48 protein-coding genes (2 of these 48 cut by a window edge) are annotated in these 57,671 nt (G+C 49.0%); 30 read left to right on the top strand and 18 right to left on the bottom strand.

Annotated elements, in window-relative coordinates; genetic code table 11:
* The 5 genes from GCU44_RS09955 to GCU44_RS09935 all read left to right on the top strand — a co-directional run.
* Positions 1-57 carry the 3' portion of a GDSL-type esterase/lipase family protein gene (locus tag GCU44_RS09955; RefSeq protein ID WP_154856259.1) on the top strand. The gene continues 576 nt to the left of window position 1, outside the view, so only the last 57 of its 633 coding nucleotides appear in the window; its start codon lies off the left edge, out of view; its stop codon occupies positions 55-57.
* Positions 58-145: 88 nt separating this feature from the next.
* Positions 146-2,035 carry a CBS domain-containing protein gene (locus tag GCU44_RS09950; protein ID WP_154856258.1) on the top strand — a complete coding sequence of 630 codons (1,890 nt, stop codon included), beginning with the start codon at positions 146-148 and terminating at the stop codon, positions 2,033-2,035.
* Positions 2,028-3,185: a M14 family metallopeptidase gene (locus GCU44_RS09945; RefSeq protein WP_206670821.1), complete on the top strand. Its 1,158-nt coding sequence runs from the start codon at positions 2,028-2,030 to the stop codon at positions 3,183-3,185. Before GCU44_RS09950 ends, GCU44_RS09945 begins: the two co-directional genes overlap by 8 nt.
* 79 nt (positions 3,186-3,264) lie before the next feature.
* Positions 3,265-4,038, top strand: coding sequence for an alpha/beta fold hydrolase (locus GCU44_RS09940; protein WP_154856256.1), 774 nt, complete (start codon positions 3,265-3,267; stop codon positions 4,036-4,038).
* Positions 4,039-5,463: 1,425 nt separating this feature from the next.
* Positions 5,464-7,041 carry a calcineurin-like phosphoesterase family protein gene (locus tag GCU44_RS09935; RefSeq protein WP_154856255.1) on the top strand — a complete coding sequence of 526 codons (1,578 nt, stop codon included), beginning with the start codon at positions 5,464-5,466 and terminating at the stop codon, positions 7,039-7,041.
* 6 nt (positions 7,042-7,047) lie between these two features.
* On the opposite strand, the gene GCU44_RS09930 is transcribed toward GCU44_RS09935, so the two are convergent.
* Together GCU44_RS09930 and GCU44_RS09925 are read right to left on the bottom strand one after the other, a co-directional pair.
* On the bottom strand, positions 7,048-7,782 hold the full coding sequence (locus GCU44_RS09930) for a ZIP family metal transporter (protein WP_154856254.1): 735 nt from the start codon (positions 7,780-7,782) through the stop codon (positions 7,048-7,050).
* Between the two features lie 14 nt (positions 7,783-7,796).
* Complete coding sequence (locus tag GCU44_RS09925) at positions 7,797-8,864, bottom strand: FAD:protein FMN transferase (RefSeq protein WP_154856253.1); 1,068 nt, start codon at positions 8,862-8,864, stop codon at positions 7,797-7,799.
* Positions 8,865-9,021: 157 nt separating this feature from the next.
* On the opposite strand from GCU44_RS09925, the gene ruvB reads away from it, so the two are divergent.
* The 4 genes from ruvB to GCU44_RS09905 all read left to right on the top strand — a co-directional run bounded on the left by ruvB (position 9,022) and on the right by GCU44_RS09905 (position 15,701).
* On the top strand, positions 9,022-10,059 hold the full coding sequence (ruvB, locus tag GCU44_RS09920) for a Holliday junction branch migration DNA helicase RuvB (RefSeq protein WP_154856252.1): 1,038 nt from the start codon (positions 9,022-9,024) through the stop codon (positions 10,057-10,059).
* Positions 10,060-10,082: 23 nt separating this feature from the next.
* Positions 10,083-11,015, top strand: coding sequence for a tRNA epoxyqueuosine(34) reductase QueG (queG, locus tag GCU44_RS09915; RefSeq protein WP_154856251.1), 933 nt, complete (start codon positions 10,083-10,085; stop codon positions 11,013-11,015).
* A gap of 314 nt (positions 11,016-11,329) precedes the next feature.
* Positions 11,330-14,302, top strand: a complete 2,973-nt coding sequence (locus tag GCU44_RS09910) for a SusC/RagA family TonB-linked outer membrane protein (protein ID WP_154856250.1) — start codon at positions 11,330-11,332, stop codon at positions 14,300-14,302.
* Between the two features lie 19 nt (positions 14,303-14,321).
* Complete coding sequence (locus GCU44_RS09905; protein WP_092173191.1) at positions 14,322-15,701, top strand: RagB/SusD family nutrient uptake outer membrane protein; 1,380 nt, start codon at positions 14,322-14,324, stop codon at positions 15,699-15,701.
* A gap of 202 nt (positions 15,702-15,903) precedes the next feature.
* On the opposite strand, the gene GCU44_RS09900 is transcribed toward GCU44_RS09905, so the two are convergent.
* Genes GCU44_RS09900 through gltX form a run of 3 tightly spaced genes read right to left on the bottom strand, consistent with a single transcriptional unit; the run spans position 15,904 to position 18,354 of the window.
* Positions 15,904-16,542, bottom strand: coding sequence for an outer membrane beta-barrel protein (locus GCU44_RS09900; protein ID WP_092173188.1), 639 nt, complete (start codon positions 16,540-16,542; stop codon positions 15,904-15,906).
* Positions 16,543-16,567: 25 nt separating this feature from the next.
* Positions 16,568-16,771: a hypothetical protein gene (locus GCU44_RS09895; protein ID WP_092173185.1), complete on the bottom strand. Its 204-nt coding sequence runs from the start codon at positions 16,769-16,771 to the stop codon at positions 16,568-16,570.
* 47 nt (positions 16,772-16,818) lie between these two features.
* Positions 16,819-18,354 carry a glutamate--tRNA ligase gene (gene gltX / locus GCU44_RS09890; protein ID WP_092173182.1) on the bottom strand — a complete coding sequence of 512 codons (1,536 nt, stop codon included), beginning with the start codon at positions 18,352-18,354 and terminating at the stop codon, positions 16,819-16,821.
* 132 nt (positions 18,355-18,486) lie between these two features.
* Here gltX and GCU44_RS09885 point away from each other — a divergent pair, with 132 nt between their 5' ends.
* From GCU44_RS09885 to GCU44_RS09875, 3 genes are all read left to right on the top strand, one after another.
* Positions 18,487-19,095: a hypothetical protein gene (locus GCU44_RS09885; protein ID WP_154856249.1), complete on the top strand. Its 609-nt coding sequence runs from the start codon at positions 18,487-18,489 to the stop codon at positions 19,093-19,095.
* Positions 19,096-19,238: 143 nt separating this feature from the next.
* Entirely contained in the window at positions 19,239-19,694 is a 456-nt protein-coding gene (locus tag GCU44_RS09880; protein ID WP_143057601.1) for a hypothetical protein, read from the top strand.
* 56 nt (positions 19,695-19,750) lie between these two features.
* Positions 19,751-20,200, top strand: a complete 450-nt coding sequence (locus GCU44_RS09875) for a hypothetical protein (protein WP_092173174.1) — start codon at positions 19,751-19,753, stop codon at positions 20,198-20,200.
* 238 nt (positions 20,201-20,438) lie between these two features.
* Here the strand turns inward: GCU44_RS09875 and GCU44_RS09870 are convergent, their stop codons facing one another.
* Positions 20,439-20,747, bottom strand: coding sequence for a hypothetical protein (locus GCU44_RS09870; RefSeq protein ID WP_092173171.1), 309 nt, complete (start codon positions 20,745-20,747; stop codon positions 20,439-20,441).
* Between the two features lie 444 nt (positions 20,748-21,191).
* Here GCU44_RS09870 and polA point away from each other — a divergent pair, with 444 nt between their 5' ends.
* The gene (polA, locus tag GCU44_RS09865; RefSeq protein WP_154856248.1) at positions 21,192-23,999 is read left to right on the top strand and encodes a DNA polymerase I; all 2,808 of its coding nucleotides are present in this window, start codon (positions 21,192-21,194) and stop codon (positions 23,997-23,999) included.
* Between the two features lie 40 nt (positions 24,000-24,039).
* Positions 24,040-25,416 (top strand): DNA repair protein RadA, encoded by a 1,377-nt coding sequence (radA, locus tag GCU44_RS09860; protein WP_092173165.1) that lies wholly within the window; start codon positions 24,040-24,042, stop codon positions 25,414-25,416.
* A 5-nt stretch (positions 25,417-25,421) separates the two neighbouring features.
* Here the strand turns inward: radA and GCU44_RS09855 are convergent, their stop codons facing one another.
* Entirely contained in the window at positions 25,422-26,153 is a 732-nt protein-coding gene (locus GCU44_RS09855; RefSeq protein WP_092173162.1) for a class I SAM-dependent methyltransferase, read from the bottom strand.
* Positions 26,154-26,285: 132 nt separating this feature from the next.
* Positions 26,286-27,764, bottom strand: a complete 1,479-nt coding sequence (locus tag GCU44_RS09850) for a M14 family metallopeptidase (RefSeq protein ID WP_154856247.1) — start codon at positions 27,762-27,764, stop codon at positions 26,286-26,288.
* Between the two features lie 117 nt (positions 27,765-27,881).
* Here GCU44_RS09850 and GCU44_RS09845 point away from each other — a divergent pair, with 117 nt between their 5' ends.
* The 3 genes from GCU44_RS09845 to GCU44_RS09835 all read left to right on the top strand — a co-directional run bounded on the left by GCU44_RS09845 (position 27,882) and on the right by GCU44_RS09835 (position 30,923).
* Entirely contained in the window at positions 27,882-28,898 is a 1,017-nt protein-coding gene (locus GCU44_RS09845; protein ID WP_154856246.1) for a dipeptide epimerase, read from the top strand.
* Between the two features lie 14 nt (positions 28,899-28,912).
* Positions 28,913-29,977, top strand: coding sequence for an aminotransferase class I/II-fold pyridoxal phosphate-dependent enzyme (locus GCU44_RS09840; protein ID WP_154856245.1), 1,065 nt, complete (start codon positions 28,913-28,915; stop codon positions 29,975-29,977).
* Positions 29,978-30,176: 199 nt separating this feature from the next.
* Entirely contained in the window at positions 30,177-30,923 is a 747-nt protein-coding gene (locus GCU44_RS09835; protein WP_241684897.1) for a hypothetical protein, read from the top strand.
* Positions 30,924-30,938: 15 nt separating this feature from the next.
* Here GCU44_RS09835 and GCU44_RS09830 read toward each other — a convergent pair whose 3' ends face one another.
* Positions 30,939-32,732, bottom strand: a complete 1,794-nt coding sequence (locus tag GCU44_RS09830; protein ID WP_154856244.1) for an ABC transporter ATP-binding protein — start codon at positions 32,730-32,732, stop codon at positions 30,939-30,941.
* A gap of 585 nt (positions 32,733-33,317) precedes the next feature.
* Here GCU44_RS09830 and nusB point away from each other — a divergent pair.
* The 6 genes from nusB to coaE all read left to right on the top strand — a co-directional run bounded on the left by nusB (position 33,318) and on the right by coaE (position 37,295).
* Positions 33,318-34,502 carry a transcription antitermination factor NusB gene (nusB, locus tag GCU44_RS09825; RefSeq protein WP_092173145.1) on the top strand — a complete coding sequence of 395 codons (1,185 nt, stop codon included), beginning with the start codon at positions 33,318-33,320 and terminating at the stop codon, positions 34,500-34,502.
* An 8-nt stretch (positions 34,503-34,510) separates the two neighbouring features.
* Positions 34,511-34,819 (top strand): YtxH domain-containing protein, encoded by a 309-nt coding sequence (locus tag GCU44_RS09820; RefSeq protein WP_154856243.1) that lies wholly within the window; start codon positions 34,511-34,513, stop codon positions 34,817-34,819.
* A 13-nt stretch (positions 34,820-34,832) separates the two neighbouring features.
* Positions 34,833-35,381 (top strand): DUF1573 domain-containing protein, encoded by a 549-nt coding sequence (locus tag GCU44_RS09815; protein WP_092173139.1) that lies wholly within the window; start codon positions 34,833-34,835, stop codon positions 35,379-35,381.
* Positions 35,382-35,383: 2 nt separating this feature from the next.
* Entirely contained in the window at positions 35,384-35,704 is a 321-nt protein-coding gene (gene yajC / locus GCU44_RS09810; protein ID WP_092173136.1) for a preprotein translocase subunit YajC, read from the top strand.
* A gap of 72 nt (positions 35,705-35,776) precedes the next feature.
* Complete coding sequence (locus tag GCU44_RS09805) at positions 35,777-36,682, top strand: YbbR-like domain-containing protein (protein WP_241684896.1); 906 nt, start codon at positions 35,777-35,779, stop codon at positions 36,680-36,682.
* Complete coding sequence (gene coaE, locus GCU44_RS09800; protein ID WP_154856241.1) at positions 36,675-37,295, top strand: dephospho-CoA kinase; 621 nt, start codon at positions 36,675-36,677, stop codon at positions 37,293-37,295. Before GCU44_RS09805 ends, coaE begins: the two co-directional genes overlap by 8 nt.
* 1 nt (position 37,296) lies before the next feature.
* Here the strand turns inward: coaE and GCU44_RS09795 are convergent, their stop codons facing one another.
* Positions 37,297-37,542, bottom strand: a complete 246-nt coding sequence (locus tag GCU44_RS09795) for a hypothetical protein (protein ID WP_092173127.1) — start codon at positions 37,540-37,542, stop codon at positions 37,297-37,299.
* A 214-nt stretch (positions 37,543-37,756) separates the two neighbouring features.
* On the opposite strand from GCU44_RS09795, the gene GCU44_RS09790 reads away from it, so the two are divergent.
* The 3 genes from GCU44_RS09790 to atpC all read left to right on the top strand — a co-directional run bounded on the left by GCU44_RS09790 (position 37,757) and on the right by atpC (position 40,225).
* Positions 37,757-38,239 carry a C40 family peptidase gene (locus GCU44_RS09790; protein WP_154856240.1) on the top strand — a complete coding sequence of 161 codons (483 nt, stop codon included), beginning with the start codon at positions 37,757-37,759 and terminating at the stop codon, positions 38,237-38,239.
* A gap of 183 nt (positions 38,240-38,422) precedes the next feature.
* Positions 38,423-39,925, top strand: a complete 1,503-nt coding sequence (gene atpD / locus GCU44_RS09785; protein WP_092173121.1) for a F0F1 ATP synthase subunit beta — start codon at positions 38,423-38,425, stop codon at positions 39,923-39,925.
* Positions 39,926-39,979: 54 nt separating this feature from the next.
* Entirely contained in the window at positions 39,980-40,225 is a 246-nt protein-coding gene (atpC, locus tag GCU44_RS09780; protein WP_154856239.1) for an ATP synthase F1 subunit epsilon, read from the top strand.
* Between the two features lie 57 nt (positions 40,226-40,282).
* On the opposite strand, the gene GCU44_RS09775 is transcribed toward atpC, so the two are convergent.
* The 6 genes from GCU44_RS09775 to GCU44_RS09750 form a co-directional block, all read right to left on the bottom strand.
* Entirely contained in the window at positions 40,283-41,092 is an 810-nt protein-coding gene (locus GCU44_RS09775; protein WP_154856238.1) for an N-acetylmuramic acid 6-phosphate etherase, read from the bottom strand.
* Between the two features lie 129 nt (positions 41,093-41,221).
* A complete protein-coding gene (locus GCU44_RS09770) occupies positions 41,222-43,447 on the bottom strand; it encodes a hypothetical protein (protein ID WP_241684895.1) in 2,226 nt (741 codons plus the stop codon).
* A 697-nt stretch (positions 43,448-44,144) separates the two neighbouring features.
* The gene (locus GCU44_RS09765) at positions 44,145-45,332 is read right to left on the bottom strand and encodes a sialidase family protein (protein ID WP_154856237.1); all 1,188 of its coding nucleotides are present in this window, start codon (positions 45,330-45,332) and stop codon (positions 44,145-44,147) included.
* Positions 45,329-46,381, bottom strand: coding sequence for a polysaccharide deacetylase family protein (locus GCU44_RS09760; protein ID WP_394366484.1), 1,053 nt, complete (start codon positions 46,379-46,381; stop codon positions 45,329-45,331). Before GCU44_RS09760 ends, GCU44_RS09765 begins: the two co-directional genes overlap by 4 nt.
* A gap of 7 nt (positions 46,382-46,388) precedes the next feature.
* Positions 46,389-47,492: a sialidase family protein gene (locus GCU44_RS09755; protein ID WP_154856236.1), complete on the bottom strand. Its 1,104-nt coding sequence runs from the start codon at positions 47,490-47,492 to the stop codon at positions 46,389-46,391.
* A 200-nt stretch (positions 47,493-47,692) separates the two neighbouring features.
* Complete coding sequence (locus GCU44_RS09750; RefSeq protein ID WP_241684894.1) at positions 47,693-49,063, bottom strand: alkaline phosphatase; 1,371 nt, start codon at positions 49,061-49,063, stop codon at positions 47,693-47,695.
* A gap of 476 nt (positions 49,064-49,539) precedes the next feature.
* On the opposite strand from GCU44_RS09750, the gene GCU44_RS09745 reads away from it, so the two are divergent.
* The 4 genes from GCU44_RS09745 to GCU44_RS09730 all read left to right on the top strand — a co-directional run bounded on the left by GCU44_RS09745 (position 49,540) and on the right by GCU44_RS09730 (position 54,518).
* Positions 49,540-50,397 carry an ROK family protein gene (locus GCU44_RS09745; protein WP_092173105.1) on the top strand — a complete coding sequence of 286 codons (858 nt, stop codon included), beginning with the start codon at positions 49,540-49,542 and terminating at the stop codon, positions 50,395-50,397.
* A gap of 137 nt (positions 50,398-50,534) precedes the next feature.
* On the top strand, positions 50,535-51,782 hold the full coding sequence (locus GCU44_RS09740) for an MFS transporter (protein ID WP_154856234.1): 1,248 nt from the start codon (positions 50,535-50,537) through the stop codon (positions 51,780-51,782).
* 3 nt (positions 51,783-51,785) lie between these two features.
* Complete coding sequence (locus GCU44_RS09735; RefSeq protein ID WP_092173099.1) at positions 51,786-52,949, top strand: DNA-binding transcriptional regulator; 1,164 nt, start codon at positions 51,786-51,788, stop codon at positions 52,947-52,949.
* A gap of 273 nt (positions 52,950-53,222) precedes the next feature.
* Positions 53,223-54,518: a hypothetical protein gene (locus tag GCU44_RS09730; protein ID WP_154856233.1), complete on the top strand. Its 1,296-nt coding sequence runs from the start codon at positions 53,223-53,225 to the stop codon at positions 54,516-54,518.
* 458 nt (positions 54,519-54,976) lie between these two features.
* Here the strand turns inward: GCU44_RS09730 and GCU44_RS09725 are convergent, their stop codons facing one another.
* Positions 54,977-56,665 (bottom strand): SusD/RagB family nutrient-binding outer membrane lipoprotein, encoded by a 1,689-nt coding sequence (locus GCU44_RS09725; RefSeq protein WP_154856232.1) that lies wholly within the window; start codon positions 56,663-56,665, stop codon positions 54,977-54,979.
* A 21-nt stretch (positions 56,666-56,686) separates the two neighbouring features.
* On the bottom strand, positions 56,687-57,671 hold the final stretch of the coding sequence (locus GCU44_RS09720; RefSeq protein WP_241684893.1) for a SusC/RagA family TonB-linked outer membrane protein. It continues 2,390 nt past the right edge of the window; the window shows 985 of its 3,375 coding nt (coding positions 2,391-3,375); the start codon falls outside the window, past its right edge — the gene reads right to left on this strand; its stop codon occupies positions 56,687-56,689.

Raw genomic sequence — 57,671 nt, 5'->3', positions numbered from 1 at the left:
CCAAACAAGGCTGGCGCGAAAATAATGGCCCAAAGCCTGGCGAAGGCCATCCGTTAGCTCTTCCCTACCTGTATCGGGAAAAAGGCATTGGTTTCTTTGCTTCGGGTTTTCAATTTCGTTTTTCCCTTTGTAAATTGTTGGAAGCATGGGAGAACATCGTGTAACTAAAGCAATCAAATTACCCGAGAGGAAAAAGTTTCTCAAAAACCTGATCCGGGATATCGAAGCGTTGGATCAAATGATCCAAGAGGGGCTCATCGAAAAAGACGTGCAACGTATCGGTGCGGAGCAGGAGTTTGCGCTCATCAACCGGCATAACAAGCCTTCCAAAAATGGCCCCTTGATTTTGAGCAAACTGGCCGATGCCCATTTTACTTCCGAGCTGGCCATGTACAACCTGGAGCTAAACCTGGATCCCCTGGAATTAAAGGCGGGAGCCTTTCCCCTGATGGAAAAGCAGCTCCGGAAATACCTGCGAAAAGCCGAGCAAGTGGCCGCCACCTTTGGTGACGAGGTCGTACTAACGGGCATTTTGCCCTCCATTGATCTGCGCTCGGGACAAATGGACTACATGACCCCGAATCCCCGGTACCAAGCCCTGGACGAGATCATCAAACAGCTAAGGGGACAGGATTTCGAACTAAATATTTCCGGGGTGGACGAGTTGATTTTAGCCCATACCAATATTCTATTTGAGGCCTGCAATACGAGCTTTCAGTGCCACCTGCAGGTAACCGCCGAGGAGTTTGTGGACCAATACAATTGGGCCCAGCTGATTTCGGGCCCCGTTCTCGCGGTCTGCACCAACTCCCCCTTGCTATTTGGCCGGGAGCTATGGTCCGAAACCCGTATTCCGCTTTTTCAGCAAAGCATTGATATTCGTAGCAAGGGCTACCACCTGAAGGAAAAAGAACAGCGGGTATCCTTTGGCAACCATTGGGCCCGGGATACCACCGAGATTTATAAAGAAAACATCGCTCGATTTCCCTTAATCCTCACCCACAAGTCCACAGCCGACTCCTTGCAAGACTTGCAAAAAGGAAAAATCCCCGATCTACAGGCCTTAAAATTACACAACGGTACCATCTGGCGCTGGAACAGGCCCTGTTTCGGTACGGGAGGTGGAATTCCCCACCTGCGAATCGAAAACCGGTACCTGCCATCCGGACCTACTGTTATCGATGAAATGGCAAACTTTGTACTTTGGGTAGGCTTGATGAAAGCCATGCCCGAATCGTACCAAAAATCCTGGCACCGAAGGTCGTTTGAGGATACAAAGGGAAATTTTTACCGGGCGGCAACCTCCGGTATCTACAGCAACATGGCCTGGGAAAACCGCATGGTTCCGGCACAAAAACTGCTGTTGGATGAATTAATTCCCATGGCAGAAAAAGGATTGCTGTCCGTGGGTATTTCCAGCGAAGAGGCGAACGGATACCTGGGAATTATCCGCAAGCGGGTCAAAACCGGCCAAACCGGCAGCAGCTGGATGATTAAAAGCTACCGGGCGATAAAAAAGCACATGAGCAGAGACGAGGCAATGGTGACCCTAACCGAAGCAATACAAACACGAAGAAAATCCGAATTGCCCATCAGCGAATGGAAAGCTGCCAGCTACTCGGAGCTCAAATCCATACCCATCCAATACGATTGGATTGGAAACATCATGACCACCGATTTGATCACCGTACAGGAAGACGACCTGGTCGCGTTGGTGAAGAAAATCATGCTTTGGAAAAACATCCACCACATCCCCGTAGAAAACAAAGCTGGAAAACTAACGGGATTGATTACCCGATCCACCCTGGAAAAACTCGGAGAAACCGAAAACGAGCTTGAAATTGCCAAAAACATCATGGTATCCGATCTGGTCACGGTGGGGCCAGAAACCGACATCAAATATGCCATGCTGCTGATGGTAAATAAAAAAATCAGCTGCCTGCCGGTAGTAGACGGGGATCAGTTGATAGGCCTGGTCACGGATACGGATGCACAAGGAATCTGGGACAAGTTGTATGCGAAGAATAATGTCTGATCCGCTTCTCACCACAGACAATCCCCGTATTCTGTTTGCCCACCATGGGGACCCCCAACTTCCAACCCTGGTGATTATTGCCGGAATCCACGGCAACGAGCCGGCTTCGGTGATGGCCATGGAATCCCTATTTGGAAGCCCGCCGGGCGGCAACTTCACGCTTCAGGGCAATGTATTGGTTCTCAAAGGAAACAACCAGGCACTCAAACGCAAGCTAAGGTATATCGAAAAGGATCTGAACCGAATCTGGACGGCTGATAACCTACATTTGGTACGCATGAAAAATTCCGAACAGGACCGCTTCAGCTACCCCGAATTGGAGGAATTAGCCGCTTTGGACCGGCTCATCACGACCATCATTGCCCGGTACGGGCGGGGCAGAATCTTGTTTGCAGATCTGCACACCACCTCCTCAGAAAGTTGCGCCTTCCTTCCCTTTAATGACACGCTGGTCAATCGTGCCGTGGCAAAACAGTTCCCCGTGCCCCTCATACTGGGCATAGAAGAATACCTGGAAGGCCCACTGATGAGCCACATTAACGATCTGGGATTGCCAGCGTTAGGCTTCGAAGCGGGAAGGCATGAGGATCCGGGAAGTATCCGAAGGCATCAGGCTTTTGTCAAACTGTGCATGAATTACCTGGGAATTATCCACTTGCCCGCCACGGATATAGCCTCAGAGGAGGACCATTTGAAAAACAATCAAGACATCCGTCCGGGCTTTTACGAAATCCTTTGCCGCTATCCGCTTCGGCCCAAACAACAGTTTGAGATGAAACCTGGCTTTTTCAATTTCAACCCCATCCAAAAAGGGCTCGTGTTGGCTAGCAGTGACGGGAAGCCAGTCATTAGTCCCTACAAGGGCATGGTTTTCCTTCCCCTGTACCAGCAGATGGGTCAGGAAGGATTTTTTATCGTGCGGCCGGTTTCCCGATTTTGGCTCTGGCTATCCGAGGTCCTTAGAAAAACGTTTTTACCGGAAATACTCCCGCTTCTGCCAGGCATTTCCAGAAAAGCCCCCCAAGCAAACCGCTACGTGGTTAATCCTAGAATCGCCCGGTTTCTAAATAATGAAATCTTTCACGTTCTGGGCTTCCAGATCGTTCGGAAAGATCCGGCTACCCATTGGGAATTGGTAAAAAGGGATTGATTCGGTCTATGTTAACAGAATTTTACGTATTTTTCGCCGGTGCTAAACCTTACTGCCCACTTCGCTGTTTAAAAGTCTGATGCTTCACTACACCACGTATACACGGAACGCCGAGGCCCCCTGGGTTACTTTTGTCCACGGGGCGGGGGGCAGCAGTGCCATCTGGTTTCGCCAGATTCGGGATTTTAAAAAATCCTTCAATGTATTGTTGGTGGATTTACGGGGGCATGGGAAATCAAAAAGTCAGGTTTACGAAAAAATAAAGCACTATTCTTTCGATATCATCGGTGACGAGGTAATCGAGGTGCTGGACCATTTGAACATTAGGAAATCTCATTTTGTGGGAATTTCCCTGGGGACCATCGTCATTCGGGAAATCACGGAAAGGCATCCGGACCGGGTCAGCAGCATGATTCTCGCCGGAGCGATCATGAAGCTAAACGTCCGGGGTCAAGTACTGATGCGTTTGGGTATCTTGTTAAAGTCGGTAATTCCTTACCTGCTGCTTTACAAGCTGTTTGCTTTTATCATCATGCCCAGAAAAAACCACAAGGCTTCCAGGTACCTCTTTGTGCAGGAAGCAAAAAAATTATACCAAAAAGAATTTATCCGCTGGTTCTCGCTGGCCGCCAAAGTAAATCCCCTTTTGGCTTTCTTCCGAATCAAAGAAACGCCCATTCCAACATTGTATGTCATGGGGGAAGAAGACTACATGTTTTTGCCCTCCATTACCAAACTGGTTGAAAATCACCGTTCTGCCAAATTGGTAGTCGTCCCCGCCTGCGGGCACGTGGTGAACGTAGAAAAGCCGGAAGATTTTAACCGAATCGCCATGGACTTTCTGGCCAGGTAGATTTTACTTCATCCCCTGACTGCTGCATCATCCGGGAGCAAGGTGTCTCGGCATGGAATCCAAAAGCCCAGGCATACCGCCCTTTCCTTACCTACATTCCTCTATGCACCCCCTCCTACCCGAACCGAAAAAGGCTCGCTCAGGTAGCAAGTACGAACGGTCAGCTAATCCAGCAAAATGCTTCGCAAACACCCCTGGAACCGCACGGATAACGGTGGGTTGAAAAAACGCCCTTGTGCAGACGATGCGGCTATGCTTTCGTGCAAAAAACGTCCTATTCGGTGCTAAAAGGAAATAAGAGCCGGGCCAGGAAAAACAGTTTACCCATTGTCGCTAGCTCAGCGGCTGTCGATAGGCAATCGACCGCAAAAATGAGTAGCAAAGCCGCTGAGCTAGCGGCCCCCGGAGCCGGGCGGCAGCCACTGTTTGTGAGACCGGGAGAAGAGGGGGTATGAGAAAAAAATTACCTTTTTTCAAGAAAATTTGCACAATTTTTATGCATTTAGCTGATAAGCAATCGGTTGCGATTGGTAAACGGGTTTTTCCTTTACATAAAGGACATATTTATCAGTATCAAAATTATAAACACCTTATTTAATGTATTTCAAAATAAATAAAATATTTTGTGCATTTTTTCAGTAATTTATTTTATTCAAAATTCGGATTATTCCGATTTCTATGCTAAGTTTCGGATGTTAAAGAAATGAAAAAAGGCCTGGGAAGCCAAAAGGGATTAAAGGAAATTGTTAGTTGGTTATTTTTTAATGTAGGGTTTGCCCGGGGTCTTATGGAAGCATAAGGCTCCGGCATTTTTTTTTGTCGCCACGGCAACCTTTCTACTACCCCGTCGACCCCTACCTGTATAAACCACTGCGATGCGCCGCGGCCCTTCACACGAACCGAACGCTGCTCTAAACCCTGCTACCTCATTCACATTCAAGCGTTTCCATGTCCACAGGTATCCCGCAGGCGGCCAATATACAAATAGGCTTTTTACCGGTATTTACTAGATTTTTTTTAGGTATTTGCCGACAATAATCCGTAAGAATTGCCACAAACGTGATTTTTTTCTAGACAAAAGACATAAATATCCCTATTACCATTTCCCATACGCAATTTTATGTATTTCAAAATATTTAAAACATTTTGTACATTTTTTCAAATAATTATTTCATTTTTTATTCGGATTTATTCTTTTCATATGGTAAGTTTCGGGTGTTAAAGAGATGGGATACGGATAGGAGAGACAGAGGAAGTTGGAAATCCGTAGTGATCGTTGGTTATTTTTTTAATGTAGGGTTTGTCCGGGGTCTTATGGGAACATAAGGCTCCGGCATTTTTTTTTGCAAATTCGCCGCAGAAGGTAGTAAGTACAGCCCTTCACTCCGTTATACGTGCAGACGAATGTTCCTAACCTTTTTCAAGATGAAATCCTATACCACCTGCTTGCTATTGATCGGGCTAAATTCCTGGTTTTTTCCGAACGATACGGAGGCTCAGGAAACGGCCCATGGTCGGATATACCTGGACCAAAATAAAAACGGTCGATTCGATGCGGAAGAACCGGGGATTCCTTCTGTGCTGGTCTCCAATGGAGAGGAGGTAGTGGCAAGTAGATCCGATGGCAGCTGGCAGTTGCCGGTCCGGGCCGGTCAGCCACTATTTGTCATCAAACCAAGTGGCTACCAATCGCCCCTTACGGAAAATCAACTTCCCTACTACTACTATTGGCACCAGCCCCAGGGCTCGCCCGACACCGAGATACCGGGTCTTGCGCCGACCGGACCCTTGCCAGGCCGCATCAATTTTCCCTTATATTGGCAGGAAGAGCCAGAGCGATTTGAGGTACTGCTATTTGCCGACCCACAGGCGAGGGGAATGAAGGAGGTAAACTATGTCAGTCACGATGTACTTGAAGAATGTATGGGTACCGATGCAGCTTTTGGCATTACCCTTGGCGATATTGTGGCAGACGATCCCGCTCTTTTTAAAGAAATCAGCGAAAGTACGGCCACCATCGGCATTCCCTGGTACTACGTGTTTGGTAATCATGACCACAACCGGGATGTATCGGAGGACGAATTCCGGGACGAAACCTTTAATCGGTTCTTTGGTCCCAGCACCTATGCCTTTGAGTACGGAAAAGTGGTCTTCCTCGTGTTGCGGGATATCCACTATTCCGAAAACGGACGCTATACCTCGCGGTATACCGAAAGCCAACTGCGGTTCGTGAAAAACTACCTGGAAAAGGTCCCCCTGGAAAAGCGGGTGGTGATTTTACAACATGCGCCAATCGTACGTACAGAAGGCCGTGAGGAACTGTTTCGGCTTTTGGAGGAACGGCCACATACACTTTCCTTCGCCGGCCACACCCATACCATGCGGCACGTCTTCCTCGGCCCGGAGCATGGTTGGCAAGGAGACAGCCCGCACCATCATTTTATCAACGCGACGGTAAGTGGTAGCTGGTGGGTCGGATTAAAAGACGAAACCGGCATCCCTCATGCGACAATGAATGACGGAGCGCCCAATGGCTACAGCCTGGTAACCTTTGATGGCACCGACTACCGAATCCGGTTCAAGGCGGCCCGCAGGCCTTCTTCCTACCAGATGAACATTCATTTGCCGGGCGATATTCCTGCAAGGCAGCTCAAAAACACCTTGGTGATCGCAAACGTATTTGCGGGATCGGAAAAATCCAGTGTAAGCATGCGCATTGGTACTGCAGGTTCCTGGATACCCATGACGTTTGATCCGCGGGAGGACCCACTGAATACCTGGATGCACAGTCTGGATGCGTATCTGGAACAGACCTTACCAGACGGCACCCGGCTGGACGAAGGCCTGGGCTGGAAGATGGACCCTCCCCAGGTGTCTGGACATACCTGGTCTGCGCTGCTGCCTGCCAATCTTGCCATCGGGACCTATCGCCTCGAGGTGTTTACGCGCGACCAGTTTGGGCAGGAATACCGTTCCTACCGGATATTCCGCGTTCGCGAATAGGCCTCTTCAAATGATAAACTCGGTCAAAATAGCCAGCCCGGAGGCAACTAAAATAATCAGAAGTTTGTGCAATTGAAACCGGTGCTGGGGAGAGCTTTCAAAAAAGATTATGGTGGAGATGTGCAAGAAGCCACCCGCCACCAGTCCGAATAAGATGTTGAGGGTACCCCTGCCAATAAGTTGTTGGTCAAAAAGCAAATCGGTAGAAACCATACCCAAGGGAGATGCCAGCGAAAACAGGGCCAGTAACAATAAAATTCCAGGTTTTTTCATACGAGTCATCAACACGGCCACCAATGCAAATGCCTCCGGCATCTTGTGCAAAATAATCCCTATTAATAGCGTCTCACTACCGTGCTGATGTCCGGCCAGCATGGGTTGTTTGGAAAGCAGGGTGCCTTCGAGAAAGGCGTGTAAAAACAGCCCAATCATCAGGGTCCATACGCTGTTTCCCCTGCCATGCATGCCGTGATCGTGAATGTGTCCGTGTTCGATACCGGATGACATAAAATCCAATACCTGCTGCAATAAGAACCCCAACAGGATATACAAGCCCATATAGTAGGCAGAACCCTGATCCGCAAAAAGCTCCGGCAATATGTGCAAAATGGTGATGGCGAAAAGATAGGCCCCCGCAAAAATCAATCCCAATTTAAAGCTCTTTTCCTTCCAACCGGGAACCAGCAGGGCTAGCAAACCCGCACCAAAGGCGGCCAAAAAAAGTAAAAGAAATGGTAGCATGATCCTATTTTGGGTTAGTTGACTTCCTTTTCATCCACCGTGGTAAGCAGGGGGGCCAGGCCCTCGCTGACGTGGAATTGCATCTGCCCCCGCTCATCCGTAAAGATAAGAAAGATCTCCAGGCCTTCTGTAGCGGCTTGTATTTCAAGGGATTTTTCGACTCCCAGCACCATAAAGGCTGTAGCGAATGCATCGGCAGTCATGCAATCTGCGGCCACCACGGTGGCACTCAACAGGCGGTGCTCTACCGGATAGCCTGTAAACGGGCTGATGGTGTGCGAATATTTTACAGAATCCTTCACGTAAAAATTACGGTAGTTTCCAGACGTGGCCATGCCCCTGTTATCCAAAGCGATGATCGAATACAAATCGTTGGCCAGGCCGTCTTCGCTGGGTCGCGTGACACCCACTTTCCAGAGTTCTCCCTTTTCGTTTCGTCCACGGGCCACCAGTTCTCCACCGATCTCCACCAAAAAATGTTGAATGCCCCTACCTTCTAAAAAGGTGCCCACCAGATCCACTCCGTAGCCTTTGGCGATTGCACTCAAGTCGAGGTACGTATCTGAATTTGTCTTCTTCAGAACCGATTCATCAAAATACAGCTGCTCAAAGCCGACCTGCTCCAACAGCTGCCGTATGGCCACACTGTCTTTTAGTGATGCCCCTTCCGGACCAAATCCCCACGCATTTACGAGTGGCCCCACAGTGGGATCAAATGCTCCGGAGGTTGCCCGATACACCTCACCGCTTGCTTTCAGTACCGGATACAAATACGGCGAATCAAACACGATCGAATCGGTTTGATTAAACCTGCTGATCTCAGAATCCGGCATATAGGTAGACAAGGACCGGTTGATATCCAGGAGTAGCGAATCGATTTCTTCCTGAAAGTCCCTCCTCCCCGGATCTAAGTAAACGATTCGGTAGCTGGTGCCCATGGTAGGTCCGGTAAGGACAATTTTGGGATCATCCGGCGCATGAGTAGCTGGGGTGTTCTTATTTTGCCGGTACAGATACACCATAAATACCACCAACAACAACAAAATGCTGTAAATGATATTTTTTTTGGCTGATTTTCGCATAAAACGATGCCTGTTTTATTTTTCCGAAAGTTAATTCTTATTTTCCAATTGCGCCTACTATTTCCCCAATATCCCCCGGTCGGGGCGGGAGGTATCCGCAGCCGGCAGCTAAAAAACGCATCATTTTATTTATATTTGTACCTATTAGCGAGCGACTATGAGAGAAGACTATCTGCGTGGTGACCAAAACAGCCTCAGCCCCGGGGACAAAGAGATTGAAAAAGCCCTGCGGCCCTTGAGTTTCGAAGACTTTACCGGTCAGCACAAAACCGTGGAAAATATCAAAATCTTTGTTTTGGCCGCAAAGAAACGAGGAGAGTCTCTGGATCACGTCTTGCTTCATGGCCCTCCTGGCTTGGGAAAAACCACCTTAAGCCACATCATTGCCAATGAACTGGAATCCAGCCTGAAGATCACCTCCGGACCCGTACTGGACAAACCCTCGGACCTGGCCGGCCTGTTGACCAATCTCGAAGATGGAGATGTCCTTTTCATTGATGAAATTCATCGGCTCAATCCCATCGTGGAAGAATACCTGTATTCGGCGATGGAGGATTTCCGAATTGACATCATGCTGGATTCGGGTCCCAACGCCCGATCGGTGCAGATCAGCCTGAATCCCTTTACGCTGGTGGGAGCGACCACCCGGTCCGGGCTGCTTACTTCTCCATTGAGAGCCCGATTTGGGATCAACGCCCGACTGGAGTACTACGACGCAGCGCTTCTCTGCACCATCGTCAAACGGTCAGCGTCCATTTTGGGCACGCCTCTCGATGAGGAGGCAGCCTTCGAAATCGCGCGAAGGAGCCGGGGCACCCCACGTATTGCCAATACCTTGCTACGTAGAACGCGGGACTTTGCAGAAATAAAAGGAGACGGAAGGATCAGCATGGAGATCGCAAAAATTGCCCTCAACGCGTTGGACGTGGATGAAAATGGTCTGGACGAAATGGATAACCGCATCCTGACCACCATCATAAAGAAATTCAGCGGAGGCCCGGTAGGCCTCTCCACCATTGCTACTGCCTGCGGAGAGGAAGCAGAAACCATTGAGGAGGTATACGAGCCCTTTCTGATTCAGGAAGGGTACCTCAAACGAACCAGCCGGGGAAGAACCGCCACCGAACTGGCCTACCAACATTTGAAGCTAAAACCGGATTTTGGTGGGCAGTCCGGAAGCCTTTTTGATGTATAGCCTCCTCTTGAGATGTTGACGCCATGCAAAACAGGGAAAAGAACAGCCAGCTAATCAAAGATGCTGCCCGGAAATTGGGATTTGATTTTTGCGGCATCGCAAAGGCGGAATTTCTCGAGGCAGAAGCACCAAAGCTAGAATCCTGGCTAAACAATAATTACCACGGAAAAATGGCCTACATGGCCAACCATTTTGACAAACGCCTGGATCCCCGCAAGCTTGTGGACGATGCCCAGTCGGTGATCAGCCTAATGTACAATTATTATCCTCCAAACCGCCTCCCGGAAGGCAGGGAGGACTTAAAAATCGCCAAATACGCCTACGGAAAGGATTACCATTTTGTCATCAAAGACAAATTGAAGGATCTCCTTTCCCTCCTACGCGAAGAAATCGGGGAAATCAACGGCCGGGTATTTGTAGACAGCGCACCGGTAATGGAACGACAATGGGCCCAAAAGGCCGGTTTGGGCTGGACGGGCAAAAACAGTTTACTACTGAATCAACAAAAGGGGAGTTTCTTTTTTTTGGCAGAATTGATCATTGATTTACCTCTGCACTACGACACGCCCGTTACCAAAGATTATTGCGGGACCTGTACCCGATGCATTGATGCCTGTCCTACGGATGCGATTCTTCAGCCCAACCTGCTGGATGCCTCCAAATGCATTTCTTACCTGACGATCGAGCTAAAAGAAGAAATCCCATCCGAATTTAAGGGAAAGATGGAAAACTGGGCCTTTGGCTGTGATATCTGCCAGGATGTATGTCCCTGGAATCGTTTCTCCAAACCTCATCAGGAATCGGAATTTTTACCCCATCCGGAGCTGAAATCCCTTGACTGGGAGGAAATGACCAAAGAAACCTTCGACCGGATTTTTAAAAAGTCGGCGTTGAAACGCAGCAAGTGGGAAGGGCTGCAACGAACGATAAAATTCATCCGCAGCAGCCTTTCGTAAAGATCCGCTTTCTTTTTTTCCTTTGCCTGCCATTTTTTTCAGAAAAAAACGAAACTCCGCCATTATTTTGAACGTTCTTTCACCTTTAACTGAATAGGCCAAACCGAATCTACAGTAATTTTCACCACCGATGGAAACAATTTCATATTCTTTTGGCTTTAGTTAGCTAAAACATGTTGGGCCTCCTACCACAATAATTCAAAACAAAATGAATAGTTTTGTCGAAATTCCAAGAACAACTAACTAATTATTACTTGTAAAAGAAAAAACCCGGATTGCCTAAAACGTATTAACCTTAATCTAAACTTAATTCTATGCGTAACATTTACCGATTTTCATTGGTCATGTTCCTATCCCTACTCAGTATGGGCTGGACACATGCACAGTACAGCGTGTCGGGCGTAGTCACCGATGAGCGGACGGGAGACCCCATGATTGGGGCCAGTATCCTGGTCCAAAATACCACAAAAGGCACCGTCACCGACCTGGATGGCAGGTTTAACCTGAACTTTGATGACAATTCACCGGCCACGCTGATCATTTCTTCGCTCGGCTATCTCAGTCAGAATGTTGACGTAAGTCCAGGAAACAATACCTCGCTAGAAGTATCCCTAAAAGAAGACGCAACCAACCTGGAAGAGGTAGTTGTGACGGGCCTTGCTTCCACGGTCAAGCGTTCCAACCTCGCCAACGCCGTGTCCTCCGTCTCCTCCAGAGAACTAACGGGAACAACGACGATCCAAACCACAGATGGTGCGTTATATGGTAAAGTAGCAGGTGCCAATATCCGCTCCAACGGCGGTGCCCCAGGAGGGGGCCTTTCCATTCAGTTGCGGGGAATTTCCAGCTTGATCGGCGCTTCACAGCCACTGATCATTCTGGACGGGGTGTACATCAATAACTCCTTTCAACGTACCGGACGTGCGACGGTGACCGGTGCAGGGGGTTCCAATCAGGACGACGGCGCCAACCGACTTGCCGACCTGAATCCTGCGGATATCGAATCCATTGAAGTGCTGAAAGGTCCTTCCGCGGCAGCCATCTACGGAACCCGGGCTAACGCCGGTGTAATCATCATCACCACCAAAAGAGGATCCGAGGGTAGGACAAAGGTATCGCTGGCTCAGGACATTGGCTTTGCGCAACCTTTGCGTTTGCTCGGCGTGGATGGTTGGAGTGAAGAAAAAATCAACACCTTTTTCCCGGAAAACCGGCGACCTACCGAACTTCAACGGTTCAGGGAATCGACCGGCACCATCGATTACGAAGACTATTTTTACAACAATACCGCCGTCTTGAGCAATACCCGCCTTACCGTATCTGGTGGTGACGAGAAGACGAAGTTTTTCGTGTCCGGAAACATCAATTCAGAGGACGGAACCGTAAAAAATACCGGTTTCGATCGCTTTTCTTTGCGAGCCAACCTGGACCACAATATCACGGATAACATTAAATTGGGGGTGTCTTCCAATTACATCAAATCGAATACACAGCGGGGCTTCACCGGTAACCAAAACAACACAGGAGCAAGTATTGGCTACAACATTGCGTATGTACCGAACTATTTCGACCTGCGACCCGATGAAAATGGAAACTACCCGGTCAACCCGTATTTCGGCGAAAACCCAATAGCGGTAACTGATAATGCCGTCAACGACTCCGATGTGCAGCGATTTGTGCAGGCTTTCAACCTGGATGTGGACCTACTACGAACCAGCAATAGCTTCTTGCGGGCCAACGTGGCCGGAGGGTTTGATTTTTACCAAAACTCCACCTTGGTTTACCTGCCCGAGTTTTTGCAGTTTCAGCGAGGTCAGGCAAACCCTGGCGATGCCTTCTGGGGAAAGCAGGAAAGCTTCAACACCAACTTCCAGGCGGCCTTGGTTTACAATTTCAACTGGGGTAAAGTCAACATGAACTCCCAGGCGGGCATGGTTCGTTTGGATTTTACCAACAGTTCCCTATTTAACCGAGGCAGAGGCCTGGTACCCGGACAAACCAACTTGCGGCAAGCTTCGATCCAAGAGATCGTAGATCAATTCAATAGCGAGGTACAGGAAGCGGGTGTATTTGTCCAGCAAGAGGCTAATTTTGAAGACAAGATCATCGGTACCGTCGGGGTGCGTTGGGACAAATCTACCCTAAACGGCGATCCCAACCAGTACTATGCCTTTCCGCGCGCCTCGGTAGCATTTAACGTAGCCAATTTCGATTTCTGGAATTCCTCCGTACTTACTCAATTGAAACCTAGAATTGCCTATGGAGAGACTGCAGGACCAGTGGAATTTGGAAACACGTTTACCCGGCTTCAAGGGGCCAATATTGGCGGGCTGTTGGGTTCTGTAGTAGGCACGCAAATCGGAAACACCGAGATCCGGCCCGAAACAGCCACTGAATTGGAATTCGGTGTGGATCTTGGCTTGCTAAACAACCGATTCTCGCTGGAGGCCACCTATTACATCAAGAACACGCAAAATAACATTCAGAACCTCAACCTGGCGCCGTCTACCGGAGTAAATACCACTCCGAGTAACGAGGCGGAATTACAAAACAAGGGTTTGGAATTGAGCCTATCAGGTACGGTAGTGGATCGCGGGAATTTCAACTGGTTTTCCCGAATCATGTATTGGCAAAACCGGGTAAACATGACCCGTCTGGGCATCCCTCAGTATACCTTGGGCGGTTTTGGCCCCGCTCTGGGCACATTCTACTACGCGGAAGGCTTTGCCCCGACTACCATCGTCGGTACACCAGCCGATCCGAATCACCCAAGTGGATTTACGGTTTGGGGAAATGCCCAGCCTAAGTTCAATGCCTCCGCATACAATGTCCTACGGATTTACAACAACCTGGAGTTGTCCTTCCTGGTGGAATGGAGACAAGGGGGCGAAAACATCAACCTTACCTCCTTCCTCTCAGATGCCGGAGGAACGACCAATGGATGGTTTGGGGATGATAACGGAGACGGAATCCCCAACGGAAGGCAACGTCCGCCAGAGCCGTATAATAACGCCGGCCGATGGGTACAGGATGCTTCTTTCGTCAAAGTAAGGGAAATCGGCTTGTACTACACCCTACCAAAGGCTGCGTTGACGAATACGTTTGGAAATGCGCTGGAAGGGGTACGTTTCGGAATGTCTGTGAACAATGCTTTCCTATTTACGGATTACCAGGGATACGATCCGGAGACCTCCACCTTTGGTGCACAGTCGGTGGCCAATAACGTAGACATCGCTCCCTATCCAACGCCAAGAAGGATTTTCTTTCACGTAAATCTTGATTTTTAATCCTAAACTGATGAAAACAATGCATACCATTCAAAAATATATAGGATTGAGCGTTGTGGCCGGATTACTCCTTTTCAGCTGCAACCCTTTGGAACTGGATCAAATCGATGATCCCAACAACCCCTCCGTGGGGAGTGTGAGTGAAAACGCCAGCCGGTCCCAGATTCAGTTTTTGGTGACCGGGTTGGAATCCCGACACCGGGGCTATGTGGAAAACGTTTCTCGGGCCTGGAATACCTTCGGCCGGGAAATTTGGTACCTAAACGGATCCGATCCCCGCTTCCAAACCGACTGGCTCGGGCAGGCCGGTCGCGTGCCGGACCGAATCTACTTTGGCTTCGGTACCACGGGTGGAGGCTCTTGGGCAAACCCCTATCAGGCCATCCGGCAGGCGGAAACCCTGGTTTCGGCCACGTTGAACACGACCGTGTTGAGCACAGAAGAGCAGGCTGCTATCGTGGGATTTGCCCGAATGATCCAGGGCTACCAATTTATGATTCCCGCAAATTTTGTGTACGAAAATGGAATCCGGATCGATGTGGAAGACCCGCTCAATCCAGGCCCCTACGTTCCTTACGAGGATGCGATACGTCACGCGCAGTCCCTACTGCTAGAGGCAGACCAGTTGTTGGCATCTGCGGGATCGGGTGATTTTCCACTCACCCTTACTTCTGGCTTTGCCGACTTTACTTCGCTGGATCGTATCCGCGAAATAAACAACGCGATCCTGGCCAGGACCGATATTTACCTGGAAGACTGGCAGGGAGTGCTTGATGCACTGGATAACTCCTTCATGGATATGGACGGGGATTTGCAAGCCGGACCGGCACATCCTTATACCGGTGCTCCCGATTTGTTTAATCCGCTGTTTTATGTCCGGGATGCTGCCATCAATACCATTGTTGTGGTCCATCCTTCGGTATTGGCAGACGCTACACCGGGTGACGCACGGGTAGCGGCCAAGTTTTTCGAACGGGAGGAGCCGGTCATCGTTACCACAGATGCCACACCACTGGTGGGAACCCATCAAGACAACCGCTGGCCAACCAACACCACGCCCATTCCTTTTATCCGGAATGAAGAGCTGATTTTGTTGAAAGCCGAAGCGCATGCACAGCTGGGTCAGACCGATCTTGCCGTTGAGGCCATCAATGTAATCCGCAACGCCGCTGAAATTGGCGACTATACCGGAGCAACCGACCTGGAAAGCCTTATTGACGAGATCCTCTATCAACGACGGTATTCGCTCTGGGCGGAACCCTGGGGTCACCGATGGATCGATGCACGACGGTACGACCGATTGGACGAGATCAACACCTCATTTGATCAGGGAACCGTATTTCGTCAGTTTCCGCATCCACAGTCGGAAGTAAACTGGGATATCTACGCGGAGGACTAATCCGCGATAATTTTGAAAAAGAAACGCCATGCCCAAAACTGGGCATGGCGTTTTTTGTTTCTGCTAGCTTGGGAAACCCATCGCTGAAACCTCTCCTATCCGGGAAATGGTGGTAGCGCAAATAGACCGCTGTTCTGACCTTATTACGTATGCTAGTGTATTTACTCGGGAGACGTTTTTTTGGCAGACCAATACGATGGCCCTATTCAAGTACCCGGAAAAGATAAGCCAGGGAGAATTCCAATTGGGTAAAATTGATGTCAAAAATCCGTTCCTGCGATTCGGGCCGGCCAAATTCATACGAGTAGCGTACTTCACCCTGCAGGGTATGCTTTCCAAACAATTTTGAGAGGCCCACACCGGCCGTCAGGCCATACATAACTTTCCGGGGTCGATCATCGGGCTGCCCGTAGGTCGGGATAACCAACTCCCCCTCCACCACTCGGCTAACATCCCTGGCATCCAGCAGGTAGCCGATATGGGGGCCAAGTTTGATGTGAAACCTTCCGGAATTGCCCAGGTAAAAGTTGGAAAGAATCGGGATCTTTAGGTAATCAAATTGCGTTTCGTTTCCCGTATTGATGGTATCGGTGGCGGCGTAGCCCGTCGTCAGGAGTTGAAATTCTACTTGTGCGCCGGCGTTCTTCTCAAAAAACTGCTCGATGACCAGCGAATAGGTTGGTGCAGCTACCCCGGTAACGGTCCTGGGAAAACTGCCCAACGTGACCCTGTAGCTAGCGCTGGATTCGGTGTATCCCGCCCGGAAACCCACACTGGTTTGGGCCAGGAGACTGCCGGAGAGTAGAATAAAAAGGAACAGTACCGGCCAGAGGATTTTCATAGGAAAATTGGTTGAAACTCCTTCGTTAGTGATCTCCTTTGCTGGGATCCTTTTTGGAATCCTCCCGGTCTCTCAACTTTTTATCGTCGACATTTTTATTGAGAAACTCGTTGATTTTATCGATCGAAAAGGAACTGGAAATTTCACCAAACGAATTGATGTTCATGGTGAAGCCTTCCAGCTCTTCGTTTACCTTCGGTGTCTCCTTCTTTTTGCTTTTTTTAGCCATGGCTTTTTATCGTTTACTCCGATATCATTTCTTGGACGCGACAAAGATTAAGCCGCGTCTATCTTATTCAACGCAAATTCGATTCTTTTGATCAACTCCTCTTTACCTAATATCTCAAAAATTTGCATCAAGTCCGGCCCTGCGCCTACACCAGTGACGGCAAGGCGCACCGCTTGCATCACTTTGCCTAATTTGATGCCTTCGGCTTCGGCCGAAGATTCAAGGAGTGCCTTGGCCGATTCCGCTGTAAGTGGCGCTTCTGCTTCCTGCAGGTTTTTGCTGTAGGCGGATAGCACGGTGATTGCCTCCTGATTCCATTTTTTGGCGACTACCTGCCCGTCGAATTCTTCCGGTGCGAGCAGCATAAATCGTCCTTCGCTCCACAAATCGCTGGGAAACGTAGCTCGTTCCTTCATTACGGCAGCGATTTTTTCCGCTTTCTCCGCCGATACGGAAAGGTTCTCTTTTTGTAGGTCTTCCAACAAATACGCCGCAAGTTCCTTATCGGATTTTTTTCGCAGGTACTGCTCGTTATACCATTTGGCTTTATTGATATCAAATTTGGTGCCTGACTTGCCGATACGATCGATAGAAAAGGCGTCTACCAACGCTTCCACGGAGAACAGTTCCCGTTGATCCCCTGGGTTCCAACCCAAAAATGCCAGAAAATTCAGAAATGCATCCGGTAGGTAGCCAGCTTCCTTAAACCCTGCCACCCATTCTCCGGAATTGGGGTCCTTCCAGCTAAGCGGGAAGATGGGAAAGCCGTGTTTTTCGGCATCCCTTTTGGAAAGTTTGCCGTTGCCGTCCGGTTTCAATAGCAGGGGCAAATGGGCAAATTCGGGCATGCTGTCTTCCCATCCCAGGTACCTGTAAAGCAACACGTGCAAGGGTGCCGATGGCAGCCATTCTTCGCCCCGGATAACGTGCGTGATGCCCATTAAGTGATCGTCTACGATATTGGCCAGGTGATAGGTAGGCATTCCGTCCGACTTCATGAGTACCTTGTCATCCAGGGAATTGGAATGCACCATGACCCAGCCCCGTACCATGTCGTTTAATCTGACTTCCTCTTTTCGGGGTATTTTGATACGGATGACATAGGGCTCACCGGACTCCAACCGGGATTTCACCTCATCGGCCGGCAGCGTCAGTGAATTTTTCATCTGCGTTCGGGTAATCGAATTGTATTGGGGCGAAACCACACGCGCAGCTGTCAGCCGCTGCCGCATGGCTTCCAACTCTTCGGAAGTGTCAAACGCGTAATAGGCATGTCCCTTTTCAAGCAAGTACTCCGCGTACTCCCGGTACATGGACTTACGTTCCGATTGCCGGTAGGGTCCACAATCCCCCGGATTCCAGGGGCTCTCGTCGGGATTGATCCCGATCCAGTCCAGAGAATCCTTTATGTAATCCTCGGCTCCGGGAACGTATCGGTTTTGATCGGTATCTTCTATCCGTAACAAGAACTTGCCGCCGTGTTTCCGGGCAAAAAGGTAATTGTACAAGGCGGTTCTTACGCCACCTATATGCAATGCTCCTGTAGGAGAAGGAGCAAATCTTACGCGTACTTCGTTACTCATAAACAGCCGTCGATTTCGTTTAAGAGGGCAAAGATAGTCAATTAATAAGGAATTTGGCTCCTAAACCCTGGAAGACTTATTCGTTTTTCAGCTAAACCATCTTCGGCAAAATACGGTTACCAATAGCAAATCATGAAAAAAAGCGCAGCCAATACCGACCAAATGACCCGGGAAATGTACCGCCTCCTGAAGATCTTTGGCTCAATCTCCATCGGGCTGGTTTTGCTGCTTTCGTTTTTCAACGAGTACAGGGCCGACAATTCCGGGGAAGAAGCTGAATTTACCGCCTCCGACGCAGGGCTGATCTACTTTAAAAACATTCGCAAAATAGACTACCGTACGGCTCATTTGCCAGAGGCAATGATCGAACGCTATACCCACGAGGATTTTGATCCGGACAGCACAAAATCGGGTATTCAACTGGATCTGATCGTCCAAAAAAACAACAGGACAGTGGTCCCCTTCGTTCTGCCAAAAGGAAAGCTGGCAACCAACGCTCCCGTATTGCTACGGGCACACCAAGGCCTGGAAACCATCGCGGATTCGCTACGGATCCACTCAGGAGATCGGCAGACCCACCTGAAAGCTGCTAAAAAGCTCTACCAATGGCTACTGGCGGATATGGCCTCCATCGAAGCCAAAACGGAAAAAGGCTGGATCCCCGTATTTGACGACCCGAAAGCACGCAAAGCCTTTATTCAAACTTTCAAGGACTATGAAAAAATAACCTCCTCCAAATAAAGATCTTTCCTGTAAATGCCGATTCACCCGATAAAGACACGGTAGGGACGTCTATTGAAAAAACAAAAATAAATCCTAAATTGGAAGGTGCCGTAGCTATACTACCCAACGCTTCGGCAACTCACACCCAAAATAACGCTGTTATGGAGCTCAAGAGAATTGATAATCTCTGGCACTTTTTCGCCACCCAAAATCAATTGTTCTTAAAAAAAGAAGTTGGACGGGAGGTATGCTACACCCTCGTAAAAAATAAAATCCGACTCACTCATTCGTTCAACCCCCGTTTTACCGGCCAATCGGTGGTAACGATCGGTCCCGAGTCCTTCGAATTGGCAGTGGAAAGTCAGGCTGCTGGTAAAAAAAAGTTTGGACTGCCCGGTCCTGCAATCAAGGTGCATCAGCGGCTTTTTTTTCCCCGGGATTTGCTGCGGCTTACCGCCCATTTTTCCATAACCGTAGAGAAGGATCGCTTCCGGAATATTCGGGTGTCTCTGGAACCATTTGTACCTCAAACGATAAAAAAAACGTACCAGCCGGTCAACTTCATCAGCGAAATCCTTTGGGGATTTCGGTATTTTTCGGAAACCATAAAAAATTAATTCCCTCCCGAACCGGAGACCATCGGTGAACGTTACACAGCTGTCAACGACGAACTATGAAAAACCCTTCCAATCCCACAGAGTTCCCCCGGTTTACCATGCCGCACCGAGGTTTGCTTTTGCTTGCGGGTATTTATACCATCCTATGGGGCGCCTTTTTCCGCTGGTTTGGCCCCACCGTTCTGAATTGGCTGGCCATGGACGCGGGTTTGGAGGGCTGGTCCGGAACCCTTTTCTACGGAAGCCTGGGAATGATCGCCGGACTGTTAGTGTTTCTATCTGCTTTTTACCCCATCAGCTGGGTTTACCTGATGGGATTGGGAATTGTTATGAAAGTTGCTTCTCTGGTTAGTTTTCTGATCCTATACATGGGCGATATGGCGTGGAACAAACGCTTGGGTTTCCATTTGATTTTTAACGAAACGCTTTGGCTGATCCCCCTGACAATTATTTTGTGGAAAGCTTTGCAAGTAAAAAAGTATTTGAAAAGCCTGTCCGACCAATAGCGAACCGGAGTCTCAACCTTCGGATCGCGCGGATCAACAAACTTTCCGGACTGCCCCTTCCGCAGGTAAAGATGCTGGGGATTTATAAAAAACCAACGGAAGTTTGTCTGAAGGCCGAAAGGTAGGCGCGCCGATTCCCCCCGGGTTTAAAAAAAGCCTCAAAGCGATGTGCGGAAATACCGAAAAAAATGAAACCAACCACCCCCGACCCTTTTGGGGAAGTCGGGGGTGCCTGCAATTAGGTCAAAATAATGAGCAATAGCAGGATGACAATCAATGCACCTGCTGAAATGTAAACACCTCCGCCCAATTCTTTGGCCTCCTTGTTGATGTCCCTCAGTTCATTGCGGATTTCTTTTTTTTCTTCCTTATCCATCGATCGGAAATCCATGGCTTTTATTTCTTTTACCCGCTCATCCAATTGCTCCAAACGGGCCTGCTCTTCCGGGCTAGGCTCCTTTTCTGCCGGTTCGTTTTTTGCCATGGCTGCAGGCGCTATAGCGGTCAACCACATCAGGATGGATAAAAAGTATGCGATCTTTTTCATGTGAATAGGTATTTAAGGTGAAACATAGTAATACATTTTTTCAAGCTGAAATCAGAATCGAACGGATACGCGTCCGAAATATACCAATAATCCTACCAAAAAAACGGGGATCGGAACGAATGCGCACCAAAAGCAGCAAAATCAACCAAAAACTATCGATCCAGGAATGTGCCTTTTTGGCAAAGTTCGGGCTGCTTCGCTGCAAAGCCGATGCTACAAGAGCCATAAACACGATGCCCCACCAGATAGGGCCTGGCAATCTTTCCTCTTTACGAAGGTACCATTTGCTCAAATTCAGGAGTCAAAGGATAGACGACTGGTCGATGGTGGGATCTAATTTTTTTCAGACCGCAGCATTGCCCAAAATTCACTAACTTGTGCTGGATTTGGAGGAACTATGCTCCAGCAATCCCAAACGATATTTAAAAAAAACCGGATCAACAAATGGCTAAAGGCAGCAAAAAGCTTTTTCTACTGGATGCAATGGCATTGATATACCGGGCCCATTTTGCGTTCAGCAAAAACCCCCGGATCAATAGCAAAGGACTCAATACAGGCGTGATGTTGGGGTTTACCAATACTTTACTAGAGGTATTGGAAAAGGAAAAACCCACACACATCGCCGTGGTTTTTGATACCCATGCACCCACGTTTCGCCACGAGCAATTTGAGGCCTACAAAGCCAACCGTCAGGAACAACCCGAGGACATCGCCGTAGCCATTCCCTGGGTCAAAGAAATCGTGCAGGCGTTTAACATTCCCACGCTGGAGTTGGATGGATTCGAAGCGGACGATATTATCGGAACCCTGGCGAAGAAAGCCGAACGAACCAGCTTTACCGTGTACATGATGACCCCGGATAAGGACTACGGGCAATTGGTAGAAGACCATATCTACCTCTATAAACCGGCCTTTATGGGGAATGCCGTAGACATCATGGGGCCGAAAGAAATCTGCGACAAGTGGGATATTGAAAAGGTGGACCAGGTGCGGGACATACTGGGATTGATGGGTGACGCTGTCGATAACATACCCGGTATTCCAGGAATCGGGGCCAAAACTGCGGTCAAACTATTGAAACAATTTGGCTCAGTAGAAGAGTTGATCAAAAACACGGATCAATTGAAAGGAAAGCAAAAGGAAAACGTCGAAAAATTTGCTCAACAAGGGATATTATCCAAAGAATTGGCCACCATTATTCAGGATGTTCCCGTTGAATTTGACGAGAAAGCCCTTACCTACGAGCCCCCGAATGAGGAAAAACTCAAGGCTCTTTTCGCCGAACTGGAGTTCCGTACCCTGACCCGGCGGGTATTTGGAGAAGCCATCAAAAAACCAAGCATAAAAGTAGACGAACAGTTGGGGCTGTTTACGGGCAATGAGCCTGCAGTCGCCGCCGAGGAGGACCAAGAGCCGCCCATAGCCGTCCCCGATAGCCTGGATAGTATATTTACCCGAAACCACGATTACCACCTGGTAGCAGGAGCGGAGGCCATTCGGGAGCTCGTTCATTACTTACTGCTGCAGCAGGAAATTTGCTTCGATACAGAAACCACCTCCATCAATCCCAATCAGGCAGAACTGGTGGGCATTTCCTTTGCCTACCTGCCAGGAGAAGCGTATTACATCCCCTTTCCCGCAGAAAGAAAAGCGGCCGAGAAGATCCTGGCGCTTTTGGCTCCGGTCTTTTCTTCCCCCGAAATTCTAAAAATCGGGCAAAATATCAAATACGATATCCTGGTATTGATGAATTACGGCATTGCGGTAAAAGGAAAACTTTACGATACCATGTTGGCACATTACCTGATCGAACCGGAAGGGAAGCACTCCATGGACTGGATGGCCGAGCAATACCTGCGCTACAAGCCGGTTTCGATCGAAAGCCTCATCGGAAAAAAGGGAAAAAACCAGGGCAACATGCGGGATGTGGCCCCGGAGGAGGTAGCGCCCTATGCAGCCGAAGATGCCGACATCACGCTGTTATTGAAAAAAGAGTTGGACCCAATCGTCCGGGAAAACAAGCTGGAAAAGCTCCTGCACGAGGTAGAAAGTCCCCTGATCGAAGTTTTGGCTGCCATGGAATTTGAGGGGGTACGCATCGATACCGAAAGCCTGAAAGAAATGTCCGGCGAGCTGGAAACGGAAAGCCGGGTCATCGAAAAAAAGGTATACGAATTGGCCGGCGAGCAATTTAACCTGAGCTCTCCCAAGCAATTGGGCGAAATACTGTTTGTCAAACTGCAATTGGACCCCAAAGCAAAAAAGACCAAAACTGGTCAATATGCTACCGGGGAGGAGGTGCTCAGCAAACTTGCGGTGGAGCACGAAATTGCCCAGGCCATTCTGGATTTCCGGCAACTGGTCAAGCTAAAATCCACCTATGTGGACGCCCTCCCGGGATTGATCAATCCAAAAACCGGCCGCATCCACACCACCTACAACCAGTTTGTGGCAGCTACCGGCAGGCTCTCCTCCATTAACCCTAACCTGCAAAACATTCCTATCCGAACCGAACGAGGCCGGGAAATCCGAAAAGCCTTTGTCCCCAGGGATGCCGACCACCTGATCCTGGCAGCGGACTACAGCCAAATCGAACTGCGCATCATGGCTGCTTTTTCGGAAGACCAATCCATGATCGAGGCCTTCGAACAGGGACGCGACATCCATGCCACAACAGCCGCCAAAATATTTCAGGTGCCCCTGGAGGAGGTAAGCGGAGACATGCGAAGGAAAGCCAAAACGGCTAATTTTGGAATCATCTACGGCATCTCAGCCTTTGGACTGTCCCAACGATTGAAAATCCCCCGCTCAGAAGCAAAAGAGATCATAGACGCCTATTTCAAGGAATTCCCGGCCGTAAAAGACTACATGGATCAAAGCATTGAAAAAGCCCGAAAGAACGAATTTGTCGAAACCATTCTGGGGCGCAGACGGTACCTGAGGGACATCAATAGCCGAAACGCTACCATGCGTGGTTTTGCGGAACGCAACGCCATCAATGCCCCCATACAGGGTTCTGCCGCAGACATGATCAAAGTGGCCATGATCCAGGTACACGAATGGATGGTTCGCGAGAAACTTCGTTCCAAAATGATCCTTCAGGTCCACGATGAATTGGTATTTGATGCACACAAAGACGAAGCGGATCTGCTGAAGGAGAAAATTCCTGCACTCATGTCCGGGGCGATCCGTTTTGCGGTACCCCTGGAAGCAGAAGTAGGGGTTGGCAATAATTGGCTGGAGGCTCACTAGCAATGCTTCAAATTCACCACCCAACTTCCCATTATCATCCATGGCCAAAATAAAAACTGCGTTTTTTTGTCAAAATTGTGGCGTAGAAAGCCCCAAGTGGGTAGGAAAATGTCCCTCCTGCGGGGAATGGAATACCTATGTGGAGGAAGTCATCCAAAAAGAGGTTAATCAGAAGGGCAGCTGGAAATCGGGTACCCTGGCCCCGAAAAAGAACAGTCAACCCAAACGGCTCAGGGAAATCGATTACGAGGCCCAAAGCCGCCTGATCACCGGGGATGTAGAACTGGATCGGGTACTGGGAGGCGGCATCGTACCGGGATCGTTGGTATTGATCGGCGGGGAACCGGGTATCGGCAAATCCACCCTGATGCTGCAAATTGCGCTCATGTTGGCCTCCACAAAGATCCTGTATGTCTCCGGGGAAGAGAGTGAAAACCAAATCAAAATGCGCAGCGAACGGATGGCCTACCAATCCGATAATTGCTACGTGCTCTCGGAAACGAATACGCAACAAATTTTCCAGCAGGTGGATTTGTTGAAACCCGAATTACTGATCATCGACTCCATCCAAACCCTGCATTCCCAATACGTGGAATCGGCTGCAGGATCGGTGAGTCAGGTACGGGAATGTACCGCCGAGCTGATGAAATTTGCCAAAGAAACCGGAACCCCCGTCTTTCTGATCGGCCATATCACCAAAGACGGAGCCATTGCCGGACCTAAAATCCTGGAGCACATGGTGGATACCGTCTTGCAATTTGAAGGCGACCGCCACCTGAGCTACCGGATCCTGCGTACCTCTAAAAACCGCTTCGGCTCCACCAATGAATTGGGGATTTACGAAATGCACGCTACGGGATTGAAGCCCGTGACCAATCCTTCCGAAATACTGATGACCCAGCGTGAGGAACAGCTAAATGGTGTGGCCATCGGTGCCATGCTGGAAGGAAACCGGCCGTTGCTCATTGAGATACAGTCGCTGGTCAGTCCCGCAACCTACGGCACACCGCAGCGAAGCAGTACCGGCCACGATGCCAAACGTCTCAACATGCTCCTGGCGGTACTCGAAAAAAGAGGCGGGATGCGGCTGGGACAACAGGATGTATTCCTAAATATCGCCGGTGGATTGCGAGTGGATGATCCGGGGCTGGACCTGGCGGTATGCGCCTCCCTGATATCCTCCTACGAAGACAGCCCCGTAGACCCCCGGATTTGTTTTGCTGGAGAAATCGGTCTGGGTGGAGAAATCCGGGCTGTCAATCGCATCGAAAGCCGAATCGCCGAAGCCGCAAAAATGGGATTTAAAAAAATCATGCTTTCCCGCTATGGGCTCAAATCCCTAAATACCGAGCAGTTTTCCCTGGAAATTGTACCCGTCACCAAACTGGAAGAAGTATACCGGCACCTCTTTTTATGAGCTGCTCAGTCGGCAACAGGCTTTTTGGCTTTCTTTCCGCCAAAAGCAGCAAAACAACAATTTTTATGCAATACCTCCAGCTGGGTAAAGCCTACTTGTGTCATCAATTCCAACTGAAAAGGCAAGGACCGGGGACTGTCTTCTTTTTCAATATAGGCGAATACTTTTCTGCGGTAGTCCAGCCCTCCGATAGACTCGAGGTAGCGACCGTACCTGTTCCACATCATTTCCTGGATCTTCGGATCGTCGTGAGCCACCAAATCCGATACCCAGAAGCTACCTCCCGGGGCTAGGAGCGAGTATATCTTCCCAAATACATTTTCCCAATCGGCGGTATCGCGTAAGTGATGCAGCACCGCCGCAGCCACGATGATATCGTAGGAATTATCGGCGAGTTGTGCCTCTCGTATGTCCGCCTGGATCGTCTGTACGTTACCGGTGGTGGCCCAGCTGACCCGGTCATGGGCCCTGTCCAACATGGGTCTACTCAGGTCCAATAAGTCACAATCCATCTGGGGCAGGTATTGCAAGATTTTTAACGAAAGATTGCCCGCACCCGAGCCAATGTCCAACATGGCCCTTGCTTGGGGGTTGGATACCACCGCTGCATTGGCGATCAACTCCATCGATAAGGGAGCATCCATGGTCGCTTCCTGTCCCGATTCCAAATTAGAAAACCGCTCCACATCCCGATCAAATCGGGCTCGAATCTCTTCCGTAGTAGATTTATCTCGCATTTTAGCTCGTGCGTTTAGACAAAAACAAATTTAATTTTACGAATTTTCCCATACAATTACAAAATGGAGGAGTTTATACCCGATTTTTCCACGAAAACTAGCAAACGGCCAGTGGCTTGCAAGGTACTTTTTCTAGTTGATCATTTGCCAAAACGGATCTACCTGCGGATTTTGCAGGTCAATTAAGTAGCCGTTTACGATCGCATACCGGTATTTTTGATCCTTGACGAGAAAAAAATTCGGGGCATTCTCCAGCGAAGGTTCCAAATTCGGGGGCGCATCTCCGCTAAAAATCAGCAGGGGTAGCTGGTGCAATTTCCCCGTATTTTCCGTCGAGGTCTTCACACCCAGATAACCGTCCCGAAGCAGGCCGATCGCTTCTTCTCTGCTGAGTTCCTCCAGAGGCTTCTCTTCTTCCCAGACCTTTCCCGGAATCGCCGTCAAGCCGGTAGCGTCCAGTTCTTCGTAGCCGTGGTATATCGAGAGGTCGCCCCAATCCGAAACCGTTCCCCGGTAATACCGGCGCTCCGCGGTATAACGAGCCGCCCTACGCAGGCCAATGTCGGTGGAATAGGAATGTCCGGCAGTAGTAACGGAAACATTTCGGATGAGTAGGTCCATCAAGCGGGAGGAATTATCCGGAATATTCAGGTAGTCGTCCATGGCAAATGCATCGTACGTTCCCGTCGCAATTTCGTACAGGGCATTCAGAACAATCATGAAATTCAGCTTTCGCACGTACTGCTTTTCGGGATCGTTGGGGAAGGCTCCCGATTCGATCAGGATGGTACTCGTTCCCCATTTTTGAAAATTATCCCCAAAAGCTCTGGACTCAAAGGTATCGTTGTATTTGCCCAGGTGATCTGGTACTTCCTCCTGCAGCACCCGACGCATGCCTGCGATCACTTTCATGGCTTTTTCCCTTCCCGGATTCACCTCCCTGGCCTCGTTATAGGCCGGTGCGAGCACCGAAATGGTCGCCGGATTGGTTGTTCCGGACACGTTGTAGTAGCTGTTTTGATCGTGTAAGTTAAAGCCAAACTCGGGTTCAAATTCATCCCGGGCCGTTTTCAAAATAATGGCCTCCGGACTACTTTGCCGGATGGCGTCCCGGTTTAGGTCTATGTGCAGGGCATTTCTTCGCTGAAATCGTTCCGCCCCATCGGGATTGACCATGGGAATGAACCGAACGCGCAATTCATTGCGGATCGCCTGCCGGATATCGGTAAAACCATCCGTTTCACTACCTTCCAAAAAATTGAACAGGTCAAACAGCGCCATGGTGGCTGTACTTTCGTCTCCGTGCATTTGCGACCAAAGCAGGACAGGCCTCGTGCCCGCTCCATAGGTTAGCGCGTGGATGGGCCTTCCCTCCACCGATTTTCCCAGGATCTGGTTTTCAAACATGGAAGACCGCGATTCAATCAACGGCACAATGGTTGCGTACCCAAATCGGCGCTCGGTAAGACCGGGCTCCCGGAACTGTTCGTATGCCTCAGCCAGCCGGGAAGTCTCCAGCACTTCCGCTTTCCGGGTGCAGGACTGCATGCATAGCAAACAAGTAAGGAAAAAAAGAAGGGGAATTCGAAGGTGGTTGCGGTTGGTATCCATGGTGTATCGTGGTTTTGGTGTAAATATGGGCAAATTTAATGAAATAGTGAGGGCAGAGTTTATACGAAATCCGGCGAAAGCGTACCTTTAGGTTCTGAAAACACCGGACCTGACGATATGAAGCTCGAACTACTCCCCTTTCAACTACCGCTCAAACATACCTTTACCATTGCCCACCAGAGCCGGGACATTCAGGATACCCTGATTGTCAAGCTGCTGGGACCGGATGGGCTTTATGGCCTGGGAGAATCCACCACCAACCCCTATTACGGCATAACGCTTGAAAACATGCAGGCATGCTTGACCAACGTGGCGGATGAGCTATTAGCGGGATTAGCACCCATGCACCCAGAAAAGCTATGGTCCATCACCCAACCCTATTTTAAAGACAATCCCTTTGCCCAATGTGCCTTGGATATCGCTGCCTGGGACCTGTATGCGAAAATGCAGGACAAAAAATTATACGAGCTGCTGGATTTAAACCCGGCGATCCTTCCGGTCACCAACTTCACCATTGGCATCGCCCCCATCCCCAAGATGATCGAAAAAATGAAAGAAGTGGACTGGCCGATTTACAAGATAAAATTGGGTACGGATCATGACCTGGACATCATCAAAACCCTGCGCAAACACACCGATGCGGTCTTCCGGATTGATGCCAATTGTGCCTGGACCGCTGATCAGGCCATTGCTTATTCCGGGGAACTGGCCAAACTTAATGTAGAATTCATGGAACAACCCCTGGCAAGGGAGGACGATGAAGGCATGAAAAAAGTCTTTCAATTCAGCGAACTACCAGTCATCGCCGATGAAAGTTGTATTTCGGAGCAAGACGTAGAAAGGTGCCACGACCTTTTCCATGGGATTAATGTGAAGCTCGTCAAGGCAGGGGGCCTTACCCCGGGTCTGAGAATGCTCCATCAAGCCAAGTCCCTGGGCATGAAGACCATGGTAGGCTGCATGACCGAATCTTCCGTGGGAATCGCTGCCATCGCTCACATCGCTCCCTTGCTGGACTACGTGGACATGGACGGTGCCATGCTCCTTTCCCGGGATATCGCCGAAGGCGTGAAAATAACCCCGGATAAGGTTCATTTCCCTGACCGGCCAGGAACCGGTGCGATCCTGATGTAAAGCCCGTTATCACAATGAGTCATACTTATCCTACTTCTCAGCTTGGAAGAACCATTACCTATCAGGGCAAAGACTACCTGCATTTTAGTGGTACCTCCTATTTGGGAATGGGTACCCTACCTGAGTTTAAGGAGCTTTTGATCCGGGGGATCCTTAAATATGGCCCCAATCATGGTTCCAGCCGGAATAGCAATGTGCAATTGTCCCTATATGAGGCATTTGAAGCCCAATTTGCGGCAGGCGCCGAAGCTGCTGAGGCGGTGCTCCTGAGTAGCGGATACATGGCAGGGCAACTTGCCGTTAACACGCTTAGACCACTTGCAGATCTGACCTGGACGGCTCCCGATACCCATCCGGCCATCACCTTCGAAAGTCAGCAGCCTATTGGCCTTACTCACAACCAATGGCAAGAAAAATGCATTGCCAAGTCTCAGGAACTAATGGGACAAAAAATCCTATTGCTATCCAATGCCGTAAATCCCCTTATTCCTGAGATTCATGATTTCGAATGGACCAAAAAGCTATCTCTTGCCAATAAATACTACCTGCTCATTGATGACAGCCATGCGTTTGGTCTGTTGGGGAAAGGTATTTTTGGTACCTATGCGCATTGGAAGCACCTTCCGGTCGAAGTAATGGTCTCGGGTTCGCTAGGCAAGGCACTGGCACTTCCGGCAGGCATCATCCTTGGAAACACCTCGCTGACACGTCTGGTCCGGGAAAACCCCATTTACCGCACCTCCTCTCCTCCTGCACCGGCATTTTTGAGCGCATTTTTGGACGGGCAGGGCTATTACCTCAAGCAGCAGCTGAAGCTAAAGGATAATTTGCAGTTTATGGCATCCGCACTGGAGGGACTGGAACGGTTAAAATTTCTGCCTACCTATCCGGTTATTTCCTTTGAAACGGAGTCCTGGGTGGAGCAATTGCATCAAAAAGGGTTTATTCTATCTTCTTTTCCTTACCCGCTGCCGGATAGCCCGGCAGTAAACCGAATTGTACTGTCTGCCTGGCACGAGCGGAAAGACCTGGCGGAATTGATTCAGACGTTGAAAAGTCTTTCTGATAGCCAAAGCTGAATAAGTGGCCCCCAGCCTACTTAGCGGGATTTTTCTACCGTTTTGGTTACGCTTCCTCCATAACAGGATTGTTTTTCCAGGTATTGGCTGGGCCTTGGGATAGCGTGAAATTCAGCCTGGTAAAAAAGTACCCCGATCTTGGATAGGCACAATACTTGTTCCTACGTCACAAAGTACAATCCTAAAAACACATAAATTAATGGTTCGATTATTCGTTTTACCCTTGACCATGTGTCTATTTTTAGTGGGCAGCCATTCCTGGGCTCAGGTCACAATAGATGTCGAGTCCGGACTGGCCTTCCCCGGATACAACGATGTACGAATTCCCAATAAAATGGGAACTTTATTTAGTTTTCAGGAAGATTTCGAAACGGAAGGACCCGTCATCCCATTAAGAATACGGTTGGGCTATCGCTTCAATGACAAGAACCATCTGTTTGCCCTTTATGCCCCTCTTGGGATCAATTATCATGGAAATGCCGCCAATGATATCAACTTCCAATCCAGTGTTTTTAGTCAGGGAGAGGCTTTGGATGGCTATTATCAATTCAATAGCTACAGATTGACCTACCGGAGAGACATTATTAGTTCAGGAAATTGGCTTGTTGGTGTTGGTTTTACTGCCAAAATCCGGGATGCGCGGGTCCGTCTCGCCAATGATCAGGGATTACGTGACAAAAAAGACGACCTCGGCTTTGTACCCCTATTGCATCTGTATACCTCCTATGATTTTGGAGGAGAAACGTTCCTTTACTTCGAAGGAGACGGACTGGCAGGAGGCCCGGGAAGAGCATTTGACCTGTTTCTAGGGACCCGATTACCTGTTACGGATCGTATGGACATTAAAGCCGGTTATCGTTTTCTGGAAGGAGGGGCCAATGTGGATGAAGTGTATAACTTTACGTTGGTTCAATTTGCTGTAGCTGGTATTTATATTCAACTATAGCCATGGTAAAGGTACTCACTCCACCTCGCCCGCCTGCTGGGTTTGCTTCTCATACAACTCGGCATAGGTACCTTTGGCCAGCATCAGGTCCTCATGGGTTCCGTTTTCTACCATCATTCCGTCGTTCAGCACGATGATCTGGTCGGCCAGCTTTGCAGAGGAAACCCGGTGGGAGATGATAATAGAGGTCCTGCCTTTCATGATTTTTTCGAGCGCATTCAGGATGGCATTTTCCGTTTTGGTGTCCACCGCGGACAAGCAATCATCCAGCAATAAAATTCTAGGTGACTTGGCAATGGCTCTGGCAATAGAGACCCGTTGTTTTTGCCCACCGGAAAGGGTGATTCCTCTTTCTCCCAGCCGGGTATCAAAGCCTTTTGGAAAGTCCACGATATTCTGGTAAACATCCGCATCTTTGGCAGCCTGCTCGATCCGAATGACATCCAGTTCTTTTCCGAGGCCAAAGCCTATATTGTTCGTAATGCTATCGCTAAAAAGGAAAACGTCCTGGGGAACGTATCCGATTTGTTCGCGGAGGTGGGCAATGTCGTACGCTCGGATATCGGTATCGTCAATTAAAATCCTCCCGGAGGTAGCGTCATACATACGCATCAGCAAGTTAGCGATGGTAGACTTGCCCGATCCGGTGGTGCCTATAATCGCCAGGGACTGACCGGCAGCGATGTCAAAACTTACGTCATCTAGTGCCCGTATTCCCGAATCCGGATAGACAAAGGAAAGGTTTTCCACCTTGATGCTTCCTTCGATGTCCCGAACGATATTTTCGGTACTGAGGATGTCGTTTTTCTGGTCCAAAAATTCGTTGATCCGCGTTTGGGAAGCTGCGGCGCGCTGCACGATGCTGGTCACCCAGCCCAGGGAAGTCACCGGCCAGGTGAGCATGTTGACATACAGGATAAACTCGGCAATTACGCCGTAGCCGATGGCTCCTTCGATTACCTGTATCCCTCCCACATAGACGGTGATAATGGTACTCAGACCAATCAGCGCCAAAATCAAGGGAAAAAACAGGGATTGCACGCGGGTGAGGGAAATGGATTTTTCCTTGTAGTCTTCACTGGCTTTTTCAAACTGCCGGGCACTGTCCGATTCCCTTACGAAAGATTTGATAACGCGGATACCCGAAAAAGCCTCCTGAACGAAGGTACTCAGCCCCGACATGCTCCGTTGAATTTTTTCGGAACGTTCGTTGATCATGTTGTTGACCAGGTAAATGCTGAGCGATAACACTGGAAGGGGCATCAGCGAGTACAAAGTCAGGGGTACGTTTACGGTAAACATGTACCCGATAACCATTGGAAACAAAATCAATAAATTGATCCCATACATGAGGGCCGGCCCAAGGTACATCCGGACTTTAGACACGTCTTCGGTGATTCGGGCCATGAGGTCCCCGGTGCTATTTTGCCGGAAAAAAGCCAGCGGAAGGCTTTGATAATGCCGGTATATTTCGTTTTTCAAGTCGTATTCAATAAGCCGGGACATGGCAATGATGGTTTGCCGAATCAAAAACAAAAACAAGCCCCGCAGCAAAGCCATCGCAAGAATTAGCAGCCCGAAAACAAGTATGTACTTCAAAAAAACCGACCGTGCCAGATCCCGGACCACGCTTCCTTCTTCGTACAGTTGGTAATAGGAAAAGCTTTCCACCACATAATCAATGGCAATTCGCACCAGTTGAGCCGGGATAATGACAAAGATGTTGGAAATGAATGTAAACAGTATTCCCCAAAAAAGGTACCACTTGTAGTTGTATAAGTGCTTATTTAATCTCCAAAGGGCCTTCACAAAATAAAAATGAATTTAAGTGGTGTATTCTTCCATGTTATTTCAGGTATTTCACATTTGACTGTTCCAAAATTGGATTAATTTTGTCTTTCCACAAAAATGCAAACCTGCGCTCAAAGATAACATTTTCCGAACGCCAAAGTTCAATGGTCGGAGGCAAAAGAATAGAAAACGGCTTCCTTTCCGGGTTTCCCTGAAAAGCGAAAGTCTGAGGCGTGAACAGGTGATTTGGTATCCGATGAATCCGCGACGCGGAAACCGTGCTGCGTCTTTATGCAAACCAACGCCTGAATAAGGTTTGGGCCTATTAAAATATACTGCCTGTCTGCCATTTGGGGATGGTGGGCGTTACGAAAAAGCTTACTTCCCGAAGCAGCACAGAATTGGGTCGTTGATTGCGTGCGCTTTCCGGCACCACTAAACTATGTACGCCCGTCCGAAAATTTATTTCCATACCGAATGAACCGATAAATTTGCCCGTTGCGGGGACATTTACTAATTTGCAGAAATTTTCATTTTAACAGGCATGCCTGCACCGGAGCATCATTTCAGGGGTCAACCCATCACGTTCTTTAATTTCGCTTAATGGTAAACAGAAGAATCCTAAGAGTCAAAGCATTTCAGACCTTGTATGCGTATCAACAGTGCAAGTACAGCAACGCAAACCTGGCTCAAGACTACATCCGGGAGGCCTTTTTGCCGGACCTCAACACAATGGAGGTTCAGGACAAGGGACAGTTAAAACGAGATGCGGAGCGGTGTGTGCAGCTTTTTTTGGCAAACCTGCAACAAGGTACCTGGCAAACGGGAGAAGAAAGCAGCGAGAAGATCAAGCACACGGCCATCAAGGCAATGGATCTTTTTCACAAGTACAACAAAAAAGACAAGGATTTTTTGAAGCAAAACATGCTTACTTCCGTGGAAAACATCCCGGGTCTGTACATATACGCCATTCATATGTTGGTTGATTTCGGCGCCCACGTTCGAAACGAGAAAGGCAAAAAAAGAAAATACGAGGCGCAGCCGCTGGTACAACCGGAGTCCGTACACAACCTTGGCGCAAACAAAGCCCTCCAAATCATCGGTGAAAACCACGGTTTTCGGCGGGAATGCAACCGGTTTCAGGTAAATGGGCAGGATCTGGAGCTCGAGATTAAGGAGTGGTTTCGGGAGTTGGTAAAGCCAAACGAGGACTACCAGCGATACATTGGTATCGAAAACCCTTCCTTTGAGGAGGACAAAGAAATTCTTCAATCTTTGTTAAAAAAGGTATTGTTCAAAAGCGAAGCGGTAATCAGTTTTTTTCAAGACAAGGACTTGAATTGGTCGGAAAATAAGTCCATAGTCAGAAGTTTGGCATCAAAAGTGATAAAAAATCTGACAGGGGACGAAGAGAATACGGATGAGATCCTACCGGAGTTGGCATTAAACTGGGAGGAGGATAAGGAATTCTTCCAAAATATATATAACTTGACCATAGCTTCCGAGGATGAATTCAGTTCCTTAATTGCCCAGAAAACCAAAAACTGGGATGTGGAAAGGATCGCATTGACGGATCGGGTAATACTGATCATGGCTTTAACGGAAATGGTTAATTTCCCCAGTATTCCGACGAAGGTTTCGATAAATGAATACATCGATATTTCCAAAACCTACAGTACGCCCAAAAGCAAGCAGTTTGTAAACGGGCTGCTCGACACCTTATCAAAAGAATTAACCGAAAAGGGAAAAATCCGTAAAAGTGGAAGAGGACTTATTGACAATAAATAACAGAGATAATGGGTAAAAAAAGTAATTCACTATTCGTTTTTGCTTTAGGGGCAGGATTGGGAGCAGTTATGGGCGTGCTTTTCGCACCTGATTCAGGCAATAATACCAGAGACAAGCTTTCCTATCGATTGGGAAAGTACCGCAACGAACTGGAGGATCTAATTGAAGATTTGATGGAGGGGAAGAACTTGCCGGATAATTTGGCAAAGTCTGAAGGAGACAAAGTCATCACCGAGGCGAAATCCAAGGCGGAAAATCTTCTCAATGATGTCAACAAGCTAATTGACCAAATCAATAAAGAAAACAACAATAACTAAATCAGTTAATCTTATGAATTATTCTAAAACCACGGTTTGGATACTGGGCATATCGCTATTACTTACCGGAGCCTGCAGCCAGGGAGGCGGGGATAAAGACGATCGAATCAAGGCGCTGGAACAGAAAATCTCCCAATTGGAGCAGAATCAGGTAGTCACACCTGCCAATGCGCAAAACATACAAGCGTCGGACCCATCGTCCATGGGAGCGTTTGCATTTGAGGAGGAAGTATTTGATTTTGGCACCATTCAGGAGGGAGAAGTCGTAGAAAAACTCTTTACCTTTGAAAATTCGGGACAGGCACCCCTGGTGATTTCCAACATACAGGCTTCCTGTGGTTGCACCAGCCCTGAGTGGACCAAGACGCCCATTAAGCCCGGAGAAGAAGGATTTGTGAAAGTCGTCTTTAATTCTACTGGAAAGTCAGGCGTTCAAAGCCCAACCGTCACCATACAGGCCAATACCTCTCCGAACGTGACCCGTTTGCGTTTAAAAGGTAATGTCACTAGAAAAACAGCTTCTGCATCATCCGGGCCTTCTGCAGGTCCTGTTAAACGATAAAAATGTACCATTCATTATTGCTTCAAATAGACGGTGCTGCCGGTAGCGGCATCATGGGTCAGGTATTTCTATTCGGAAGTATCATTTTGATCATGTATTTCTTCATGATCCGCCCCCAACAGAAAAAACAGAAAGAAACGACCAAGTTTATCTCCGAAATTAAGAAAGGAGATCAGGTAGTTACCGTCGGCGGAATCCATGGCAAAATTTACGCTGTGGAAGGGGATCAGGTACTCGTTGAACTGGACAAGGGGATGAAACTCAAAGTAGAAAAAACCGCTCTCTCGCTCGATTATACCAAAAAATTAACCAATGCCAATTAATTATCCGTACAGTTGAGTACTCTTGGTAATTATTTTAGGAAACTTAAACCTGAAAAATCATCCAATCTGAAGGTGGTAGTCCTCTGTGTGGTTACGGCTACCACCTTTTGGCTTTTAAACGCCCTGAACAAAGACAATTACACAACCACGGTAAAGCAACCCATACAGATACGGTACGACGAAGCGGATTACATGGCTGTTGAAGAAATCCCCCAGGAAGTGGGGATTCAAATCAACGGAAACGGATGGGATCTGCTCAAACGGCACTTCAAAATCAGTGTCACGCCTCTGGAAGTCTTTGTTGAAGACCCCTTCCAAAGACCCTACCTGCTTGCATCCGAACTGGAGCAGCAGATGGACGAATACCTTGCCTCCTCCAGTCTGGTAGACATCCTCCCCGACACACTTTTCTTTAAAATCGATAAAATCGTATCAAAAAAAATTCAATTGGTTCCGGATACCACTGCCAACACCCTTGCAGAAAACCATGCCTATGCCTCACCGATCACCATTGATCCAGAAACCGTAACGGTAACCGGCCCCATTTCTATCATTGAGCAAATGGAGGGCAAATTGCCGCTTGGGTTCGGTGAAGACAAAATCCGGGAAAACTTCTCCCGGCTTTTACCAATCAACCTAAGTAGGGAGCAGCGAGAATTTCTACGGTTGGATGAAGAAACGGCTCAAGTATCTTTCGAAGTAATTGCCTTCGTAGAAACTCAGCTAACCCTTCAAATACAGCAACGCTACTTTCCCGAAAACGTGACGATTGATGCCGCGATCACGGATATGGAAGTCCGCTTTTTGATTCAAGAGGACAAGCAAGAGATGCTAAACGAACTGGAACTAAGCGCTGTCTTGAACTACAACAACCGAAATCGGGAGGACAGCACGATCTCCGCTTCTCTAAACAAAACCCCTGACTACATCCGGGATATCGCCTTCGATCCGGAAACGTTCAAGCTGATCTATGAGTAGGAAAAAAACCCTGTTGGTAGGCATAACCGGGGGCATCGGTGCCGGAAAATCCCTTATTTCCAGGATTTTTTCCCTGCTTGGGGTTCCCATTTACAATGCCGACAATCGTGCCAAATGGCTCATGGCCCATAACGCCGCTTTGAAAAAACGTATCAAAGCGCAGTTTGGTGAATCGGCATACACAGCCACCGGCGAACTAAACAGCAGCTACCTGGCCGAAAAAGTGTTCGCCGATCCAACCCAAACAGAAAAAATAAACCAACTGGTTCATCCGGCAGTAGGCCAGGACTTTACCGACTGGGCAAACAGGCAAGTAGCTGACTACGTCCTGAAGGAGGCCGCCTTGTTGTTTGAAACCGGCACCTATCGGGAACTGGATGTTACCGTTCACGTGACAGCACCTCAAGAGATGCGGATTGATCGGGTTATGAAGCGAGATCGGCAGAGAAGCCGACAACAAATCCTTCAGATTATGGAAAAACAATGGGGGGACGCAAAAAAAAACAGCCTCGCAACGTACATCCTTCCCAACGACGAAAAAGAACTCGTCATCCCGAGAGTTCTGGAAATTCATGAGGAAATTAGCCGACGGGCAGCAAACTTCTCCGAATGAATCATATCTCGGTAAGGCTGATCTGATCGAGGTAAAACTTCATTCGGGAATGCCGCTGGTTTAAAAATTCAATTTTATCAATTCGGTCGTGTTTATGGTTGTAAAATACTTCCACGTATTCCCGGCCCAGCAAATATAGATTTACCTTATACGTGTAATACCGGATGGCTACCACGAATGTCCCTTCGGTGTATAATTTCTGTATCTTCTTTTGAAGGGTGAGCCTTCTAAAATCATCTTTACTCATGCTCCGTCAACGGGATTTGATTTCTTATTTGAACAGCAATACCTGCAAGGCTATTTCGGGTAATCGGCGTTACTTCAAGGAATAAAAGTAACCAATTCCGTCAAAAATTACACGGAGGACCCGAAGTAATTTAGCGGGGCCTTGCATCTTACCTGAACGGAACGTTGCTAGTTCGGTTCTGTTTTTCTATCATTGAACAAATGTTACATCCGCTATGCAAAACGGCATAAACAGAAACGTGTACCTGATTTTCGGCGTTGGATTGGCCGTGCTGCTCCTCAGCTCCTGCGGCACTACCCGGAAAATCCGGCAACAACACGTCGAAAAAGTTGTGGAAACGGCAAAAACGTTCCAGGGAACCCCGTACCGGTACGGAGGAACCACCCGGGCCGGCATGGACTGTTCCGCCCTGGTCTATCTTTCCTTCCGAAGTGTGGGCGTCAACTTGCCGCGGGTTTCCGAAGAGCAGAGTCGCGTTGGCAAGCGCGTGTCAAAGCGAAAGCTAAAAAAAGGGGATGTGGTCTTTTTTGCGACTGGGAAACGACGAAGGAAAGTGACCCATGCCGGCATTATTACCGAAAAGCGAAGCGGTACCGTTTATTTCATTCACTCCTCCACTTCCCTGGGAGTGACCGAGGACAATATCCAATCCCGCTATTGGTCCAGACGTTGGGTGCGGGCACGAAGGATGTTTTAGCGAGCCCCAAAAATCCACGAACGCTCAAAATGAAGAAATTTTTTGTATTAAAAATCTAGTCTTATAAAAATTTGAGGCAAAGTGCATTAATTTTTAAAACATCCTTTGGTATTCAGCAATATTAACTAATTTTGCACTCGAATTAAAAAAAGTATTGTTCCTATTCATCTTATAAATCAAACAATGGCGAATACTGGTAAGATAACTCAGGTAATTGGTCCTGTAGTGGATGTTTCCTTTGAGGGAAGTAAACTGCCAAATATCCTTGACGCACTAGAAATCACAAAAGAAAACGGCCAGACTGTAATTCTAGAGGTACAACAGCACCTTGGAGAAGATCGGGTACGAACCATCGCAATGGATTCTTCGGAAGGCATGGTACGGGGTATGGAGGTTTTGGACCTGGGAGCGCCCATTTCTGTACCTACCGGTGACAGCATCAAAGGAAGATTGTTTAACGTGGTCGGGGAAGCCATCGACGGATTGCCTCAACCCATTAACACGAACCGCTTACCCATACACCGGTCAGCGCCCAAATTTGAAGATCTTTCGACCTCTACCGAGGTATTGTATACAGGAATTAAAGTAATTGACTTGATCGAACCCTATGCCAAAGGCGGTAAAATCGGTCTCTTCGGTGGTGCCGGTGTAGGTAAAACTGTATTGATCCAGGAACTGATCAACAACATCGCTAAAGCCTATTCCGGTCTTTCCGTATTTGCAGGTGTGGGAGAGCGTACCCGTGAAGGAAATGACTTGTTGCGGGAAATGATCGAATCGGGCATCGTGACATACGGCGACGATTTTGTAACGTCACTGGAAGAAGAAGGCGGCTGGGATCTTTCCAAGGTAGACCTGGAAAAATTGCAGGAATCCAAAGCAACGTTTGTGTTCGGTCAGATGAACGAACCTCCGGGAGCCCGTGCACGTGTAGCCCTAACAGGCCTGACCCTGGCAGAATACTACCGGGATGGCGAAGGAGACGGTGCCGGTAAAGACATCCTGTTTTTTATCGATAATATTTTCCGTTTCACCCAGGCAGGATCGGAAGTGTCGGCACTTTTGGGAAGGATGCCTTCAGCTGTAGGCTACCAGCCTACCCTTGCCACCGAGATGGGGGCTATGCAAGAGCGGATTACCTCCACCAAAAATGGATCCATTACCTCCGTACAGGCCGTTTACGTACCTGCGGATGACCTGACCGATCCGGCTCCAGCCACTACCTTTGCCCACCTTGATGCAACGACCGTACTTTCCCGAAAAATTGCTGAATTGGGTATTTACCCTGCGGTGGATCCCCTGGATTCCACTTCCCGAATCCTCGAACCAGGTATCCTGGGAGACGAGCACTACGATTGTGCCACGCGGGTAAAAGAAATCCTGCAACGCTATAAGGAACTGCAGGATATTATTGCCATCCTGGGCATGGAAGAGCTTTCGGAAGAAGACAAGCTCGTCGTGCACCGCGCCAGAAGGGTACAGCGATTCCTATCGCAGCCTTTCCATGTGGCCGAACAGTTTACCGGACTAAAAGGTGTGCTGGTTGACATCAAAGACACCATCAAAGGATTCAACCGAATTATGGATGGAGAATTGGACCATTTGCCGGAAGCCGCGTTTAACCTGGTAGGGAGCATCGAAGATGCCATCGCCAAGGGAGAAAAGATGTTGGCCGAAGTCAAGTAATCCAGTTATTTCCCGAAGCAAAAATCAAATCGTTGCGTCATTTTATTCGTAGGTATGCATTTAGAAATCATCACACCCGATAAAAAAATATTTGAAGGAGAAGTTTCGGAAGCCACTTTTCCGGGAGCCGATGGTTCCTTTCAATTGTTAAAAAATCACGCGGCACTCGTTTCCGCCTTGGAAAAGGGGGCGCTTTCCTACACCACTTCCGAGGGTAAAAAATCGCTGATAGTGGACGGAGGCGTGGTGGAAGTAAGTGATAATAAAATTATCGTACTGGCCGAAAAGGTCATCGGCTGAGTACGTTTTGGGAACGAATAAAAAAAGGGAGGCAATCGTTATTGTCTCCCTTATTTTTTATTTACCAAGCGCATCCAATGCTTTCTTGACCGATCCGTTTTTGGTCAGAATCGCTTTTGCTTTGTCGTAATCCGTAAGGCCAGCCCGCTCCATCAACATCTTTACCGCCCGATCAATGATCTTGTCATTGATAAGCTGCACGTTGACCATTTTGTTGTCCTCTACCCGTCCCATCCGAATCATGCACGTGGTGGATATCATATCAAAAACCATTTTCTGGGCAGTTCCACATTTCATGCGGGTACTTCCGGAAACGAATTCGGGGCCGGTGATAATTTCTACCGGAAAATCCGCCGCCTCGGCGATAGGGGATTCCGGATTACTCACGATGCAACCGGTGCGAATCCCGTTTTCCCGGCAAGCCTGCAAAGCTGCCAATACAAATGGGGTGGTTCCGCTGGCAGAAATACCCAATACAAAATCCGCTGCGGAAACATGCTGATCCTGTAGGGCCTTCCAGCCTGCCTCCCGGTCGTCTTCCTCCTCTTCGCGCGCTTCGATCAGGTGCTGTATACCACCGGCCAGAATCACGTTTACCAAGCCCTTGGGTATGCCGTAGGTGGTTGGTAATTCGATGGCATCCAATACGGATAACCTGCCGCCGCTTCCGGCTCCAAGGTAAAACAGCCTGCCGCCTTGCTCAAGCTTGGATAGAATTCCCTCTATCAAGCGGTTGATCTGAGGGAGCGCTGCTTCGATAGCGAGGGCGACTTTCTTATCCTCCTTATTGATGTTTGCCGTAAGCTCCGCAACGGACATCTTCTCCAGATGCCGGTAAAGGGAAGGTTGTTCGGTAATCTTTGTCATGATGCTGAAGTTACACAAATCGTATAAAATAATTGTTGCACGCCCACTTGGTTTCACTGCCTGTTTTACCAGCAAGGCGGCCCCTCGGCAACCCCGCCCGGCAGTATGCGGAGTGGCAGAAATCGATGTTTACCGAATTACCTGCAAATAACGGCCCATCCAATACGGCAGCAACCATATATCCCCGGCACTGCTTTCCTGGTTTCCGTCCCGCCCACCATCCAGGACAAAGCGGTTGGCATTGTGCCGGCGTATGGGCAATTCGTCGGGCGGCAACACCTCCGCAGTGGACTGGCGGCGAAAATTCTCCTCGAGCAGGACGATGTCCTTTCGGTGACTGTTCTTTGTGGTCCAGTGGATCAGGTCCAGCGGATATTCCTGCAAATACCAGATTGCCTCCTCCAAATCAAAGTTGTCCGGTGAGACCATGGCCGTGAAGATGTTCCAAAGGCCGTCTTTTTCGGGTCGCTCGGCTTCCCAATGATCTACGATAGCAAGCTTGTACTTGCCTCTCAATTCATCGGTAAACGCGTACCGGTATAGCCCCCAGTAACCCAGAAAATACATTTCGTCGTCGGAGTGGTTCCAGGATTCGGAAAGCATGGCAGCCCACTCATCGCTACCTTCCTCTGCCCTGCCAATCTCTTCCATGGGGCGCATGAGGTTTTCGAGATACCCGTGGTTTTCCATGAGGTAATAGGCCTTTTCCTTGTAGATCTCCTTTCCGGTAAAATAATAGGCCGTTTGCAACATGGCCACAATGTTGGAAGAATTTAATTTCCTGTCCCCCACCATGGTAGCAAAACCATTCACGTACTCCGGATTCCACCGGCCCCAGGTGGTGGGCTCACCGTCGTAATCAATCAGGTACCAGTCGTTGTCTACAATGTGTTGCATCAATTCATCCAGCAAACGAATCGCTTTGCCGCGAATTGCTTCGTCCGGTATCAATTCGGCAATGACGCCAAAAACAAATACGTGACCGATGGCCTCATCGCTACTCGTGGTGGCCTTCCAATCCCATTCCGGATCCGAGGCATGCTGCCATCGCTCCGGGTCGGACAAAACATCAATGTACCCGCTTCGTTCGAACGAACGCGACGGAAAACCTGGTACCGGATTAATGGTGTACAAACGCTCCATGGCATCCAGAGATTCCCTCACATGCTGAAGGGCCTCGTCGGAACCCGTTACGGAATACCGAAATACTTCTCCGGCCAGGTACATAGAGGTCCATAACCCATCATTATCCGAATCGGCGAGATAGCCTGTCGACAGGTTGCCATCGCTCATGCCACTAAGTGTAGCATTGAAGCCATTTCTTAGGTGACGGAGGCGGACCTGCTTCTCGAAATAGTCCGCTTTCTCTGCCAGCGTCATCTCCGTAAAAACAATTTGCCCTAACCCCTTTTCTGTCAATACCAGCACGGAACCCTCCGGTCCCTCGGCTATATCCACCACCCGGTTGTCCGGAAGCCAACGTTTACCGTAATAGTAATGGTATCCCCCGTCACGACGAAGGGAAAATGCCCCTTCGGGCGTTCCAAACCAAATCTGTCCATTTACCTCCGCAACCGTTCGAATCTCCGTGACGGGTAGTTTTCTATGAATCTCACCCCCTGCTTTGTTGCTAAGATTGTTGAACTCAATGTATCCATTGGAGGTGCCAATGATGGTCCTGGTGCCGGAGGCCACCACGTCAAAAGCCGTGAAATCCGCCCCTTCAAAGACGAGTTTCAACTCCTCCGTTTCGGGGGAAAAGGTATGGAGCGAAACCGGGGTGAGTATCCAAAAGCGGTCGGTACCCGGTGCATACTTCAAATCCAATACCGGTCCGGAAATTTTGCTCCGCCAAAGCCTTTTGGAATCCTTTAGGTAACTTAACTCTCCCTCACCCGCCAGCAGAAAGTCGAAATCTTCCCCTCCGGCAAACATCCGGGCGCCAGACATTTGGTGCCTGGAAAACAATTCGCCAGCCCAGGCATTGCTAAGTACCGCTTCGTCGTCCAGGTACACCAACTGCTCCCGGTATACCTGAAGGTCCACAATCGCCTTTTCCGCAAGGAATCGATAGGTACCATCAACGGCCAATTCCCCGGGATACAGGAAGGCACCGGCATGGGGATGCAGCAAGCCTGCCGAGGACAGTACCTGTATTTTCCCATTTCGGTCGGTTACTACCTTTTTCAACGGTCTTTGTACATCTTCGTAGCTGTACTTGATACTAAAATCCTGAATAAAGGGGTTGTCCTTCCAATGGCTTTCTCCCTGCCGGGCGGATGCGGTAGAAAAGGAGACCTGCCCGGCTAAAGTCACCAGCAAAGCCAATCCGTAAAATCGCACTATTCTTTTCATAATCAAGATTAAATTATTCGTCTTTTTCGTTTTTTGTTCCAGTAGTTTGCGGCGCCAGAAATCCGCACCTTAATGCAACGGCGCGATCCTGCTCATTCGATATAGGAGCAGCTACCCATCGGCCGCGCTTTGTCCGGACGTACCGTTTTGTCAGGTCTCGTCCAGGATACAAAAGTTTTCATTCGTTCGACGGGCGGCAAAACCGATTCGGTCGTCTGAGCTCTTGGATTCTCTTCGAGACACCGGCCCTTTTTCCGGTGGTTAGTCGCTACATGCTACCGGATAAAATCCAAGGGATGCTGTGTCAGTACTCAACCTGCGTTCCATTTAGCGGTTTGCTTGCCGGGCTCCCACCAACCAAGCCAATATCCCTAGCCACACCCGTCTCGTGTACAGTTGTTCATGGGTGTCAGAGATTCTTTTTTGTGCGTATCACCCAGATCCGGGCAGTAAAAGAAAGAACCGTGTCGGAATGGGAATACGATCTACAGAGAATATCTGGCCATATTACCGGTTTGTAAACGCTGAGTTGCTTAAAAACCGGAACCTGTAAAATAAATTTGTCCGCCCTGCCCAGCGGACAGGAACGGACAAAACTTACCTAACCTAACTACTGAAGTCAAATCAATTCTACCAGTAACGGTTACCGATTTGCTCAATGGTAATACAGCAGACCGGTGAAATAGGGCTACCTTTGCTAGAATTTATTTGGATCGATTTTTAAATATTTTATGGATTTCCCTCCTTCCTGCAGGTGATAAGAATACGTGACATGGATTTGACCTTCGGTATCCTGGATCAGGGCAGGATAGGAAAATCCCCCAAATCCCTTTTTCTCGTCTTCCAGGTACATTTTACTCCGCCAGGTCCGGCCCTCATCGTCGGAAAAATACATGGCTAATTGATACCTGCCATCATCTACGTCGTTTCCCAAAAAAATCCAGCGTCCATCGTCCAGTACCAGCAATTCAACGCTGGCGGTATTGGGGATCGTCGACTTTTCACTGGCAGTCCAGGTCATCCCTTCATCGGAAGAGTAACTCCGCTGTAGGCGGTTCGGCGCGTCACCACTGTCCCGCATAAAGGCCACAATTTCTCCATCCTTCCGTTGCGCGAGGGCAGGCTGTATGGGACCCCTCCCGACGATGGGCTTACTTTCCGTCCAGGTTTCCCCGTCATCGTCCGAAATAGCCAATATGGAAAAATTAAATCCATCGGAATAAAGGGGCAACAACAATCGCCCCGAGGGTAAGGTCAGGGGCTTGATGCGAGTCATCCAACCAATACTGGTCTTTTTAGCATCCGTACTTGCCTCAATGATCATCTCGTCGTACAGGGGCGCATATTCTGACCAACCGGCCCCGGTCGCTGGCAGTTTCTTAAATTTCTTAACTACTTCCTGATGGAAGGAATCCCCGGGTTTCAACAAGATATTGTCCTGCCAGTCCCACATGGGCGCACCGGCATTATCGTAAGCGGTACTGGTTCGCAACCGGAGTATGGACTGCTCCCAGCGGTTTGCCTGCACGGCGATCCAGACCAGAAACAGCTTTCCTTCTTGATTTAAGAATAGTACCGGATTGCAATCGGGAAGACCGGGCGTATCTGCCATTAGAAATGGTGCGCCCCACTGGGTATCGCGTTTCCTCAGCCGGGCCCCCATGATGCGGACATCATCCGCGGTTCGCTCCCCGGACCCTTCAAACCAGGCTGCTAGCATATCTCCATTTGGTAAGGCGACGATACTGCTTCCATGCACGTGCTTTTCCTGAAGGGGAAAAATCAACTGCTCTTGCACCACCACCTTTTCTTTTGGAATGTATTGTGCTTGCAGGGGAAAACCCGCCAACATCAACCAAAGCACTATCCACCGCGTCTTTTTCATCGGGCCTTTTTCCTTCTATCCATGACTTCTTGCCAGGTAGTCAAAATTATTCCTTCCGCTTCAATGTACCGCTGCAGTTCCGGGTCGGTCATCGCAAGCATGTCTGCATACCGCGACCCTCCCGAGGAACTGATCCGATCAAAGACCTTTCGGTCACCGTTGCTGTGAACGATGATCATGGCCAACCCGGGTTCCATTTGAGACAGCACCTCTTTGAATTGCGCAACCTTGTACTTGCCCCATTCGGTATCTTCCACCGCTCCGTCTGGCTTCCAGTTACCACTTACCGTATGCAAATCGTCCAAAACCGGCAGGCCAGCCGACCAAATTTGGGCCCCCACTTCCGGGGCCTGTTCCAATAGTGGGTTTCCCGGGAGTTCCATTCCCTCCCGGTAGCTTCCTTCCTTTTTTAGTTGCTTGACGAGGTTGTCGTTCATGGAAAGCCTGAGCAGTTTGTTATTGCCCCCGGGAAACATCACCGGAATGCCGTAATCCACCCCTACCTTTATGTACCGCTCCAAAAACGGCGGATGGTAGAAGAGTGTGCCCATGTGGCTGTCCATATGCGTGGGACGGAGTCCCATCTCTAGAGCCCGATCTACCTGAGCCCGCAGCTCTCGTTCCACCTCATCCGCACTTGCATTCCGCACCACTTCCGCTACAGACGGCCAAAAGGCCCCTTCATTATCGACCAAACCGGGCACTGCATCTTTTCCCGAAAGTGGATGCCAGCGGTAATCTTTCCACTCGGATGTAAGCGTCAGGTGAATACCCGCATCCATGGGTTCCTGTAGCGCTACCTTTACAAAACTCGCTGCCCAGGGACAAGGCATCATGATGCTGCACGAAGTAGCCACTCCGGATTGAATGGATTGAATGGTTCCTTCATTGGACTCGTAAGACATGCCCGCATCGTCCACATGAAAAATCACTACTTTTGCACCCGATGGATACCCCAGTTTCTCGGCATACGTCGTTTCTTGTTGTCCTAGTACCAGCTGGCCGGCCAGTAGCATCAGGCAGCCGGAAATCACATACTTTTTCATCATTCGTTTATCAAATTCCTTCCAATTTTCCTTTCCAAAACGCTACCCGCTGCCTGTTCCAGGTGTAACAGGCCACCAAATGGCCGTCCTCGTAAAACATGGCTGGATAGGAAAGCTCATCCTCCTCTCCTACCCCTTTTTCAATATCAAATGTCTGACTCCAACTGTGCCCGTTGTCCAGCGATACCGCGACCGAAATGGGGTACCGCGCACCCCAGTTTTCGGACACCGGATTATAGATGACTGCAATCTTCTCGCCTCCCAAATGCGCCACGTCAATGCCGCTATTGTTGTTGGGTAAACTGGTTTCGGTAATTTTCGACCAGGTTTTTCCATAATCTTCGGAATCTGCCCGGCAAATATTTCCCGAACTGCTGCGCATCAACATGTGTACGTGCCCGGGTTTGGATTCCCAAAGGGCCGGCTGGATTACGCCCTCTCCCGTAATTTCGGAACGGTCCATGTCCAGCTTGTCGCTGGCCTCCCAAGTCTTGCCTCCATCTTCCGAACGGTCTACAAAGACCGTCCATACCTTGTTTTTTTCGTCCGATGACGGTGCCAGCCAGGTGCCGTCGGAAAGTACCAACATGTGGTTTCTGACCGGCCCCCTGCCCCCTTTATCTCCAGGCACCAATTCTCTGGCCTCCGACCAGGTCTCGCCGCCATCTTCGGAAACCTGCACCCAGGTTTCCCAAAAGTCGATTTCTTTCCCCACTTTAAAATACAAATAGACCTTGCCGTCGGGCGCATTGAATAGGACGGGGTTCCAGTGAGGGTCGTTACGAACCTTCACCAATAGCTGTGGTTCGGACCAATTCCCCGGTTTTCCTTTGGCGGTCCAAATACCCACATCGTCGTGCTTTTCGTGGGACCCTGCAAACCAGGCGACCAAATATTTTTCCTCACCCAGCGGAATCATTGTCGAAGCATGGCACTGTGCAAAAGGCCGGTCGTCGGTAAAAATATGTTCGTACGCAATGCTGCTTACCCCTACTTCCTTCATGGTCTCCTTTCCTTCGTACTCCCGCTCGGAAGCGTCTGACTCCGGGCCGCCGCAGGACAAGGAACCCAACAGGACTGACAGAACGCCAATGCCTCTTATAGAATGTTTCATAATTACGTATTTTTGGTATGTCGCTTGTTTGAATATTTTTGGTAAAAAGGGCTTCTTTCGCCGGCATATGTTGAAAGGCTGCAAAACGTTAACTCGACGAAAGGTGACGGATTTTCCGGACCTTTGGCCCGCTTTGTTTGCTTCTCCGGCGCCCGGACCCCGGCCACCAAAGACTCCCTTCTGCCAGTGAAGGGATATCTCTAGCCGGCGTAAGTCAACGCAGGCACCTGCGCCGCATCCAACATAAAATTGTGCAATTTATAGTTTTCGATGTAGGCGGGTAGGTTTTCACTCCCAGGCCCATACATAGCCAGTTCCACATGATCGGCAGAATGCCCGGTCCCTGCCCAACCTATTCCGGTATGCGCGTACTGTAGCTGCGCATACAGGTGATTCGGCACCTTGGTAGAACCGTACAGGCCGTCCGTACTGGTTCCCCGGTAACTTTTCATCAACGCGTCAATTTCTTCTTTCTTCAATTGAAGCCCCTGATAGGTTTCGATAAAATCCGCTACCTGTCCGGCCGTATTATCAGGTGATAACTGGCTCAACACCCATTCGTTGGAATGGGAGGTGGTATACAGCCTGGAGAATTTATCCGCCGCAAAAAGCCCCGGATTGGCATTCCCATGATCGGTTGTCATGATTACCAGAGTCTCTCCGTCCTTTGCAGCAAAATCCAAGGCTATACCCACGGCTTCATCAAAATCCAATTGGTCGTAAAGCAAGGCAGGTGCATCGTTGGCATGCGCAGCCCAATCCACCTTCCCTCCTTCGATTTGCATGGCAAAACCCTTCGGATTCTGAGAAAGAATTTCAATTGCTTTTCGGGACATTTCTGCCAAAGAAGGTACCTTCTTTTTTAACTCCGGGTCGTTCTCCCGGTCAATGGCGTACGGCATGCCCCCCTCACTGTAAACACCCAATACCGGCTTGTCTCCATTCAAGTCCATCATTTGGTCCCGATCCCTGACTACCGAAAAGCCAGCTTTTTGGAACGCTCCAAATAAGTCACGCTTGTCTTTCCGCATAGAAGCGTCAAAGACCTCCGCTCCTCCACCCATCATCAGGTCAAATTCGAGTTCAAGGTATTTCGCCGCGATTTCGGGCATGGCACTCCTGCTTTTCTCGTTTACGCAGAAGGATGCAGGAGTAGCATGGGTGATTTGGACCGAAGTCACGCAACCGACCGATTTTCCTGCATGCTTAAATTTTTGCAGAATCGGAACAGGAAGCTCCCCCTTGGGCCCTACATTCAGCGAACCGTTTGGTACCCGCATGCCTCCACCCCAGGAACTCCCGGCAGCAGCCGAATCCGTCACAAGGGAATTGGAAGAAGCCGTATCCATAAGTGCCCTTTTGGCAAATCCTCCCTGGTAGTAACTCATCCACCGGCTCTTTTTTCCTTCTTTCTGCCGCAACAGCAGGTCTGCCATCGTAAGTGTTCCGGTACTCATGCCGTCGCTTACGAGAAAAATAATGTTCTTTGCCTGTTTCCGAAAGGCCCGAACTGGGGGCTTACTTAACCCCAACGTTGGATTCAGGACACCAAATCCTATTGATGCCAACATACTTTTTGAAAAAAATTCCCGTCGTTTCATAGGTGTATCATTTGTTTTTTCGCGGCCATAGTAAATCTCCGCTTGTTTGATAATCGTTCCTTAGAGTCTCACCTGCCTCAGGCCCGTCTGCCTCAGGCAGGCTCAATTTGATGATTGATTTGTGGTCAACTGCTAGTTAATTGTTGCAAGACTTTTTTTTTGGGAAACCACATTCTCTCCCATCTTATTCCGGCTCCACTGGTAACAATACCCATTTTTTGTCAATTGTACTAGTAAAAAAAACATCGTTCCAAAAATAGTACATACCCATAAATCCAAGTATAACTGCTACACGGAATGGTGAACTTGCTAGTATTACTAACTGAAAACCAATTAGATGGAGTCGTGCACCGCACACACCCGAAGTCAGGTAGTGATTTGTAAAATAGGTAAATTAAAATATATTTGTTGTTTCTTTTTTATAAAAACTCACCCTAAGTAGCGAAATGAACATAGGAATAGATTTAGGAGGAACAAAAATCCAGGTAGGTATTGAGAAAGAGGGAAAGATTATCCACAAAACCAAGGCCTTACTGAAAGAAAAAGACGACCTCGAGTCAACCTTAAATCAGGTGAAGCAGTTCATTGAGCCACTGACCCAACATAAGGTAGACGGGATTGGCATTGGTGTCCCCTCGGTGGTGGATGTAGCAAAGGGTATCGTCTACAATGTCACCAATATTCCGTCCTGGAAGAAAGTGAGCCTAAAGGATATCCTGGAGGATGAATTCAAACTTCCCGTTTTTGTAAACAATGACGTCAATTGTTTTACGATCGGTGAGCACAAGTTTGGCCTGGGCAGAGATTATTCCTGCATGGTGGGCATGTCCATAGGTACGGGCCTGGGTTCAGGCATTATCATCGGAAACAAGCTATATGCCGGGACCAATTGCGGCGCTGGAGAAATTGGTTTACTTCCCTACAAAGATAAAAATATCGAATACTACGCAAGTGGGAATTTTTTTAGTGCGTTTCATCAAACCACCGCACTGGATGCGTTTAACCAGGCGGAGCGCGGCGATGAAAAGGCCTTGGAGCTTTGGGAAGCGTTTGGCTACCATTTTGGCGCTGCCGTACAAGTGGTCATGTATACCTATGACCCCGAAGCCATTGTGATTGGGGGCTCAGTCGCAAACGCCTTTCCCTATTTTGAGGCGAGTATGAAAGCGAGTTTTAGCGATTTTATTTATCCAGAGTCCATAAAAAAGTTGAAAATTCACCTAACAAAGAATGAGGACATCGCCCTGTTGGGAGCCGCAGCCCTGGTCGACTTATCCCTGGAGCATGCAAACGGACTGGTTTAGGTGACCGGTTTCGTGGTTGGCCTCAAGAACTCAGGACCGGTACCAATGCGTGCGGAACCAGGCCGATACAACCTCCCCGATCAAACCTATCATTCCCGAATTTAATGGCTACCTTCATCCTTTGAAATACCAACGCTATGAAAAAAAACAACCTGATCGTTGCGCTCATCCTACTTATATTTTTTGTGATCTCATTCCTCACCAACATCCTTGGACCGATCATTCCGGATATCATCGACAGCTTCACCCTTAGCATCGGATTGGCAGGATTTTTACCTTTTTCCTTTTTTGTTGCCTATGCGGTCATGTCCATTCCCTCGGGAATCCTGGTAGAAAAATACAAGGAAAAGAAAATGCTCGTGGTAGCCTTTGCATTGGCTTTTGCGGGGGCGCTGGTCTTCGCCTTGATTCCCAGTTTTAGTATTGCACTAACATCCCTGTTTATCATCGGCATTGGAATGGCCATTCTACAGGTAGTAATCAACCCGTTGCTTCGGACCGCCGGGGGAGAAGCACATTTCGCATTTAACTCGGTTTTGGGTCAATTGGCTTTTGGTGCCGCTTCATTTCTAAGCCCCATGCTTTACAGTTACCTGGTTACGCGTATCCATACCGGCGATCCCGGGGCCTTATTTTCATTTTTAGACGGGATGGTGCCTGAAAACCTCAAATGGGTTTCCCTCTATTGGGTGTTTGCAGCCATTTCTTTTGTAATGGTTATCGTGGTGTACCTGGCTCGCTTTCCCAAGGTGGAGTTAAAGGAAGACGAAAAAATCGATATTGGCGTGGCATTTAAGGAACTACTATCCAATAAATACGTCATTCTATATTTTCTGGGCATTTTCTCTTACGTGGGAACGGAGCAGGGAATCGCGAATTGGATATCCAAGTTTTTGCAAACCTATCATGGCGTAGATCCTGCCACCACGGGGGCTTCGGTAATCTCCTATTTTTGGGGATTGCTCACCATTGGCTGTTTGTTGGGGCTATTGCTGCTCAAATTTATGGATAGCCGCACCGTTTTGGTAGGATTTACCTCTGGGGCCATCATTGCCTTATTGGCGGCGTTATTCGGACCGGTTTCCTGGGCGCTGATTGCCTTCCCTTTAACCGGGTTCTTTGCATCGGTGATGTGGTCCGTCATTTTTTCCCTGGCTCTCAATTCTGTTTCACAGCATCACGGCACTTTTTCTGGCATTCTTTGCACCGGTATTGCCGGAGGAGCGGTGGTCCCATTAATTGTCGGGGGATTGGCAGAGCTGGTCGGACTTAAATTGGCCATGCTGTTTCTTTTGGTTACCTTAGGCTACATATTAAGCATAGGCCTATGGGCCAAACCACTGGTAAGCAATGCTACCAAAAGTATCAAAGACATCTTTAAGTAAAGCATGTACAAAATCATCCTTTTGCTGGACTTTGCCGAAGAATATAGTAAAAGCTTACTGAAAGGTATTTCCAAGTACTCAGCCGAACATGGCCCCTGGACCTACTGCCGGATGCCTTTGTATTACCGGGAGACGATTGGGATCAAAGGGATACTCGACTGGGCAAAAGAATGGGGAGCGCATGGCATCATCGGTCAGCTTTACAATGAGATGGACCTGAAACTGATCATTGATTCGAAAATTCCAGTGATTGCCCAGGATTTTAAGGAGCGGTTTAGCGAACTTCCCAATATTACCGGGGCCTACCACGAAGCGGGACAAATGGGTGCGGAATACTTCCTTAAAAAGGGCTTTAAAAACTTCGCCTTTTATGGATTCAACGATATCGTCTGGTCCCGGGAAAGGGCCGAAGGTTTTGAAAAGAAAATCAACTCGGTCGGTTTCAAGGTGAATTACTTCGAACACCGCAAATCCCGCTCCACCGATCTTTGGTACTACAAAAGTAACTCTCTGAGCAAATGGCTCATCTCCCTGCCCAAGCCCATCGCGCTCATGACCTGCGACGACAATCAGGGTCTGCACATTACCGAGGCCTGCAAGCAAAATAAAATCCGGATACCGGAAGAAGTGGCGGTACTGGGCGTGGACAACGACGAAATGCTATGCGATTTGTCCGACCCTCCCCTCTCGAGCATCGGCCTGGACATTGAAAAAGGAGGCTACGATACGGCCAAACTCATGGAAACCATGATCCAAAACGGGGCGGATCACTACTACGACATCCACGTAAAGCCCACCCAGATCATTACCCGGCAATCTACCGACATCTATGCCACGAATGACGATTACATCGCCTCCACGCTAAAGTACATCCATAAAAATATCGAAAAGAACCTACAAGTCGACGAGGTGGTCCGGCAGGTGCCGCTTTCGAGAAGAAGCCTGGAAAAGCGGTTTCACCAAATTACCGGATACCCGATTTATAAGTACATTTTTAACCTGCGCATTGAAAAATTTACACAGAAACTGCTGGAAACGGATCAGACCGTTTTTGAAATTGCACTGGATTTGGGCTTGAACGACAGCAAAAATATCGCCAGGCAATTCAAGCAAGTCAAGGGCTGCAACCCCATCGAATACCGAAAAAGGTACCTCGCTGGCAAGTGAATTGCTGATCAAGCCCTCCAAGCTGCGGTTTTATGAAGAAAACCGGCTGCGGGAATGGTACAATTACCTGCAAAGGGGTATTACATCAAAATAATCGATTACGTATACCATGCGGCAGGTAAATTTCCATCGGCAGGTAAACCGACTGGCGAACAAACGACTTATTTTGGTCGCCGTGCCGGCCATTGCGTCAGGTAATCCCTAGCGGTAGGAACCTGTGCTTCTACCTTGTGTAGATTCTCAGGTACAAGCAATTTTCGAAACATCACCACTATGAAACAGATGAACAAAAACACGGTCGTTTCCCTGCTGCTGGCAGGCATGGCACTCGGTACGGCATGGGCCATCCGGGGACAGTTTGGTCACGAGCAGGGTGCGGCCTGGGCAGGAGGTATCGGGAGCCTTTGCATCATTCTGCTGGCCAAAAACAAGTCCTGGTACAACAAAGCGATGAAAGCCGCTTTTGCGGGCGCCGTGGGTTGGGGATTGGGAGGCATGATGAGCTACGGGGCCGTAGTGGGTTATGGACGGGGGGTAGATTTCGTCAACGTCTACTATGGCTTAACAATGCTTTTTGTCATCGGGGGTCTCTATGGGCTAATAGGTGGGGGACTTTTCGGCTTGGTATTGGCCGATACACCCAAAAAGAAGGTCAAATGGCATCAGGTGATCATGGAAATGACCGTGGGTGGCATTATCTTTTACTATTTTATTATCGAGCAGCTGGGCATTGCCATGACGCCGCCCCGATCTGAAGCATGGGGCGTGTGTGCGGGCATGGGTCTTGCCTTGATGTATTACCTGGCACGCACGAAACAATACAGCGCCATCCGAGTGGCCATGTATGGCGGCTTGGGCGCGGGTTTTGGATTTGGTTTTGGGAATTTCCTTCAAGTCATGGGAAATGTCGCCGAAGTGCCCTTCAATATGTGGAACGTGATGGAATATTCCCTGGGATTTTTTGGTGGATTAGGCGTGGCTTACGGTACATTCACCGGCACCTGGCCGAAGGAAGAAGCTGCTCCCCACTATTCCTACAAGAACTTAACACTGCCCATGTTGGGATTCCTGTTATTTATCCCTTTTTTCGTTTGGCAGCAATCGTTTATCGAGCGGGATTTAGCACCCACCCTGGGCAAGCTGATTGAGGATCCGGAGATCTGGGTGAGTATGGTACGATGGGTCGCACTCGTTGCCTTTTTGGTACCTGCCGTCTATTGGATTACCCTTTTTTCAGAAAAGAAGGGGAAGCGTGGACAGGATTTTAATGAAAAAGAAGTGCTGGGAGTCTTTGTGACGTATTTTTCGGTCTACATTATCTTTACCATTTTGATCACGGGTTCTTTTCTGAGCTTCTACCGTATCGAACAATTTCTGTACATCCTCAACTTTCTGGTAATTCTATTTTTGCTTCAAAAGTTTAAACCGGAAATCGCCACCAACATGCCAAAACCCGCAAAATGGGGGTACAAATTAGTGGCTATTTTGCTGTTCCTGGCTCTGCTTAGCCTGATTGCTATCAGCATACATGGAGAAATGCCAGGCATGAACAAGCGCTTCGGCGCATAAAAAAAGCTGCAACAAGGGGACCCGGGCAGGAGGGAAAGGAGACCCCAACGGTTCCATTCCTCCTACCCGGGAAAACCTGATTCGCCGGGAGGGATTCTGTTCACTTTTTTATGGTCCCCATTGGGGACTGCCCGGCCCCGTTCCCCAGATACTACCCAACCACCCCTAAATTCCGCGCTGCCATAGGAACTATGCAGTAGGGGAAACAAGGGGACATATCCTCCTGAGAAAAAATCGCCTAGGTGTCGCTGTTACTCATTTTCCTGCCTTCCTAATTGGCTTCTTGGGATACCTTTCCCTGCCCGAGCAGCTGTTTGTGGGTTTCGGGGATTACTACCGCGGGTACAGCCACCCGCCTTTTTGAGATTGCTGCGGTTAGCCCTATGCAAAAAAAAACGTGCTTCCCCTTTTTACCAGAGAGAAGCACGTTGCAAAAAACTCTATAAATCTTAATAAGCTTAGAACGGTACGTTCGTTCCCTGATACAACCAGGGCTTCGACCACTGGCTATCCGCACCAAAGTTGCCGGAAAACGGCGTAATCTCGAGGCGGTCCAGCGCGCTGGTGATGTTATCGGGATTGTTGTTGTATTCGTCACTACCGTATTGGAAACGCAAGGCTACCTCTGGCTGAGGAGAAAGCGGTCCTGCTTCCAGTGCCGGAAATCCGGTCCTTCGGTAGTCTGCGAACGATTCCGCCGCAGCGGTCCAGCTAGCCACCCATTTTTGCGTGAGGATTTGTTCCAGGGAATTGCTAAAAGCGATTTCTGGCTGACTAATAAAATCTGCATAGGTACCGCCTCTTCCCCAGGTATCCAGCGACTGCTCAATGCCTTTGTTGTAGTGCGTTTCTGCATCTCCCACGTTCCATCCTTTTAGGGCGGCTTCCGCGAAAATAAAGCTTACCTCGGCAGCCGAGATGATTCGGGCCTTTAGGATATCTCCGGGAGCACCCGCGGTACTGTAAATAGGCGCCAACTGGGAGACGTGCTGATTTTGTGTACCCTGACCAGGAGATGGATTTCCATTGTAGGATTCGGGTACGGTGATCGCCGGCGGCAATCCTACATACAGGTCTGTATTATAATCCGCCATATTTGGATTAAACCTTCTGGTGAATTTAACGTCCGAATACAACTCCACAAAATCATCGTAGGGATAGGTAACCACTGACAGCGGCTCTCCGTTTGCCCGGATGAAATCTTCCGTGGCGGTGGTCAGTGATTCATCCGGTACCCATTGCACACGAACCGAATCAAACCATACGGTAAGGCGGGGATCCATGGTGCCGGTCAATTGGTCAATAAACGTTTGGCAGGCCTGGTACCGCTGGAAGCCATCCGGATCTAACCGAACGTGTCGGGATAGCCACTCATCGCTCGCACCACCGGTATAGTCCAGCGTCGCATCCTGAGAGGGATCCTGAATGTAAATTCCGCTGCTATAAATTGCCTCCACGCCGGCCCGCGCCACATCCGGCTTCTTTTCGGAAAGGCGCATGTAGTACCTTAGCAGCAGGGAATTGGCAAATCGCCTCCAGTTGCCTACGTCTCCATTGTAATACAGGTCGTTCCCGGCGTTCACTCCATTGGGAGAGGCGGATCCCAGCAACTGTACCGCTTGCTGAAGGTCGGAAATAATGCCGTCGTAAATCACTTCCTGGCTGTCAAACTTCGGGTACTGAAATTGTTCGCCTCCCTGATCTCCTTTGAGAGCATCGGTGTAAGGCGCATCTCCCCAAAGGTCGGTGATATTGCCAAAAACAAAGGACTTCATCGTAAGGCCCATGCCCTGAAAGAAATTATTTTCCAGGTCTTCGCCTCTTCTAATCATCAATTCGTTGGTACGCAAAATATCGTACCATCCTGCCCAGCTTCGGCTGCCCCAGTCGTAGAAATTATGTCCGGAATACCAGCCATTTTTCTGGGTGTGCTGTACCGCACCAGCCAGATCATTGTAGCCCATGTTAACGTAACTTTGAGCAGCTGAGGCCAGGACGGTAGGCATAAGCAAATTGGGATTTGCTTCAGATGGCTCTATTCCGAAGGGGTTGATGTTTATTTCATCCAGTTTTTCGTCGCAACCGGTGAACAAGACCAACCCAAACACGAACAGGGCTATTTTTCGAAAATCAAATATATGTTTCATGATTTGTATGGTATTAGCGATTTACAAATTGAAATTGAGTTTGAACCCTACAGGGGCACTCCAGGGCAGTACGTTCTGTCGCTCGATTCCCTGACGAAACTGCTGAGCAGTATTACCTTGGGTACCACCACTGGCCCAGAACGCTCTTTCGGGATCGACTCCAATATCCGCCTTGGTCCACAACATGATGTTTCTCGTGTAAATGGCAAAGGTGGCGTTTCGGAAGGCACCAAAGTTCGGTATTCTGTAGCCTATGGAAAGCTCCCGTAACTTGACAAACGAGGCATCGAAGGTGACCTGTTCGTTAAATCGCCAGGCATAGGTATTGGTGATGGGATATACGTTCGTTTCGGGGCCACCCAAGTGCTCCTCGTATACGTCGTCACTAAAGTCATTCGGGGTGTCCGCTCCCGCGGTTTGAATCACACCCGGTATGAATGCTCCATCGTGCCCGTTTTCGTCCAGTGGCAAACCGCCCGTCTCAGCCGTGTGTCCACCGACCCTTGGGAAATTCCCCGGACGTGGAATGATGTATTTATCCGGATCTGACTTTAGCAATTCTACCAATTCGGCATCCGAATACAAACCTCCCGGTATCAGGTTATCCAACTGTCGCTGTGACTTCCAGTCAGACTCCCCGTATCGATAGGTATGAGACATAAAATTACCTCCATGCCTCCAGTCCAAACTAAAGTTCAGAACAAATCGCTTGTAGCTCAAACTGGATTGCGCTCCAAGGATAAAATCCGGGTTAAAATTCCCGACATGGCGAAGCTCCTCGTCTACCCGTCGGAAAGCTTGCCAGGATCCCGTACTGGTCAAAATGGGCCACCTGTAGTAGGGAGAATTGGGATCCTCCACTTGGGCAAAGCCCGTGCTATACATGTCTCCGATGTCCTGTCCAAGGAAGGTAATGGCTCCTGCATCATTTTCCCCCCAAAGGATGATTCGGTCCAGGTTGTCACTCAGTTCCACCACTCGGGTGCGGTTTCTACTCCAGTTTAAG

This window comes from Cyclobacterium xiamenense, from assembly GCF_009467825.1.
GTDB classification, from domain to species: Bacteria; Bacteroidota; Bacteroidia; order Cytophagales; family Cyclobacteriaceae; genus Cyclobacterium; species Cyclobacterium xiamenense.
The sequence above is the reverse complement of the archived record's forward strand: the minus strand, read 5'-3'. Positions and strand labels throughout refer to the sequence as shown.

Excerpts from the sequence above, each read along its gene's own strand:
- GCU44_RS09950 (WP_154856258.1), top strand. The coding sequence starts at position 146 with ATGGGAGAACATCGTGTAACTAAAGCAATCAAATTACCCGAGAGGAAA.
- GCU44_RS09945 (WP_206670821.1), top strand. The coding sequence starts at position 2,028 with ATGTCTGATCCGCTTCTCACCACAGACAATCCCCGTATTCTGTTTGCC.
- GCU44_RS09940 (WP_154856256.1), top strand. The coding sequence starts at position 3,265 with ATGCTTCACTACACCACGTATACACGGAACGCCGAGGCCCCCTGGGTT.
- GCU44_RS09935 (WP_154856255.1), top strand. The coding sequence starts at position 5,464 with ATGAAATCCTATACCACCTGCTTGCTATTGATCGGGCTAAATTCCTGG.
- GCU44_RS09930 (WP_154856254.1), bottom strand. The coding sequence starts at position 7,782 with ATGCTACCATTTCTTTTACTTTTTTTGGCCGCCTTTGGTGCGGGTTTG.
- GCU44_RS09925 (WP_154856253.1), bottom strand. The coding sequence starts at position 8,864 with ATGCGAAAATCAGCCAAAAAAAATATCATTTACAGCATTTTGTTGTTG.
- ruvB (WP_154856252.1), top strand. The coding sequence starts at position 9,022 with ATGAGAGAAGACTATCTGCGTGGTGACCAAAACAGCCTCAGCCCCGGG.
- queG (WP_154856251.1), top strand. The coding sequence starts at position 10,083 with ATGCAAAACAGGGAAAAGAACAGCCAGCTAATCAAAGATGCTGCCCGG.
- GCU44_RS09910 (WP_154856250.1), top strand. The coding sequence starts at position 11,330 with ATGCGTAACATTTACCGATTTTCATTGGTCATGTTCCTATCCCTACTC.
- GCU44_RS09905 (WP_092173191.1), top strand. The coding sequence starts at position 14,322 with ATGCATACCATTCAAAAATATATAGGATTGAGCGTTGTGGCCGGATTA.
- GCU44_RS09900 (WP_092173188.1), bottom strand. The coding sequence starts at position 16,542 with ATGAAAATCCTCTGGCCGGTACTGTTCCTTTTTATTCTACTCTCCGGC.
- GCU44_RS09895 (WP_092173185.1), bottom strand. The coding sequence starts at position 16,771 with ATGGCTAAAAAAAGCAAAAAGAAGGAGACACCGAAGGTAAACGAAGAG.
- gltX (WP_092173182.1), bottom strand. The coding sequence starts at position 18,354 with ATGAGTAACGAAGTACGCGTAAGATTTGCTCCTTCTCCTACAGGAGCA.
- GCU44_RS09885 (WP_154856249.1), top strand. The coding sequence starts at position 18,487 with ATGAAAAAAAGCGCAGCCAATACCGACCAAATGACCCGGGAAATGTAC.
- GCU44_RS09880 (WP_143057601.1), top strand. The coding sequence starts at position 19,239 with ATGGAGCTCAAGAGAATTGATAATCTCTGGCACTTTTTCGCCACCCAA.
- GCU44_RS09875 (WP_092173174.1), top strand. The coding sequence starts at position 19,751 with ATGAAAAACCCTTCCAATCCCACAGAGTTCCCCCGGTTTACCATGCCG.
- GCU44_RS09870 (WP_092173171.1), bottom strand. The coding sequence starts at position 20,747 with ATGAAAAAGATCGCATACTTTTTATCCATCCTGATGTGGTTGACCGCT.
- polA (WP_154856248.1), top strand. The coding sequence starts at position 21,192 with ATGGCTAAAGGCAGCAAAAAGCTTTTTCTACTGGATGCAATGGCATTG.
- radA (WP_092173165.1), top strand. The coding sequence starts at position 24,040 with ATGGCCAAAATAAAAACTGCGTTTTTTTGTCAAAATTGTGGCGTAGAA.
- GCU44_RS09855 (WP_092173162.1), bottom strand. The coding sequence starts at position 26,153 with ATGCGAGATAAATCTACTACGGAAGAGATTCGAGCCCGATTTGATCGG.
- GCU44_RS09850 (WP_154856247.1), bottom strand. The coding sequence starts at position 27,764 with ATGGATACCAACCGCAACCACCTTCGAATTCCCCTTCTTTTTTTCCTT.
- GCU44_RS09845 (WP_154856246.1), top strand. The coding sequence starts at position 27,882 with ATGAAGCTCGAACTACTCCCCTTTCAACTACCGCTCAAACATACCTTT.
- GCU44_RS09840 (WP_154856245.1), top strand. The coding sequence starts at position 28,913 with ATGAGTCATACTTATCCTACTTCTCAGCTTGGAAGAACCATTACCTAT.
- GCU44_RS09835 (WP_241684897.1), top strand. The coding sequence starts at position 30,177 with ATGGTTCGATTATTCGTTTTACCCTTGACCATGTGTCTATTTTTAGTG.
- nusB (WP_092173145.1), top strand. The coding sequence starts at position 33,318 with ATGGTAAACAGAAGAATCCTAAGAGTCAAAGCATTTCAGACCTTGTAT.
- GCU44_RS09820 (WP_154856243.1), top strand. The coding sequence starts at position 34,511 with ATGGGTAAAAAAAGTAATTCACTATTCGTTTTTGCTTTAGGGGCAGGA.
- GCU44_RS09815 (WP_092173139.1), top strand. The coding sequence starts at position 34,833 with ATGAATTATTCTAAAACCACGGTTTGGATACTGGGCATATCGCTATTA.
- yajC (WP_092173136.1), top strand. The coding sequence starts at position 35,384 with ATGTACCATTCATTATTGCTTCAAATAGACGGTGCTGCCGGTAGCGGC.
- coaE (WP_154856241.1), top strand. The coding sequence starts at position 36,675 with ATGAGTAGGAAAAAAACCCTGTTGGTAGGCATAACCGGGGGCATCGGT.
- GCU44_RS09795 (WP_092173127.1), bottom strand. The coding sequence starts at position 37,542 with ATGAGTAAAGATGATTTTAGAAGGCTCACCCTTCAAAAGAAGATACAG.
- GCU44_RS09790 (WP_154856240.1), top strand. The coding sequence starts at position 37,757 with ATGCAAAACGGCATAAACAGAAACGTGTACCTGATTTTCGGCGTTGGA.
- atpD (WP_092173121.1), top strand. The coding sequence starts at position 38,423 with ATGGCGAATACTGGTAAGATAACTCAGGTAATTGGTCCTGTAGTGGAT.
- atpC (WP_154856239.1), top strand. The coding sequence starts at position 39,980 with ATGCATTTAGAAATCATCACACCCGATAAAAAAATATTTGAAGGAGAA.
- GCU44_RS09775 (WP_154856238.1), bottom strand. The coding sequence starts at position 41,092 with ATGACAAAGATTACCGAACAACCTTCCCTTTACCGGCATCTGGAGAAG.
- GCU44_RS09770 (WP_241684895.1), bottom strand. The coding sequence starts at position 43,447 with ATGAAAAGAATAGTGCGATTTTACGGATTGGCTTTGCTGGTGACTTTA.
- GCU44_RS09765 (WP_154856237.1), bottom strand. The coding sequence starts at position 45,332 with ATGAAAAAGACGCGGTGGATAGTGCTTTGGTTGATGTTGGCGGGTTTT.
- GCU44_RS09760 (WP_394366484.1), bottom strand. The coding sequence starts at position 46,381 with ATGATGAAAAAGTATGTGATTTCCGGCTGCCTGATGCTACTGGCCGGC.
- GCU44_RS09755 (WP_154856236.1), bottom strand. The coding sequence starts at position 47,492 with ATGAAACATTCTATAAGAGGCATTGGCGTTCTGTCAGTCCTGTTGGGT.
- GCU44_RS09750 (WP_241684894.1), bottom strand. The coding sequence starts at position 49,063 with ATGTTGGCATCAATAGGATTTGGTGTCCTGAATCCAACGTTGGGGTTA.
- GCU44_RS09745 (WP_092173105.1), top strand. The coding sequence starts at position 49,540 with ATGAACATAGGAATAGATTTAGGAGGAACAAAAATCCAGGTAGGTATT.
- GCU44_RS09740 (WP_154856234.1), top strand. The coding sequence starts at position 50,535 with ATGAAAAAAAACAACCTGATCGTTGCGCTCATCCTACTTATATTTTTT.
- GCU44_RS09735 (WP_092173099.1), top strand. The coding sequence starts at position 51,786 with ATGTACAAAATCATCCTTTTGCTGGACTTTGCCGAAGAATATAGTAAA.
- GCU44_RS09730 (WP_154856233.1), top strand. The coding sequence starts at position 53,223 with ATGAAACAGATGAACAAAAACACGGTCGTTTCCCTGCTGCTGGCAGGC.
- GCU44_RS09725 (WP_154856232.1), bottom strand. The coding sequence starts at position 56,665 with ATGAAACATATATTTGATTTTCGAAAAATAGCCCTGTTCGTGTTTGGG.